Origin of the sequence: Nonomuraea sp. NPDC001636 (genome assembly GCF_040298265.1) — a bacterium.
Taxonomy (GTDB): Bacteria; Actinomycetota; Actinomycetes; order Streptosporangiales; family Streptosporangiaceae; genus Nonomuraea.
Map to the genome: position 1 here is coordinate 1 of NZ_JBEOZT010000032.1, position 56,484 is coordinate 56,484.

The window sequence follows — 56,484 nt, forward strand, 5'->3', positions numbered from 1 at the left end:
CGTGTCGGCGCGCTGGGCTAGTGGGCGCTCGGGGCGGGGGGGCCCGTCCCCCCCCCCCCCCCCCCCCCACGACCATGCCGGCCGGTGTGCGCGGACTGGTGATCAGCGGCCGGCCGTCGTGCAGAAAGCGGTCGTGCAGAAAGCGGCCGGTCAGAGGGCGATGCCGAGCAGGGCGTCGGTCAGGTCCTTGACCAGGCCGGGCTGCTGCGGCCCGCCCTCGGCCAGCGCCCGCTCGGCCCAGGCGTCGATCGCGGCCAGCGCGCCCGGCGAGTCGAGATCGTCGGCCATCCGCTCGCGGACCTCGGCCAGCAGCTCCTCCGCGCGCGGCACGCCCTGCAGGGCGACGGCCGAGCGCCACAGCGCGAGCCGGCGCTCGGCGGCGGCGAGCTGGCCGGGCGTGTACTCCCAGTCCTCCCGGTAGTGGTGGGCCAGCAGGACGAGCCGCACGGCCATCGGGTCGTGCTGCTGCCGCAGCCGGCTGACGAAGACCAGGTTGCCCTTGGACTTCGACATCTTCTCGCCGTCGAGCGCCACCATGCCCGCGTGCGTGTAGAACTTGGCGAACGGCCACTCCCCCGTCGCCGCGTGCCCCTCGGAGGCGCCGCACTCGTGGTGCGGGAAGATCAGGTCGGACCCGCCGCCCGCCACGTCGTAGCCGGGGCCCAGGTTGCGCAGCGCGATCGCGGTGCACTCGATGTGCCAGCCGGGACGCCCCCGGCCCAGGCTCGACTCCCAGGCCGGCTCGCCGGGCCGCTCGGCCCGCCACAGCAGCCAGTCGAGCGGGTGCCGCTTGCCGGGCCGGTCGGGGTCGCCGCCGCGCTCGGCGGACAGGGCCAGCATCTCGGCCTCGTCGTAGCCCGACACCTGGCCGAACTTGGGGGCGTCGGCCACCTTGAAGTAGACGTCGCCGTCGAGGTCGTAGGTGCAGCCCTTGGCGGCCAGCTCGGTGATCAGGTCGGCGACGTGGCCCACGACCTCGGTGACGCCGACGTACTCGCGCGGCGGCAGGATGCGCAGGGCCTCCATGTCGGTGCGGAACAGCTCGATCTCGCGCTCGGCCAGTTCCTGCCAGTCGATGCCGGTCTGGGCGGCCCGCTCCAGCAGCGGGTCGTCCACGTCGGTGGCGTTCTGGGTGTAGTGGACCTCGTGCCCGGCGTCCCGCCACATCCGGCCCACCAGGTCGAAGGCGTGGTAGGTGTTGGCATGGCCGAGGTGGGTGGCGTCGTAGGGGGTGATCCCGCAGACGTACATCCGGGCGGTGGGGCCGGGATCGGTCTGCCGCACCTGCCTCGTCGTCGTGTCGTAGAGACGCAGCGGAATGCTCTCACCTGGGAGCTTGGGGATGTTCTGGGCAGACCACGATCTCATGCCTTTGAGCCTATCCGTGCCGTAAGGTCCGTGAACTCGTAGGCGGTGTCGTGCTGCGCCAGGGTGACCCGCATCACCGACAGCGAGGCGTAGACGCGGCCGTCGGGCAGGGTGTTGCGCACCAGGAGGGCGTCCGGCCGGTCGGAGTGCGCGCCGGTGATCAGCTCCGCCCAGTCGGGCGCGCTCGCGAAGCGCGGCAGGTGGGCCCGTACGCGGCCGGCGTCCGGGTCGAGGCCGGTGTTGACGACCATGCTGGTGCCCTCGGGCAGGGCGGAGGCGGTGAGGCGGTCACCGTCCCAGCTGAACAGCCGCACGCCGGACAGGTCGGCGAGCACGAGGTGGAAGGGGTCGTAGCGGGTCAGGTCGACGTCCGGGACGTCGCCCGTGGACACCGCGATCAGGGCCAGGTCGCCGCGGGAGACCCTGGTGGTCTCGGGGGCCTGCCTGCCGTGGCCGTTGAGGAGGGCGGCGGCGCGGCGGGCGGACGGGGAGACGGCCATCCAGGTGCCGCCGCCCTTGAGGTCACGGCCGCCGATCACCCCGGGATGCTCGGGCCAGTGCTCCCCGGGCGCCTCCCAGGGGCGGTCGGCGAGCTCGTCCCGCACGCCCATGAGGGTCAGCGGCTCCCCGGTTCTCACGATCAGCGTGCACATGCGGCAAAGGGTATAAAACCCCCGCCAGTCCTCAGATAGGGGGCCAGGGAACGGCCGGCCACCCTTCCGACGGGTACGGATGCACGCCGGTGTCCAGCAGCCGCCTGACCCGCCGCCAGGTGGCCTCCACCTCGGCCAGCGTGAGCAGCTCGCGCAGCCGCCGCCCCAGCGAGCCCGACTCCAGGTCGCGCTCCAGCTTGGCCAGCACCGCCACCGCCTCGCGCGCCAGCGGCTTGCCCCGCCACTGCCACAGCACGGTACGCAGTTTGTCCTCGACCGAGAAGCAGACGCCGTGGTCGACGCCGTAGACGTGCCCGGTGGGCAGCGGCAGCAGGTGACCGCCCTTGCGGTCGGCGTTGTTGACCACCGCGTCGAACACCGCCATCCGGCGCACCACCGGGTTGCGGCTCTTGACCAGCCGCATCAGGTCGATCTCGCGCTCGGTGTCGATCCACAGCTGGCACATGCCGGGCCCGAACGGGCCCTCGCGGTAGACGGTCGGCGGCACGATGCGCCAGCCGGTCGCCTGGGAGACCTCGTAGGCGGCCACCTCGCGGGCGGCGAGGGTGCCGTCGGGGAAGTCCCACAGGGGGCGCTCGCCGCGGACGGGCTTGTAGACGCAGGCGGCGCTGCGGCCGCCCAGCTTGATCGAGCAGTAGAGGGTCATGTTGGTGGCCTCGACCAGGCGGCCGGCCACCTCCAGGCGCCCGTCGCGCAGCAGCGTGAGCGCCTCCTCCTCCTGCATGATCGGACCTTGCGGCGGCTTGACGGCCGGTTCGCTCTCAGGAGCGGTCATGAAGCCGCCTCACCCCCGCGGTAGCCGTTGAGTCGGACGCAGACATGGCCTTCGGCGTCGAGCGGCTGCCCGCACAGGGGGCAGGGAGGCCGGCCCGCCGCCACGATCTGGAGCGCCCTGCGGGTGAAGGCACGGGCGGCGCCGGCGCTGATCCGCACCCGCAGCACGGCGGGGTCGGGGCCGTCGAGGTCCTCCTCGTCGATGACCTCCTGCGCCTCGATCACCACCTGGGACTTGTCGTCGTCCCAGGCCAGCGCCATGGTGCCGACCCGGAAGTCCTCCGCGACCGGCACGTCGAGGGGGGCGTCGTCGGCCAGGTCGGCCGGAGCCAGCGCGGGCACGTGCGCGGTGCCCCCGCTGAGCCGCAGAACCTCGTCGAGCAGCTCGTCGAGCCTGCCCGCGAGCGCAGCCACCTGCAGCTTCTCCAGCGCCACGGTGGTCAGTCTGCCCTCGGCCCTGGCCTGCAGAAAAAAGACCCGCGCGCCCGGCTGCCCCAGGGCGCCGGCGACGAACCTCTCCGGTGGGTCGTAGTCGAAGACCGGCATAGCCTGACCTTACGTGGTCCCGGGTCCACCGCCGACGGCGGCATCGCTCCCGGTGATGTTTTCTCCCCCGTCTTTCTCCTCCGAATCCTCGGGCAACCGCAATTCCCCCATATCGTTAATCCTGAGAACAAAGGGACGCAAGGGGGCATAGCGAATCACGGTGAGGGCCGCAGGATCGGCTGTTATCCGCTGAAAATGATCGAGGTGCAGCCCCAGAGCGTCCGCCACGATCGCCTTGATGACGTCTCCGTGGGTGCACGCCAGGTAGACACCCTTCAACCCGAGGCGTCGATTCCACTCCCGGACCGCGGCGACCGCCCGATGTTGCATATCGGCCAGCGACTCCCCTTCCGGAAATGTCACCGCACTCGGATGCGCCTGCACGGTCTGCCAGAGCGGCTCCCGCGCGAGCTCCTTGAGCGGGCGGCCCGTCCAGGTGCCGTAGCCGCACTCGATCAGCCGCTCGTCGAGGACCACGTCCGCCCCGCGGCCCTTGGCGACGGCCTCGGCGGTCTCGCGGCAGCGTTCCAGCGGGCTGGAGACGACGGCGTCGAGCCGGACCCCGGCGATGCGGCCGGCCAGCGCCTCGGCCTGCGCCCGCCCGGCCTCGCTCAGGTGCACCCCCGGGGTGCGCCCGGCCAGCACCGGCCCGGTGAGGTCGGTCAGCCCGTGGCGGGCCAGCAGAAGGGTGGTCACACCAGCAAGTGTCGCAGGCGCGGATCACCATGTTTCACGCACCTGCGAGAAAACTTCGCATCCACCCGCCGCCACGCTCCTCACCAGGCAGGACATTGGAGCGGCGGACTGGCGGGCGAGCCCGTTCTTGGTAACCTGGCGGGATCATGGAGCAGCGCTATGTCGGCCGCAGCGGCCTGTCGGTGTCCCGGCTGGGGCTCGGCACGATGACCTGGGGCCGTGACACCGACCCGGAGGAGGCGGCCGCCCAGCTCCGTTCGTTCGTCGACGCGGGCGGCACCCTCGTCGACACCGCCGACGTCTACACCGGGGGCGACTCCGAGCGGCTGCTCGGCCGCATGCTGCGCGACTCCGTGCCGCGCTCGGAGCTGGTGATCTCCACCAAGGCCGTGGTCACCCCGACCGGCCGCCGGCCGCGCGACGCCTCCAGGCGCCACCTGATCGCCGCCGTCGACGAGTCGCTCAACCGGCTCGGCCTCGACTACGTCGACCTGTGGCAGCTCCACACCTACGACGCCGAGGTGCCGCTGGAGGAGACCCTGGCCGCCCTCGACGCGATCGTCTCCTCCGGCCGGGCCGTCTACGCCGGCGTGTGCGACTACGCGGGCTGGCAGCTCGCCGCCGCCGCGGTCACCCAGAAGTCGGTCCCCGGCCGCATCCCGATCACCTCGGCCCAGGTCGAGTACTCGTTGCTGGCCCGCGAGCCCGAGCGCGAGCTGCTGCCCGCCGCCGCCCACCTCGACGTCGGCGTGCTGGCCTGGTCGCCGCTCGGCCGGGGCGTGCTGACCGGCAAGTACCGCACCGGCATCCCGGCCGACTCCCGCGCCGCGACGCCGCACTTCGCCGACTTCGTCCGGCCCTATCTCGACGAGCGCGGCCGCAGCGTGGTCGAGTCGGTCACCACCGCCGCCGACGGGCTCGGCGTCTCGCCGCTGGCGGTGGCCTTGTCGTGGGTGCGCGACCAGCCCGGGGTGGCCTCGGCGATCGTCGGCGCCCGCACCCACACGCAGCTCAAAGGGATTCTGTCGGCCGAGGACGTCGTGCTCCCGATCGAGATCCGGGAGGCGCTCGATGACGTGTCCTCGCTCGACTGACGACGAACGAGAATCCAACTCGCGTATCACTAGTCGATACCGAATCGCAACTTTACCGGGAAAAAGCCTGCGTCTGACGGGCCTTGTCCATAAGGATTTCCTCCTGAAGCGACACAGGAGGGGACGGATGGGGAGCAGGACCGCGATCTCGGCCGGGGTGCTCGCGGTGGCGCTGGCGGCGATCCCGGTGGGGGCGCCGGCCGCTTCCGCCGCCGTCCAGGGCTGCCCGGGCGAGGGCGGCCTGCTCTCGGGCGTCACCGACACGCTGTGCGACGTCGTCGGCGCGCTCACGGGCACGGTCGACGAGGTGACCGGCGGCAAGGCCGACCCGGTGACCAAGGGCGTCGACAAGGCCACCGGCGAGGTGCTCGGCACCGTCGGCGACGCCGTGCCGACCGGCAGGCCCGCCAAGCCGTCCCGGTCGGACCGCCCCTCCCCCAGCCCCAGCCACAGCGACCTGGTGCCCGAGACGCTGAAGGACGTATGCCTGCCGGTGCTGGCCTGCGACGACCAGGGCGTGCTCCCGTCGCTGACGGCCTCCCCCACCCCGACGGCCTCACCCGGAACCGGAACCGAGACCGAGACCGAACGCAGCCGGGGCGACCGGCCGCGCGAGCGCGAGACCGACGAGGCCACCGCGCCGCTGCCGACGCAGCCGCCCACGCCGCCGCAGCACCAGCCGTACACGCTGGACGACGAGCGGCCGGTCACCGCCGAGGAGCCGACCGCCGATCCCGACGACTCGCGGGTGGAGCTGCTGTGGCCCAACCCGTTCGGGCGCGAGCTGGCCGTGCCGCTGCGCGACCAGCGGGTGGTGCGGCCCAGCCCGCCGGCTCACGACGTGCTGGGCACGGTGCTGACGATCGTGCTGCTGGGGTCGGCGGTGCTGGCCACCCGGATCGTGCAGCAGCGGCGGCACCGGGCCGAGCCGAGCGAGTCGATCCCGTTCGAGCCGGCCCCGGCGGGCGGCAGCGGCAGGCACCGCCTGGCGTGAGGCGCGCTCAGCCGCCGATCGCGTGCGCGCCGCCGTCGACGTGCACGATCTCGCCGGTGGTGGCGGGGAACCAGTCGGACATGAGCGCCACGCACGCCTTGGCGGCCGGGACGGTGTCGGTGAGGTCCCAGCCCAGCGGCGAGCGCTCGGGCCAGCTCTCCTCGAACTCCTTGAAGCCCGGGATCGACTTGGCGGCCATCGTGCGCAGCGGCCCGGCCGAGACCAGGTTGACCCGGATGTTGTGCTTGCCCAGGTCGCGGGCGAGGTAGCGGCTGCACGACTCCAGGCCGGCCTTGGCCACGCCCATCCAGTCGTAGACCGGCCACGCCTTGGAGGCGTCGAAGTCGAGGCCGACGACCGCGCCGCCCTCCTTCATCAGCGGCAGGCAGGCCACGGCCAGCGACTTGAACGAGTACGTGGAGACCTGCAGGGCGGTGGCGACGTCCTCCCACGGCGTGTTGAGGAAGTTGCCGCCGAGGGCGCTCTGCGGCGCGAAGCCGATGGAGTGCACGACGCCGTCGAGCCCGTCGACGTGCTCGCCCACGCGGGCGGCCAGCGTGTCGAGCTGGTCGGTGTCCTGGACGTCGAGCTCCAGCACCGGCGGGGTCTGGGGCAGCCGCTTGGCGATGCGCTCGACCAGGCTCAGCCGGCCGAACCCGGTGAGCACCACCGTGGCGCCCTCCTCCTGGGCCAGCTTGGCCACCGAGAAGGCGATGGAGGCGTCGGTGAGCACGCCGGTCACGAGGATCCGCTTGCCTTCGAGAATTCCCACGTCAGTGCCCCATTCCGAGTCCGCCGTCGACCGGGATCACGGCCCCGGTGATGTACGAGGCGTCGTCGCCGGCCAGGAAGCGGACGACGCGCGCGATCTCCGCGGGGGCGGCCTGCCGCCCGAGCGGGATGTTCTTGACGATGGCCTCCTGGTCGAGGCCGGCCGTCATGTCGGTGGCCACGAAGCCGGGCGCGACCACGTTGACGGTGATGTTGCGCGAGCCGTACTCGCGGGCCAGGGAGCGGGCGAAGCCGACCAGGCCGGCCTTGGAGGCGGCGTAGTTGGCCTGGCCCGCCTGGCCGGACAGGCCGACCACCGAGGAGATGAGGATGATGCGGCCGCGCTTGATCTTCATCATGGGCCTGATGGCGCGCTTGGCCACGCGGTAGGCCCCGGTCAGGTTGGCGTCGATGACGTCGGTGAAGGTCTCCTCCTTCATCATCGCCAGCAGGGTGTCCTTGGTGATGCCCGCGTTGGAGACGAGGACCTCGACCGGCCCCTGCTCGGCCTCGACCTTGTCGAAGGCGGCCTCGACCTCGGCCGTGCTGGTGACGTCGCAGCGGACGCCGAACAGACCCTCCGGCGGCTCCCCCGATCGGTAGGTGACCGCGACGGCGTCGCCGGCCGCGGCGAGTTCACGGGCGATCGCGAGGCCGATGCCGCGATTGCCTCCGGTGACGAGTACAGAGCGTGCCATGGCATCTGACGCTATCTCTTACTTGCGAGTATCCGCTTGTCCGGGTGGCACAAGATCACAGGGTTAGGATCGTGGACATGCGCCAGATCGATCCCGATTTCCTGGAACTGCCGCTGCGGCAGCTCGCGGACGCGGCCCTGCAACGCGCCCGCGACCTCGGCGCCGAGCACGCCGACTTCCGGCTCGAACGCGTCAGGGCCGAGACGCTGCGCCTGTACGACGCCCGCCTCGAAGGCGCGCTCGACGCCGACGACCTCGGCTACGCGGTCCGTGTCGTCAAGGGTGGCACATGGGGGTTCGCGGCCGGCATCCACCTGACCCCGCAGGCCGCCGCGGCGGTGGCCGAGCAGGCGGTGCGGGTGGCCGAGGTGAGCGCGCCGGTCAACCGGGAGCCCATCGAGCTGGCGCCGGAGCCGGTGCACGCCGACGCGGTGTGGGTCTCCGACTACGACGTCGACCCGTTCGAGGTGCCCTCCGCCGACAAGGTGGGGCTGCTGGCCGACTGGTCGGCGGGGCTGCTCAAGGGCGCCGACCACGTCTCGGCGCGGCTGTTGCAGGTCAAGGAGCAGAAGTTCTACGCCGACACCGCGGGCACCGTGACCACGCAGCAGCGCGTGCGGGTGCATCCGTCGCTCAACGCGATGAAGGCGCACGAGGGCGGCTTCGACGACATGTCCACGATCGCGCCGCCGGTCGGCCGCGGCTACGAGTACCTGACCGGCACGGGCTGGGACTGGCCGGCCGAGCTGGGCCGGCTGCCCGAGCTGCTGGCCGAGAAGCTGGCCGCGCCCTCGGTCGAGGCGGGCGACTACGACCTGGTGATCGATCCGTCCAACCTGTGGCTGACGATCCACGAGTCGATCGGCCACGCCACCGAGCTCGACCGCGCGCTGGGCTACGAGGCCGCCTACGCCGGCACCAGCTTCGCCACCTTCGACCAGCTCGGCGAGCTGGTCTACGGCTCGCCGCTGATGAACGTCACCGGCGACCGCACGGTCACCCACGGCCTGGCCACGGTCGGCTACGACGACGAGGGCGTGCGGGGGCAGAGCTTCGACATCGTCAAGGACGGCGTGCTGGTGGGCTACCAGCTCGACCGGCGGATGGCGCTGATGAAGGGGTTCGGGCGCTCCAACGGGTGCGCGTTCGCCGACTCCCCCGGCCACATGCCGATCCAGCGCATGGCGAACGTGTCGCTGGCCGCCGCGCCCGGCGGGCCCTCCACCGAGGAGCTGATCGCGGGCGTGGAGCGCGGCCTGTACATCGTGGGCGACAAGAGCTGGTCGATCGACATGCAGCGCTACAACTTCCAGTTCACCGGGCAGCGGGCGTACCGGATCTCGCACGGGAAGCTGGCCGGGCAGGTCAGAGACTTCGCCTACCAGGCCACCACGACCGATTTCTGGCAGTCGATGGACGGCGTCGGCGGGCCGGGCACGTACGTGCTGGGCGGCGCCTTCAACTGCGGCAAGGGCCAGCCGGGGCAGGTCGCGCCGGTCAGCCACGGATGCCCGTCGGCGCTGTTCAGGGGCGTGCGCGTGCTCAACACGGTGCAGGAGGGCGGCAAGTGACTACTCCGCAGGAGATGGTGGAGAGGGCTCTGGAGCTCTCCGCGAACGACGGCTGCGTGGTGCTGGTGGACGAGGGCTCCACGGCCAACCTGCGCTTCGCGGGCAACACGCTGACCACCAACGGCGTGGCCCGCTCGTCCCGGCTGACCGTGATCTCGGTGGCCGGGCAGGGCGTGGGCGTGGTCTCGCGCTCGGCCGTGCGCCCCGACCAGCTCCCCGACGTGGTCGCGGCGGCCGACCGGGCGGCCCGCGAGGCCCGGCCCGCCGAGGACGCCCGCCCGCTGGTCGAGGGCGGCCCGGCCGCGCCCGGCTGGGACGACGAGGTGCGGCCGACCGACATCGGGGTGTTCGAGCGGTTCGCGCCCGCGCTCGGCGAGGCGTTCTCGGCCGCCGAGTCCGGCGACAGGAAGCTCTACGGCTTCGCCGAGCACTCCCTCACCTCCACCTTCCTCGGCACCTCCACCGGCGTGCGGCTGCGGCACGACCAGCCGACCGGCCGCCTGGAGCTCAACGCCAAGTCCGGCGACCTGAAGCGGTCGGCCTGGACCGGCGTGTTCACCGAGGACTTCGCCGACGTCGACGTGGCCGCGCTCGGCGCCTCGCTGGCCCAGCGCCTGGAGTGGGCCAAGACCCGGGTCGACCTGCCCGCGGGCCGCTACGAGACGCTGCTGCCGCCGAGCGCGGTGGCCGACCTGATGATCTACCTGTACTGGTCCTCGGGCGCCAGGGACGCGCTCGACGGCCGCTCGGTGTTCTCCGGGCCGGGCGGCGGCACGCGGGTGGGCGAGCAGCTCGCCACGCTGCCGATCACGCTGTCCAGCGATCCCCGGGCCGCGGGCATCTCGTGCGCGCCGTTCGTCACCGCGCACGCCTCCAGCCGCGACAGCTCGGTGTTCGACAACGGCCTGCCGCTGGCCTCCACCGACTGGATCAGGGACGGCCGGCTGGAGTCGCTGCTCCAGACGCGCTACTCGGCCGAGCTGAGCGGGCTGCCGGTGACGCCCGGCGTCGACAACCTGATCATGTCCGGCCCGGCGGAGGGCGCCCGGTCGCTGGCGGAGATGATCGCCTCCACCCGGCGCGGGCTGCTCGTCACCTGCCTGTGGTACATCCGCGCGGTCGATCCGCAGACGCTGCTGGTCACGGGCCTCACCCGCGACGGCGTCTACCTGGTGGAGCACGGCGAGGTCGTCGGCGAGGTGAACAACTTCCGGTTCAACGAGAGCCCGGTCGACCTGCTCGGGCGCGTCACGGAGGTGGGGGCGGCCGAGCGCACGCTGCCCCGCGAGTGGAACGACTACTTCCAGCGCACGGTGATGCCGCCGCTGCGGGTGCCGGACTTCAACATGTCGACGGTCAGCCAGGCGAGCTGACCCGGCCGTACACCAGAGCCGTACCGCAGGGCCGTACCTCACGGCCGCGCGCGCCCGCCGTCCCGCGATCGAGCGGGGCGGCGGGCGTCGTCGTGCCGGCCGCCGTCCGGGCCCCAGCGGGCCGCAGGGCGGGCCGGGGCAGGGAACGGGTGTCAGTGTGCCGGGGCGCCGGCCCCGGGCCGTCCGGGGACGGTCAGGAGTCCTCCAGGCGGAAGCCCACCTTCATGCCCACCTGGTAGTGCGCGATCTCGCCTCCGTCGAGGTGGCCGCGGATCTCGGTGACCTCGAACCAGTCCAGGTGGCGCAGGGTCTGCGAGGCCCGCTGGAGGCCGTTGCGGATGGCCTGGTCAAGGCTCTCCCCCGACGTGCCGACTATCTCAGTGACCCGATACGTTCGATCCGTCATCTCCCCATCCTCCTTACTCGAAGGCCATGATCGCATGACCCTCCTCATCGCCCGGCCGCGCCGTCGCGCCCTGCCCGTACGAGGTCTACCGTGGAAGGTATGAAGGGGTGGCGCAAGAAGCCGGACGTCCACCAGGTCACCGACGCCAGACCCTCGCTGACGGCGGACATCCGCAAGCGTGAGGTCGCCTACCTGATCAAGATGGGCATCCGGACGATCTGCCTGATCCTGGCGGTCGTGGTGCCGGTGCCGTGGCCCTACCGGCTGCTGTTCATCGCCGGGGCAGTGTTTTTGCCATACATTGCCGTAATCGGGGCCAATGAGCGCAGCGAGGGCGCGCCGCCGCCCGACTTTCAGTCCCCCGAGGCTAACCAAACCGAGATACCGCTGCATCGACGCGAGATCGGGTCGTGACTAAGTCTTGACGCATCCCATGGGTTGTAGGTGTACGCTTTAGGCAAGCGCTCCGGTCCCCCGTCGGAGTGCTGGTGCCGGCGTTCCGGGCCCCCGTCGGAACGCCGATGAAGCGACGCCGGGTGGTTTGCCCCCGTAACCACCCGGCGTCGCCCTTTTCCTGGCCAACCCTTTGCATTGGACGATCAGTCCCCCGCGCCGGCCGGAGTCCGATAGGACCGCTTTCCCGAAATCGTTTACACCGCCCTCCTCCTCGTAATTCTCAGGAAATCTGGAGGAAGCGGCCGGCTTGACTTCAAGAGTTCGTTCGAGTGTCAGCCGTCAGTCAGCGTCTCGGTGGTCGCCTGCTCCCAGTTCTTCGCCAATGTGACCAGTCTGGCCACGGCGTCCTCAGGGGCGCTGCCCGCACCCTGGGCCAGCCCGAGCAGGTAGGCGGTGAGCGGCGCGGCGGGCCTGGCCACCCCGTGGGCGACCTCCTTGGTCAGGTCGAGGACCAGGTCGCGGTCCACCCGGGCGGGGTCGACGCCCAGCTCCCTGCACACCAGCGCCGTCCACTCGGCGAGTACGTTCATGCGAGCCTCCTTCAGGTCGTCCATCGTGTCGCAGTCGAACCACGGCCGGCCCGGCGAGGCCAGCCGCGTTCCGGTCAGGGGGCCGAGCAGGCCCTTGAGGGAACGCCCTGGGTAGGCGGTGAGCGCCGCCCGCAGCTCCGGCACCGGCCAGGCGCCGACGAGCCACTGCTCGCGGCCGTCGTCGTCGACCATGACCGCCCCCGCGCCGGGACGGGCCGCCGCCAGCAGCTCCCGCACGTGCGCGGCCGTCAGGAACGGCAGGTCGCCGGCGAGCAGCACCAGCCACGGCGCCTCGACCTCGCGCAGCCCGGCGGCCAGCGCGGGGACGGGCCCGCCGCCCGGCGGGTCCTCCCGCGTGAACACGACCCCGGGCAGCTTCCGGGGCGGCCCGACGACGACCGTGCGGCGCGCGCAGGACGCCGCCGCGACCACCCGCTCGACCAGCGGACGGCCGCCGACGGCCAGGCCGGGCTTGTCGGCGCCGCCCAGGCGGCGGGCCGCTCCCCCGGCCAGGATCACCGCGTCGAACGGCATCGTCAGCCGCCGATGGCCGACATCGGCCTGGCCGGCTGGAGGAAGGACGGGTCGTCGATGCCGTGCCCGGCGCGCTTGCGGGCGACGGCGGCGACCCAGCGGGCGGCCAGGTCGTCGTCGGAGGCGCCCGCGCGCATGGCGGTCTTGAGATCGGACTCCTCGGTGGCGAACAGGCAGTTGCGCACCTGGCCGTCGGCGGTGAGCCGGACCCGGTCGCAGGCGCCGCAGAACGGGCGCGTCACCGAGCCGATCACGCCGACCCGGGCCGGGCCGCCGCCGACCAGGAACCGCTCGGCCGGGGCGCTGCCGCGCCGCTCCAGGTCGTCGGGGGTCAGGTCGAAGGCGGCCGAGAGGCGTTCGAGGATCTCGTCGGCGGTGATCATGCCTTCGCGGGTCCAGCCGTGCTGGGCGTCGAGCGGCATCTGCTCGATGAAGCGCAGCTCGTAGCCGCGCTCCAGGCAGAAGCGCAGCAGCGGCACGGCCTCGTGGTCGTTGACGCCGCGCATGAGCACCGCGTTGACCTTGACCGGGCGCAGGCCCGCCGCGTCGGCGGCGGCCAGCCCCGCGATGACGTCGGCGTGCCGGTCGCGGTGGGCGAGCTGCTTGAACGTGGCCGGGTCGAGCGTGTCGAGTGAGACGTTGACCCGGTCGAGGCCGGCCCGCGCCAGCGGCTCGGCCACCCGGGCCAGGCCGATGCCGTTGGTGGTCAGCAGCACCTGGGGACGCGGGTCGAGGGCGGTGGTGCGGGCGACGATGTCGACCAGCTCGCGCCGCAGCAGCGGCTCGCCGCCGGTGTAGCGCACCTCGGTGATGCCCAGCCGCTCGACGCCGACGCGCACCAGCCGGACGATCTCGTCGGCCGTCAGCAGCTGGGCGTTGGGCAGCCAGTCGAGCCCTTCGGGCGGCATGCAGTACGTGCAGCGCAGGTTGCACTTGTCCGTGAGGGACACCCGCAGATCCGTGGCCACCCGTCCGAACGAGTCTCGCAACATGGGGCGTCACCTCCTGTCCGTTTCACCAGAGAGCCAGAGAGCCAGACTACGACGGGTGTCGCGCGGCGCTCAAAACCGCCTCTCCCCGGCAGGCAACGCGCCGCGCCGGTGATCGATTCCGGGGGCCGCCGGGACGGGACCGTCAGGGGTGGGCGGCGTGCCAGGACTCGCGGGCGTCGATGAGCTCCGACAGGTGCTGCCTGGACCACTCGCAGCCGGCCGCCATGGGCGCGAGCAGACTGCGGCCGAGGGGGGTCAGCGCGTACTCGACGCGGGGCGGGATCTCGGCGTAGGCCGTGCGGGTGAGCAGGCCGTCGCGTTCCATGGCGCGCAGGGACTCGGTGAGGACCTTCGGGGTGATGCCGCGCAGCGGGACCTGCAGCTCGGTGAAGCGCCTCGGGCCCTGCTCCAGACAGCGGATGATCTTGGCGGTCCACTTGTCGCCGACGCGGACGGGGGCGACGTGGACACAGGCGGCGAACATGTCGGGGTCAAGGGGTTCGGCCATGCCGTCCATGCTAGGCGGCGGGGGCTCACTATCGTTGCGGGAAGTGACCATCGGGCGTCTACCGTCTGCCGGGCGCGGCCGGGTGTGCCGGCCGCCGGACGGAGTGGTGGACGATGAGCAGGATCGTGGTTTTCGGCGCGGGCGGACGGGCCGGCGCGCGGGTGGCCGGGCAGGCCCTGGAGCGGGGGCACGAGGTGACCGCCGTGGTGCGCGACCCGGCGCGGTACGCGGGGCCGTCCGGCGACGGCGTGCGGGTGGTCGCCGGTGACGTGACCGACCGGGAGAGCGTGGCGGCGGTCGCGGCGGGGCACGACGTGGCGGTGCAGGCGAGCGCCCGGCTGGACGTGCCGTCCGCGGAGTTCTACACGGCGGCGGCGCGGGCGCTGACCGGCGGGCTGGCCGCGGCGGGCGTGCCCCGGCTGGTGGCGCTGGGCATCGGCACCCTGCTGGAGGTCGCGCCGGGCACGCGGCTGGTGGACACCCCCGGCTTCCCCGAGGACGCCCGGACGTTCTCCCTCGGGCACGCCGCCGAGCTGGAGGTGTTCCGCGCGGAGGGCGGGGCGCTGGACTGGGTGGTGATCGCGCCGCCGCCGGTCGTGCTCGACGACCGGGCGGAGCGCAGCGGGCGGCACCGGTTCGGCGGGGAGCAGGTCATGGCCGCCGAGGAGGGCGGGCCGGTGTTCTCCTACGCCGATCTGGCGGCGGCGGTGGTGGCCGAGATCGAGGACCCGCGGCACCACCGGGTGCAGGTCGCCGTGGGCTACTGACGGCGACGCCCGGCCCGGGAACGGCTCGGAAGACGCTCGGAACAGGCCCGCGAACGGCCCGCGAACGGGCCCGGGGAACGGCCCGGGGAACGGCCCGGAAAGCCTCGGGAGAGGCTCCGGACGGGGCCGGACATGCCGGAAGCCCGGCCGTGAGGCCGGGCTTCCGCCGGTGCCGCTAGTGGCGGTGGCCGCCGCCGTAGACCTTCACCCAGTCCTTGCCCTCGGAGGGGGCCAGGTACCGGGAGCCCTCGAAGACGGCACGCCAGGTGCCCGAGGTGTAGGCCCGCTCGCTGGTACGGAAGAAGCCGTCCCGGTTCGTGCGCACCGACTCGACGTAGTCCCACTTGTCGCTGCCGTCGGCCTGGAAGAGGATCGCGACCCGCTTCCACGCCAGGCGGTGCCAGCGCTCGCTGTCCTTGCAGTAGTCGGCGTGGTGCACCGCGACGAACCCGCTGATGTAGTCCTCGTCGCAGGACACCGACAGCTTGCCCTGGATGTCGAGGGCCGTGCCGCGCCGCGCCGGCTCGGGGTTGACGTCGAGCTGGAGGCTCGTGCTCCCGCCCGCGAAGTCGGGATCGGGGTCCGTGTCCGCCAGGGCGGGCGCGGCGGCGGCGGTGGCCACCACCGTGGCGCCCAGAGCGGCCGCGGCCAGTCCGGCGGCTAGACGTCGCATCATGAAAAACAAATCCTTCCCCGTCTCGGACGCGCCCCAGGGACGGGACACGTCAACGCCTAATGACGCTGAAGGGTAAAGAAAAGTTGCGATACGACACATCACAATTGGATAACGACAAATACCCCGTCGGATTTTTGTGCGTGTTTTATTACGCTAACTGGCGATTTGTCGGGGTTTAGTGGTGTATGGCGCGTAGTGGGGGTTTCCCGGGAAGTGCACGCGCCACAGGCCGCCTCTCCTGGGCGGCACCGTCTGCACGAAGGCCCCGGCCGCGTCGGTCGTCGTCTCGGCCACGTCCTCCCAGGCCGGCGAGCCCTCCCCGCGCCACTGGAGCCGCAGCCGCTGCTTGGCGTACGGCCCGAAGTCGGTGAACCCGCGCGGGTCGATCCTGGTCAGCGAGCCGCGCAGGCGCACGCCGGCGGCCGACTTCGGCGACCTCTCCACCCGGACGGACGACAACCTGGTCGCCCTCCTGAGCTCGAAGGAGGCGTATTCGGTGACCGTGGCGCCGTCGGCGTCCCTGGCGGTCGCGCTGATCGTCCAGGTGCCGGTCGGGTAGAAGCGGTTCAGCTTCTTGTCGGGCAGGAAACGCCAGGTCTGCCAGTCGGCCGCCATCCGGGCCGGCGGGGTCGCCCCCTGGCGCCACACCAGCCGGGGCGGCAGCGCGCCGGTGGACGGGGCCTTCTGCAGGTCGATCCCGGGCTGGGCGCCGACGGGCTGGGCGGCGACGGGCTGGGCGGCGACCGTCAGGGGCAGCGGCATCAGGGCTCGCAGCCCCTCGACCGGGCCGCCGGAAGCCGGGTTCGCGTACGCGCTCCCGGGCGCGGCACCGGCCGGGCCGACCGGCGCCGCCGAAGATCCAGAGGGCCCCGCGGACTCGGCTGGTCCGGCGGACTCGGTGGACTCGGCGGGCGCCGACGACGTCCCGGGCGTCCAGGACGAGGAGGGGGACGGCGGCCCGGGAAGGGCCGGAGGCTGGAGGCCGGGTTCGGCGGCGGGCGGGAGGTCGGAGGCGTCCTCGACCGGGGGCTTGGCCGACAGCAGCGGGCCGGGCGGGGCGCCGGGCTCCACCTTGACGGTGACGCCGTTCTTGCCGCGCGCGCCCCGCGCGATCACGTCGATCACCAGGCTCACCGAGTCGTGGGCCCCCACGACCGGGTTCGCGGGCCGTACGGTGATGGCGCGGATGGCGAGCTCGGTCGCGGCGGGATACGCAGGCACGGGCGCCGTGAGCGACCCCGCCGCGAGCGAGACGAGAAGGAGGCTTCTGGTCATGAGCGAGACGCTAGGAACCGCCCGGTCATGACCGGGACCGCGACACGCACCCCTTATGGCAAAGCCGACGGGGGCCGCGGGTCAGCGCGCCTCGCCGTAGAGGGACTCGATGACGTCGGCGTACTTGGCGTGGATGACGCGCCGCTTCAGCTTCAGGCTCGGGGTGAGCTCCTCGGTCTCGGCGGTCCACTCGGTGCCGAGCAGCGCCCACCGCTTGACCTGCTGCACCCTGGCCAGCTTGGCGTTGGCGGCCTCGACGGCGGCCGCGACCTCCTTGAGGACGTCGGGGTGCTCGGCCAGCTCGGCCAGGGAGGTGAAGCCGATGCCGCGGGCCTGCGCCCAGCCCGGCGCGGTCTCGCCGTCGAGGGTCAGGACGGCCACCGGGTGCGGGCGGTTGTCGCCGTAGGCGAGGGCCTGGCCGATGAGCAGGTGCTCCTTGAGGTGGTTCTCGATCTCGGCGGGCGAGACGTTCTCGCCGCCGGCGGTGATGATGAGCTCCTTCTTGCGGTCGACGACGCGGTAGAAGCCGTCGTCGTCGACCGTGCCGATGTCGCCGGTGTGCAGCCAGCCGTCGGCGTCGAGCAGCTCGGCGGTGGCCTCGGGGCGGTTGAGGTAGCCGCCGGTGTTGAGCGGGCTGCGGGTGAGGATCTCGCCGTCCTCGGCGATGCGGACCTCGACGCCGGGCTCGGCCCTGCCGACGGTGCCCAGGCGGTAGCAGGAGGGGCTGTTGCCGGTGAAGGCGCCGGTGGTCTCGGTCATGCCGTAGACGTCGATGACCTTGAGGCCGAGGCCGGCGTAGAAGTGCTGGACCTCGGCGGGCAGGGGGGCGGCGCCGGTCGCGGTCCACTCGGCGCGGTCGAAGCCGATCATGCCGCGGACGACCGACAGCAGGGCCGCGTCGGCATGGTCGTAGGCGGCCTGGATCTCGGGGGTGACCGTGCCGCCGTACTGGCCGGCCTCGACGTAGGCGGCGCCGGCCGCCATGGCCTCGCGTACGGCGGCCTGCTGCTCGGGCGGCTGGGTGGCGAGCACGGCCAGCAGCCGGGCCATCATCTTCTCCCACACGCGCGGCACGCCGAAGAACATCATCGGCCTGACCTGGCCGAGGGTGGCGCCGAGGTTGGCCAGGTCGGTGCAGAAGTGCACGTGCGACATCTTGACCAGCGGGAGGTAGAGGCTGAGGATGCGCTCGGCGATGTGGGCGTAGGTGAGGTAGGAGATCTGGGTGCCGTGCGTCGGCAGCGAGGTGATGCGGTCGGTGGCGGCGGCCTCGTAGAAGACGTTGGTGTGGGTGAGCGGCACGCCCTTGGGCATGCCGGTGGTGCCCGAGGTGTAGAGCACGGTGACGACGTCGTCGGCGGCCACCTCGCGGGCGCGGGCCTCGACGGCTTCCTCGTCCTCGGCCAGGCGGGCGCGGCCCAGGTCGAGGAAGTCGGTCCAGGACAGGAAGCGCTCGTCGTCGGGGGCGCCGTCGAGCATGATGATCCGGCGCAGGCCGTCGAGCCGGTCGAGCACCGGCTGCCAGCGGGCCAGCTCGGCGGGGCCGCCCAGCACGGCGAAGCGGGCGCCCACGTCGGCGGCCACGAACGCGATCTGGTCGGGCGCGAAGGTGGAGTAGACCGTGCAGCCCACGCCGCCGGCGTGCACGGCGCCGAGGTCGGCCAGCACGTGCTCGCTGCGGTTGACCATCATGATCGCGACTGATTCGCCGCGTCGCAAGCCGAGGGCGGCGAAGGCGGCCGCGATCTCCAGGATGCGCCGCCGCGCCTGGCCGTAGGTCAACGTCGTCCAGCCGCCGGGGCCTTCGGGGTCGGAGTACGCGGGTGCGTCGGGGTGCCGGGCGGCCACCTGCCTGAGCTGTTCGCAGACCGTGCGGCCGGCGATCTTCCGCTCGATGTCGGCCCGTACGTCGAGGACTTCGGCCATGGCACCCGCCTCCAGTCAGTAATCACTTGCACAGGTGGCATGCATCGCACCACACCCTCTGGACAGCGGCAAGACCCAGGCGGGAAACAGTCGGGGCGGTCACGTAGAGTGATCGTCCAGGTGCCGTACGTGTCTCGGGGGGCGGGCATGAGCAAGGCCGGAAGGACCTTCTTCGGGCATCCGTGGGGGCTGGCGACCCTGTTCTCCACGGAGATGTGGGAGCGCTTCAGCTGGTACGGCCTGCGGGCGATCCTGGCCACGTTCATGGCGGCCTCGCCCGCCCACAAGGGCCTCGGCATGTCGCAGGAGACCGCGCAGGCGGTGGTCGGCGTCTACGGGGCGCTGATCTACCTGGTGGCGCTGCCCGGCGGCTGGATCGCCGACCGCGTGCTGGGGGCGCGCAGGTCGGTGTTCTGGGGCGGGTTCGTCATCATGCTGGGCCACATCAGCATGGCGATCCCGGTGACGACGTCGTTCTTCGTCTGGCTGGGGCTGCTGCTCATCATCAGCGGCACGGGCCTGCTCAAGCCGAACATCTCGGTCATGGTCGGCCGCCTGTACGGCGAGGACGAGGACGGCCGCCGCGACGCCGGCTTCTCCCTGTTCTACCTGGGCATCAACCTGGGCGCCTTCTTCGCGCCCCTCGTCGTCGGCTGGCTGGCCGACGGCGACCGCTGGCACCTGGGCTTCAGCGCCGCCGCCGTCGGCATGGCCCTCGGCCTGCTGCAGTACGTCTGGGGCGGCCGGAACCTGCGCGGCGTCGGGGAGCGTCCCGGCGTCCGGCTGACGCCGCCCGAGCGCCGCCGGTTCGGCCGGGTGGCCGGGGCGGGCGTGGCGGTGACCGCCGTGGCGCTCGGCGCGTGGGCGGCCACGGGCACGCTCACCATCGACCGCCTGGCGCTGGCGATCACGATCGTCATCCTGATCGTGCCGGTGGTCTACTTCGCCTACATCCTGCTGGGCAGCCACAGCCTCACCGACGAGGAGCGCAGCCGGATGAAGGCCTACATCTGGCTGTTCGTCGCGGCGGCGATCTTCTGGATGATCTACGATCTGGCGCCGAGCAAGCTGCTGTTCTTCGCCGCCGACCACACCCGGCTGGAGCTGTTCGGGGTGCCGATCCAGGCGGCGACGACGCAGTCGTTCAACCCGCTGTTCATCATGATCTTCGTGCCGGTGTTCGCGGCGTTGTGGGTGAAGCTCGGGGTGCGGGTGAGCACGCCGCAGAAGTTCGGGTTCGCGCTGGTCATGGTGGGGCTGAGCTTCGTGGTGATGGCGATCGCCGCCGGGCTGGCGACCGGCGGGCGGGTGTCGGTGTGGTGGCTGGTGCTGGTCTACCTGATCCAGGTGTTCGGCGAGCTGTCGCTGAGCCCGGTCGGGCTGTCGGTCACGACGAAGCTGGCGCCGGAGGCGTTCAAGGGGCAGATGCTGGGGATCTGGTTCATCGCGGTGTCGGTGGGCGACGCGGTCGGCGGCCAGACGGGGCGGCTCACCCGTTACCTGTCCGACCCGATGTACTACCTGGTCCTGGCGATCATGGCGATCGCGGCCGGGGTGGCGATGTTCCTGTTCACGCGGAAACTGCGGGTGCTCATGGCCGAGCACTACCATGCGGCGGCCATGCCGCCGATCCGGTAAAAACATCCATCGTGTCTGAAATTCTCGACCTTGTCGGTATTTTTGTCTTCGCACTGACCGGTGCGCTCATGGGTGTGCGCAAGCGGCTCGACGTGGTCGGGATGGGCGTCCTGGCCGAGATGACCGCGCTCGGCGGCGGCCTGGTCCGCGATCTCATTCTCAACGTGCGCCCGGCCGCCTTCCAGAGCCTGGGCTACGTGCTGGTGCCGGTGGCCGCCACCGTGATCGTCTTCTTCTGGCATCCGCACGTGGCCCGCGTGATGCCGGTCATCCTCGTGCTCGACGCGGCCGGCCTCGGCCTGTTCGCGGCCGTCGGCACCGAGAAGGCCCTGGAGTACGGCCTCAGCCCGCTGCACGCCACCATCCTCGGCGTCACGACGGCCGTCGGCGGCGGCGTGATCCGCGACGTGCTGGCCGGCGAGATCCCCACGCTGCTGTACGACCGCCAGCTCTACGCGGTGCCCGCCCTGCTGGGCTCGGCCGTGATGGCGGGCCTGTCCACGGCCGGGCTGCACGGCTGGCCGGCCACGCTCGCCGCCGCGCTGCTGGCCTTCGGCCTGCGTATCACCGCGATGCGCCGCAACTGGCGGGCGCCCCTGGCCAAGGGCGCCGAGGAGCACTCCTGACCACCCGCACCACGCACGGGCGGGCCGCTCACACCATCGGCACGAGCGAGTCGGGGTGGCGGCGGGCGCCGATGGGGCCCTCGACGCGGGCGCGGGCGATGCAGGCGACGGCGTCGGCCACCGTCTCGGGCGGCAGGGTGAACGGCAGGCGCAGGTAGCCCTCCAGGGTGCCTTCCAGGCCGAACCAGGGCCCGGGAGCCAGGCGCACGCCGTGGGAGACGGCGGCGTCGGCGAGCGTGGTGGAGGTGTCGCCGTTGAGCCGCACCCACAGCGTGCCGCCGCCGCGCGGCAGCGTGTACGTCCACTCCGGCAGGTGCCGGGCCAGCGCGGCGGTCAGCGCGTCCCGCGAGGCGCGCAGGCCGCGCAGGCGTTCTGCGCGGGTCTGCGCCATCCGCTCGAACAGGCGGGCGGTGACCAGCTGCTCCATGACCGGGCTGGAGATGTCGACGACCGCGCGGTGCCGGGCCAGCCGGCGGGCCAGGGCGTCCGTGGTGCGGATCCAGCCGATGCGCAGGCCGCCCCACCACAGCTTGGACGCCGACCCGATGCTGATCACCCGGCTGTCGGTGTCGAAGGCGGCCATCGGCGCGGTGCGCGGCACGTCGTCCAGGGCCAGCTCGCTCCAGGTCTCGTCGACCAGCAGGATGACGTCGTTGCGGCGGGCCGCGCCGGCGACGGCGGCGCGGGTGGCGTCGTCCATGAGGGCGCCGGTGGGGTTGTGGAAGTCGGGCATGAGGTAGGCCAGGCGGGCGGCCGACTGCCGCATCGTGGCGGCCATCAGGTCGGGCTGCCAGCCCTCGTGCGAGATGCCGAAGGGCACGATCCGGGCGCCGTGCTGGCGGGCCACGTCGATGGCGTGCGGGTAGGTCGGCGACTCGACCATGACGGGGTCGCCGGGGCCGACCAGCAGCCCGGCCACGAGCTGGATGGCGTGCTGGGAGCCGGTGGTGACGACGATCTGGTCCGGCCGGGTGGCCAGGCCGCGCTCGGTGTAGCGGGCGGCGACGCGCTCGCGCAGGACCGGCAGGCCCATGGGGTCGTAGCCGTTGCCCATGCCGTACCTGGGCAGGTCGTCCAGGGCCTCGGCCATGGCCTCGCGCAGCGCGGACGGCGCGGGCGGGGCGGCGCAGTGGAGCTGGATCAGGCCGTCGTCGCCGGTGGACAGCCAGGGGTTCTCGCGGGTGGTGGCCGGGTCGGGCAGGGTGGTCCAGCTTCCCGAGCCCTGCCTGCTGTCCAGGTAGCCGCGCTCGCGCAGCAGGTCGTAGGCGGAGGTGACGGTGGTGCGGCTGACGCCCAGGGTCTCGGCCAGGTGGCGTTCCGCGGGCATGCGCACGCGTACGGGGATCTGGCCGTCCATGATGAGCGCCCGCACGCCGTCGGCCAGGGCGCGGTAGTACGGCCGCGCGGCCGGATCGATGTCGACCAGGCGGGCGACCTGCACAGCCGACAAATGCCTCATAAGGCCACTTTCCACGATTGGCCCTGTTTTGGCAAGCAGGTGGCCTGCCACCATAGGGCCATCATGAGCGAAGCAACCGTCCCCCGCCTGAGTTCCCTCCCCTCCCGCCTCCTGCGCCTCTACGGCGGCCTGGCCCTGTACGGCGCCGGCATCGGGCTGCAGGTGGAGTCGGGCCTCGGCAACGACCCCTGGGACGTCTTCCACCAGGGCCTGGCCCTGCGGCTGGACGTGTCCATCGGCACCGTCATCATCGGCGTCGGCGCCCTGGTGATGCTGCTGTGGATCCCGCTGCGCCAGCGGCCCGGCCTCGGCACGATCAGCAACGTGGTGTTCCTCGGCCTGTTCGCCGACGCGGCGATCCTGCTGCTGCCCACGCCGTCCCACCTGGTCGTCCAGGCGCTGTACGTGGCGCTCGGCGTGGTCGCGATCGCGCTGGCCACCGTGCTCTACATCGGGGCGGGCATGGGCCCGGGGCCGCGCGACGGCGTCATGACCGGCCTGATGCGGCTCGGACTGTCCGTCCGGCTGGCCCGCTTCCTCATCGAGCTCACCGTCCTGGCCGTGGGCTGGCTGCTCGGCGGCAGCGTCGGCGTCGGGACGCTGGTCTTCGCCCTCGCCATCGGCCCGCTGACCCAGCTGTTCACCCGCTGGTTCCCCTTGTCGTGATCCCGCGCCGGGCCTGTCCTGACGCGACAGGCCCGCCCCGGCGCGGGATCGCCCGCGCGCGAGTAGCGTCTTCGGCATGCGGATTGAGGACTACGCGCTGATCGGAGACATGCAGTCGGCCGCACTGGTGGCGAGGGACGGTTCCATCGACTGGCTCTGCCTGCCCAGGTTCGACTCCCCCTCGTGCTTCGCGGCCCTGCTCGGCAGCGAGCGCAACGGCCACTGGTGGCTGGGGCCGGCGGCCCGGCGGCCGGCCACCCGGCGCCGGTACCGGCCCGACACGCTCATCCTGGAGAGCGAGTGGGACACCCCGACCGGCACGGTCCGGGTGATCGACTTCATGCCGCCGCGCGACCGGAACCCCGACGTCGTGCGCATCGTCGAGGGGGTCTCGGGCAGCGTCGAGGTCTCCACCCAGCTGCGCGTGCGCTTCGACTACGGGCGCATCGTGCCGTGGGTGCGCCGGACGAACGGCCACCTGCAGGCCGTCGGCGGCCCCGACTCGGTGTGGCTGCACTCCCCCGTCCCGCTCAAGGGCGGCGACTACGCCCACCGGGCCACGTTCACCGTCAACGCGGGCGACCGGCTGCCGTTCGTGTTCACCTGGCACCCCTCCCACGAGCCGATGCCGCCGCGCATCGACGCCGAGGAGCAGCTCGCCGAGACCGAGACCATGTGGACCGAGTGGGTCGGCAAGTGCGCCTACCAGGGCCCCTACCGGGAGGCGGTGACCCGGTCGCTGATCACGCTGAAGGGGCTGACGTACGCGCCGACCGGCGGCATCGTGGCCGCGCCCACCACGTCCCTGCCCGAGGACATCGGCGGCGTGCGCAACTGGGACTACCGGTTCTGCTGGCTGCGCGACGCCACGATGACGCTCGACGCGCTGATCAGCTCCGGCTACCTCGACGAGGCCGCCGACTGGCGGTCCTGGCTGCTGCGCACCATCGCCGGGCGTCCCCAGGACCTGCAGATCATGTACGGCGTCGCCGGCGAGCGCCGTCTGCCCGAGCTGCGCCTCGACTGGCTGGACGGCTACGAGGGCTCCCGCCCGGTCCGCATCGGCAACGAGGCGGTCCAGCAGCTCCAGCTCGACGTCTACGGCGAGGTGATGAACTGCCTGTACGTCTCCCGCACCCGCGGCCTGGCCGCCGACGAGCGCGCCTGGTCGATCCAGCGCCAGCTCCTCGACTACGTGGAGGAGCACTGGGACGAGCCCGACGAGGGCCTGTGGGAGGTGCGCGGCCCGCGCCGGCACTTCGTGCACTCCAAGGTGATGTGCTGGGTCGCCCTCGACCGGGCCGTCAAGTACGTCGAGAGCTTCGGCCGCACCGGCCCGGCCGACAGGTGGCGGGCGCTGCGCGACACGATCCACGCCGAGATCTGCGACAAGGGCTTCGACCCCCACCGCAACACCTTCACCCAGTCGTACGGGTCGTCGGAGCTGGACGCGTCGCTGCTGATGATCCCGGTCGTGGGCTTCCTGCCGCCCGACGACCCCCGCGTGACCGGCACGGTGGCGGCGATCGAGAAGGAGCTCATGTCCGACGGGTTCGTCCTGCGCTATCCGCTGGCCGCCGACAACGACGTCGACGGCCTGCCCGGCGGTGAGGGCGCGTTCCTGGCGTGCAGCTTCTGGCTGGTGGAGGTGATGGCGATGCAGGGCCGCAAGGAGGAGGCGCGGGAGCTGTTCGAACGCCTGCTGGAGCTGCGCAACGACGTCGGGCTGCTGGCCGAGGAGTACGACCCGCGCTACGGGCGCCTGGTTGGCAACTTCCCGCAGGCGTTCAGCCACGTGCCCCTGATCCACGCCGCCCGCGCCCTGTCACGGGCCTGACCCGGCGGGAACGGGTTTCCCACACCACGCCGGCCGGGACACCGGCGGGAACGGGTTTCCCCCGCCGCGCCGGGTGGGACAAGACCTCGCATGGGTGAGGAATGGGACCTGGCGGTCGTGGGCGCGGGACCGGCGGGCTCGGCGGCGGCGCTGCGGGCCGTGCAGCTGCGGCCGGACCTGCGCGTGGTCCTGCTCGACCGGGCCGGCTTCCCCCGCGACAAACCGTGCGGCGACGGCATCGCCGCGCACGGCCGCGACGAGCTGGCCCGGCTGGGCCTGCCGGACCTCATCGACGACTACCGGCCCACGCCCCGGCTGACCGTGGTCTCGCCGGGCGGGCTGCGCGTCTCGGCCGAGGCGGCCCGGCCCAACCACGTGGTGCCGCGCCGGGTGTTCGACGCGCGGCTGGTGGCGGCGGCCGGGGCCAGGGGCGTCGAGGTGCGCCGCCACCGCGTCAGGGAGCTGGCCCACGACGGGGCCTGGGTCGTCCTGGACGGGCGGCTGCGGGCCCGCGCGGTGGTGGCGGCCGACGGGGCCTACTCGGCGGTGCGCCGGCTGATCGGCCTCCCCGCGGCGGGCGAGCGGCACACCGCCCTGGCCGTGCGCGGCTACGCCGACGTGCCCGAGGCCGACGACGTGCAGCTCATCGCGATGCAGCGGGCGGGCTGGCCGGCCTACGCGTGGTCCTTCCCGATCGGCGACGGCACCGCGAACGTCGGGTTCGGCATGCTGCTGCCCCGGCTGCGGACGGCGGGGGCGCCGGGCCGCCAGGTGCTGCACGGCAGGCTGGCCGAGCTGCTGCCCGACCGGCCCGCGCGCGACCTGCGCGCCCATCACCTGCCGCTGTCGACCGGGCGGCCCGCACCGGGCGCCGGGCGGGTGCTGCTCGCCGGGGACGCGGCGGGGCTGATCAACCCGCTGACCGGCGAGGGCATCTACTACGCGCTGCTGTCGGGACGGCTGGCGGCCGAGGCGGTGGTCGAAGCGGCAGGTGCGGCGGCGGGCGACCCGCTGGCGCGGTACCGGGCCAAGCTGCGCGGCGCGCTGGGCCGGCACCTGCGCACGACCGACGTGCTGGCCCGGCTGGCGCAGTCGCCGGGGTTCATCGACGCGGCCATCGCGACCGCCGCGCGCCGCAAGGAGGTGTTCGACCTGCTGGTGGAGGTCGGGCTCGGGGCCGGGACGGTGCCCGCGCCGCTGGCCCTGGCGGTGGGCCTGCGCTGGCTGCGCGGCGCGGCACGCCTGCCCCACCGCGGTTGACCCAGGGCCAGGCCGTCAGGGCGGCGCCGTCGGCTCAGGCCATCAGGGCGGCACCGTCGGCTCAGGCCGTCAGGGCGGCGCCGTCGGCTCACGCCGTCAGGGCGGCGCCGTTGGCGAGCAGCAGGAGCACGTCCACGGCCGCCACCGCGACGGCGGTGACGAACGGCGCCCGCGCGGACCGTCCGGCCAGCACCGCTCCCCCGGCCGCGAGCAGCACCGCGGCCGCCATGGCCGCCCACCCCGCCACCCCGGGCGCGCCCGCGGGCCCGAGGACGAGCAGGCAGGTGGCGGCCAGCAGCGGCACCGGCACCAGCAGCCGTACGCGCGCCGCCCCCAGCCGCTGCGGCCACCCGCGCACGCCGGTCGCCAGATCGCCCTCGATGTCGGGCAGCACGTTGGCCAGGTGCGCGCCCACGCCCAGCAGCGCCGCCGCCGCGACCGCCCACCACGCCGGCCACGGCTCCCCGGGCAGGCCCAGCGTCACGAACGCCGGCAGCACCCCGAACCCGACGGCGTACGGCGCCCACGACAGGACGGTGGCCTTCAGGCCGAAGTCGTACCCCCAGGCCCCCAGCACGCCCGCCAGGTGCGCCAGCCCCGCCGTACGGCCCGAGGCCAGCGAGAGCGGCACGCACAGGGCCAGCGCCGCCAGCGCGGCCACCCGCACGGCGGTCACGCTCACCGTGCCGTCGGCGGCCGGTTTGCCCGTACGCCCGGCGGCGGCGTCGCGTCCGGCGTCGAGCGCGTCGTTGCACCAGCCGATCGACAACTGCCCGGCCAGCACGGCGGCGGCCACCAGGACGCACCCGGCCGGGTCCCGGCCCGCCGCCACGGCCAGCGCGGTGACCAGGGCGGTCACGGCCACGGTCGGGCCCGGATGGCAGGCCAGCGCCAGCGCGACGGCCGTGCGGACCGGCCCGCCGCGCACGACGGCGGCGGCCGTGGGATCCGGGTCGGTCACACGGTGATCGTAGACCGGGAGATCCGGGCCGAGAATTCCCACGCGCCGCGTATGGCTTAAATGACCATCCTTGCGGGAAGCGTGCGGGGAGTGAGTGTTGTGGGCGACCTGCCGAGGGAGCACTGCATGACCCGAATCTCCGCAGTCCGTTGTGCGTTCCCTCCCCACCGCTACCCGCAGTCCGAGCTCACCGACATGGCCGCCCGCCTGTGCCTGCCCGACGGCGCCGACCGCCGCCTCCTCGACCGCCTGCACCGCAGCGCCCGCGTGGAGCACCGCAACCTCGCCCTGCCCATCGACCGCTACGAGAAGCTGAACGGCTTCGGCGCGGCCAACGACGCCTTCGTCTCCGTCGCGGTCGAGCTGGGGCTGGAGAGCGTGAAGGCCGCCCTGGACGCCGCCGAGCTGGAGCCGACCGACGTCGACCTGATCATGTTCACGTCGGTGACCGGCATCGCCGCGCCGTCCGTGGACGCCCGGCTGGCCGCCGGTCTCGGGCTGCGTCCCGACGTCAAGCGGGTGCCGGTCTTCGGCCTGGGCTGCGTGGCGGGCGCGGCGGGCATCGCCAGGCTGCACGACTACCTGCGCGGCTGGCCGGACCACGTGGCCGTGCTGCTGTCGGTGGAGCTGTGCTCGCTGACCCTGCAGCGCGGCGACTCCTCGCCCGCGAACCTGGTCGCCAGCGCGCTGTTCGGCGACGGCGCGGCGGCCGTGGTCGCCAGCGGCGGCGGGCGGGACGCGGCCGGGCCCACTGCCGGGCCCGCTGCCGGGCCCACGGTCGTCGCCACCCGCAGTCACCTGTATCCCGGCTCCGAGCACGTCATGGGCTGGCAGGTGGGCGACACCGGGTTCCGGGTCATGCTGGACGCCAGCGTCCCCGCCGTGGTGCGCCGGTACCTGGCCGACGACGTGCACGGGTTCCTGGCCGAGCACGGGATCACCGCCGGGGAGGTGACGGCGTGGGTGTGCCATCCGGGCGGGCCGAAGGTGCTGGAGGCGGTGTCGGAGGTGCTGGAGCTGCCCGTGGGCGCGCTCGACGTGACGTGGCGCTCGCTGGCGGCCAACGGCAACCTGTCGTCGTCCTCGGTCCTGCACGTGCTCGGCGACACCCTGGCCGGGGAGCCGCCGGCGCCGGGGAGCTGGGGGCTGGTCATCGCGATGGGCCCCGGCTTCTGCTCCGAGCTCGTGCTGCTGCGCTGGTAGTCCCCCGTCCCTGCGATCGGCTGGTGGTTGGCCTGTGACCTGGTATCTGGTGCTCATCGTGCTCGTCGGCCTGGAACGTCTGGCCGAGCTGGTCGTCGCCAGGCGGAACGCCGCGTGGAGCATGGCGCGCGGCGGCGTGGTGACCGGGCGGGGGCACTATCCGTGGATGGTGGCCCTGCACACCGGGCTGCTGGTGTGCGCGCCGCTGGAGGTTGCCGTGGCCGGGCGGCCATTCGTGCCCGCGCTCGGCTGGCCGATGCTCGCGGTGGTCGTGGCGGCCCAGGCGCTGCGGTGGTGGTGCATCACCGCGCTCGGGCCGCGGTGGAACACGCAGGTGATCGTGGTGCCGGGGCTGCCGCTGGTGCGGCGGGGGCCGTACCGGCTGGGGTGGTTGCGGCACCCCAACTACGTGGCGGTGGCGGCCGAGGGGCTGGCGCTGCCGCTGGTGCACACGGCGTGGCTGACGGCGCTGGCGTTCACGCTGCTCAACGCCGCGCTGATGGTGGTGCGCATCCGCTGCGAGAACGCCGCGCTCACCCTCGCGACCAGGAGCTGACCCGGTGACCGACGTGCTCTGGCCGAGCGACCGGAAGGTGAGCCGGTGATCGACGTGCTCGTGGCGAGCGACCGGAAGGTGAGCCGGTGATCGACGTGCTCGTGGCGAGCGACCGGAAGGTGAGCCGGTGATCGACGTGCTCGTGGCGAGCGACCGGGAGGCGGGCCGGTGATCGACGTGCTGGTGGCGGGTGGGGGGCCGGCGGGGCTGGCCACGGCGATCCACGCGGCGCTGGCCGGGATGGAGGCGGTCGTCGTCGAGCCGCGGGCCGCGCCGGTGGACAAGGCGTGCGGCGAGGGCGTCATGCCGGGCGGGGTGGCCGCGCTGGCGGCGATGGGCGCGCCGGTCGAGGGCCGGGGGTTCCGCGGCATCCACTACCTCGACGGGCGGCGGGAGGCGCGGGCCGCGTTCGCCGCCGGGCCGGGGCTCGGCGTCCGGCGCACGAGCCTGCACGCCGCGCTCTGGCAGCGGGCCGCCGAGCTGGGCGTCAAGACGGTCACCGGCCGGATCGCCCGCGCCGACCAGGACCGCGACGGCGTGAGCGCGATCGGGCTGCGGGCCCGCTGGCTGGTGGCCGCCGACGGCCTGCACTCGCCGCTGCGCCGCTCGCTCGGGCTCGACCTGCCGGTGCGCGGCCCCCGCCGGTACGGCCTGCGCAGGCACTACCGGATCGAGCCGTGGAGCGACTTCGTCGAGGTCCACTGGTCGGGGGCGGGCGAGGCGTACGTCACGCCGGTCGGCGACGACCTGGTGGGCGTCGCGGTGCTCAGCTCGGCGCGGCGCGGCTTCGAGGAGCACCTGCGCGGCTTCCCCGGGCTGGCCCGCCGCCTGAGCGGCCCGGCCGTCACCCCGGTGCGCGGCGCGGGCCCGCTGCGCCAGGCGGTGCGCTCCCGCCGGGCCGGCCGCGTGCTGCTGGTCGGCGACGCCGCCGGTTACGTGGACGCGCTCACCGGCGAGGGCGTCTCGCTGGCCGTGCGCTCGGCGGAGCTGCTGGTCCGGTGCCTGGCGGCGGACCGTCCGCAGGACTACGACGCCGCGTGGCTGCGCCTGTCGCGCACGCACCGGCTGCTGACGGCGGCCCTGGTGCAGGCCGCCCGCCGTCCCGGCACGGCCCGCCTGGTGGTCCCGGCGGCGCGCCGGCTGCCCGGCCTGTTCGCCGGCGTGGTCCGCGTGCTGGCCTGAGCCTTCCCCGGCCCCCGGCCGGACGCCGATAATGAACCCCCCACGGTCCCCGTCAAGGACGGTCGCCATGACAGACAAGCTCGTGCGGCAGGTGCTCGACCAGGTGGACGCCCCCGATCCGCGGGTCGGCGAGATCGTCTCCGCGCTGATCGCCCACCTGCACGCGTTCGTGGACGAGGTGCGTCCCACCGAGGCCGAGTGGCGGGCCGGGCTCGCCTTCCTCGCCGAGACCGGCAGGTGGTGCACACCCGGCCGCGACGAGTTCGTGCTGCTGTCGGACATGCTCGGCCTCACCTCCGCCGTGGACGACATCAACCACGCCGGCCCGGACGACATGACGCCCTCCTCGGTCGAGGGCCCCTTCCACTCCCCCGCCCCCGAACGCGAGCCGGGCGCGTGGATCAGCGAGGGCCCCGAGCGCGGTCGCGGGACGCCGATGGTCGTGCACGGACGGGTGCTGTCCTGCGACGGCACGCCGCTGCCCGGCGCGACGGTGGACGTGTGGCAGGCGGCCGACGACGGCCTCTACGACAGCCAGGACGACGCCCAGCCGCCCGGCAACCTGCGCGGCCTGTTCACGACCGGCGAAGAGGGCCACTACTGGTTCCGCACGATCCGCCCGAGCAGCTACCCGGTGCCGACGGACGGCACCGCCGGCCGGCTGCTGCGCGCGATCGGGCGGCACCCGATGCGCCCGGCCCACCTGCACTACCAGGTCACCGCGCCCGGCCACCGGCCGCTGACCACGCACGTGTTCCTGGCCGGCGACCCCTACCTGGGCTCCGACGCCGCGTTCGCGGTCAAGCAGGAGCTGGTGCGGCGGCCGGTGCCGCGTACCGGCGGGTGGGAGATGGACGAGCCGTACGAGGAGGTCGAGTTCGACCTCAGGCTGGTGCCGCTGGGGTGGGCGCCGGGCCGGTGAGCCGCTCAGGGGGGCGCAGGCCGTCCATGATCAGGCCGAAGAGGTGGTCGCCGCGGGCGGCCAGCGAGGGGGCCTGGTCGGCGATCCAGCTCACCGCGCTGGCCAGCGCGAACAGGTCGAGCCCGGTCACGTCGGCGCGCACCTCGCCGGTGGCCTGGGCGCGTTCCAGCAGCCGTCCGCCCGCCTGGCGCATGGCGTGGCAGGAGGCGTGCAGCGGCGAGCCCTCGTCGTTGATCGTGGCCATCATCGAGGCGGCCAGCCCCCGGTAGGCGCCCGCGCCCGCGACGAACGAGCGCAGCCACTCCACCAGCGCCTCGTGCGGCGCGGCGGCGCCGGCCAGCGTCCTGGCGCGTTCGGCGAGCTGGTCGAAGCGCTGCCGCAGCAGCGCCTCCAGCAGCGCCTCCCTGGTCGGGAAGTGCCGGTAGAGGGTGCCCAGGCCGACCTCGGCGCGGCGCGCGACGTCGCGCAGGGACGCCTCCGTGCCCTGCTCCTCGATGACGGCGGCGGCCACGGCCAGGATGCGCTCCCGGTTGCGCTGGGCGTCCGCGCGCTGGTTCCGGGGTGTGGAGGTCATGCGATCCCTTCCGGCGATTGACAAGCGGAGCAGTGCTCCAGTTATGATCCGGAACACTGCTCCGCATCATAGCGGCGCCCGTCTCCCCGAGGAGAATCGATGATGAAGGCCATCCGCGTGCACGAGACCGGCGGCCCCGAGGTCCTGCGCCTGGAGGAGGTGCCCCGGCCCGCGCCGGGGCCGGGCGAGGTCCTGGTGCAGGTGCACGCCGCCGCGCTCAACCCGCCCGACTGGTACGCCCGGCGGGGGTTCGCCAACATCCCGCCGTCGATGCGGCCGGAGATCCCGCTGCCCTTCACCCCCGGCTCGGACGTCTCGGGCGTCGTGACGGCCGTCGGCGACGGCGTCACCGAGTGGCGGGCGGGCGACGAGGTGTACGGCCTCGTCCGCTTCCCGCGCGTCGGCGACGAGGGCGGCAGGGGGTACGCCGAGTACACCACCGCCCCGGCCGGCCACCTGGCCCGCAAGCCCGCCTCGGTGGACCACGTCACCGCCGCCGCCGTGCCGATGGCCGGGCTCACCGCCTACCAGTACGTCCACGACATCATCGGGCTGCGGCCCGGCAGCCGGGTCCTGGTCAACGGCGCGGCCGGCGGCGTCGGCCACTTCGCCGTCCAGCTCGCCGCGGACCTCGGCGCGCACGTCATCGGCGTCGCCTCCGGCCGGCACGAGGCGTTCCTGAAGGACCTGGGCGTGGCCGAGTTCGTCGACTACACGCGGGTCCGGCCGCAGGACGCGGTGCGCGACGTGGACTGCCTGATCGACACCGTGGGCGGCACCGGCGGCCACACGCTGCTGCCCGTGCTCAAGGACGGCGGCACGCTCAGCCCGGTCTTCTTCGGCGACTACCACGACGAGGAGCTCGCCCGGCGCGGCATCGTGCGCCGCGGCGGCCAGGTGCACTCCGACGGGGCCCAGATGGCCGCGCTGGCCGAGCTGATCGACGCCGGGCGGCTGCGCGTCGGCGTGGACAGCGTGTTCCCGCTGGAGGAGGCCCCGAAGGCGCACGAACGCGCCGAGCGGGGCCACATCCAGGGGAAGATCGTCCTGCGCGTGGCCTGAGCGGGGCCTGAGCGGGGCCGCTCAGGCGAGCGGGGTCAGGTCCGGGTCCACCGCTGGTTGGCGCCGCCGTTGCAGGTCCAGATGACGAGCCGGGTCCCGTTGGCGGTGGCGTTGCCCGGCGCGTCGAGGCACTTGTTCGCGCCGACGGCCGTGACCGTGCCGTCGGCGCCGAGCCGCCACTGCTGGTTGGTCTGGCCGTTGCAGTCCCAGATGATCACGCGGGTGCCGTCGGCGGTGCCGCGGTCGTACACGTCGAGGCACTTGCCGCCGTAGACGCGCAGCTCGCCCGCGGTGGTGGGGGTCCACTGCTGGTTGGCGCCGCCGTTGCAGTCCCAGATCTGGACCTGGGTGCCGCTGGTCTGGGACGCGCCGGGCACGTCCAGGCACCTGCCGGAGCCGGCGCCCTTGAGCGCGGTGGCCGCGGGGGGCGTGCCGCCGCCGGTGACGACGTACATGGCGGCTCCGTGGGCCGGGACGGAGGCGCTGATCGTGCCCGCCGAGGAGCCGGTCGTGTGGGCCCACAGGTCGCGTACGGAGTAGGTGGCGGCGGCGCCGAGGCCGAGCGCGGAGGCGGTGGTGGAGACGGTGGCCGCGGCGCCGCCCCGGTTGAGCAGCACGACGGCGACCGAGCCCGTGCCCGTGCCGGTCGCGGCCATCGGCTTGCGCCAGACCTCCAGGTCGCCGCTGTCGGCGATCTTGTGTCCCTGCCGGCCGCCCCAGTCCTGGTCGACGGCGATGACCTCGCCGTTGGTGAGGATCGTCCGGGTCTCGGCGCTCATCGAGCGCAGGTCGTTGCCCGCGACGAGCGGCGCGTTGAGCAGCGCCCACAGGCTGAAGTGGGCCCGCGACTCGGTGGCGGTGAGCCCGGCGTTGCCGACCTCCAGCATGTCGGGGTCGTTCCAGCCGCCCGGCCCCGAGTACGCCGCGAGCCCCGCCTGGCTGTCCAGGATGCCCATGACCGAGCCCCAGTTCGCCTGGATGTCGCCCGTGGTGCGCCAGGAGTTGCCGACCGGCATGCCCCAGGTCCAGACGGCGTCCTGGCCCCAGTTGCACAGGCTGTAGAGGATGGGCCGGCCGGTGGCGGCCAGCGCGTCGCGCATGGCGGTGTAGCGCTGCTGCGCGCTCTGCCCGAGGTGGTCGCCGCAGTTGTCGTACTTGAGGTAGTCCACGCCCCAGGACGCCCATAGGGCCGCGTCCCTGCGTTCGTTGCCGAGGCTGGCCGGGTAGCCGGCGCAGGTCGTGGTGCCGGCCGAGGAGTAGATGCCGAGCTTGAGCCCCTTGGCGTGCACGTAGTCGGCGACGGCCTTGACGCCGCCGGGGAACTTCTGGGGGTCGGGGACGAGGTCGCCGGCCGCGTCGCGGGTCCTGGTGGACCAGCAGTCGTCGATGTTGACGTAGGCGTAGCCGGCCGCGGCCATGCCGGAGGCGACCATGGCGTCGGCCGTCTGCCTGACGAGGGTGTCGCTGACCGAGCAGCCGAAGCTGTTCCAGTCGTTCCATCCCATCTGGGGCGTTCTGGCCAGGCCGTTGTCCAGGGCGGCGGCCGGTGGCGCGAGGCCGGCGACGGCGGTCAGGCAGGTCGCGGCGAGGGCCAGGGCGAGGGTTGACCGAAGGATCGCACGCATGGGACTCCTTCAACACCGAGGGGTGAGGACCCAACATGATCCGACCGAATCAAACAGGATCGTCCGTCGGTTTGCGTGTGGAGTCAAGGGGTTCTGAGGGATTCTGTTGCCTGCCGTTGGACGCGCAAAGGGCTTCCGAAGGGGTGTCCCGGAGCCCTCCGGGCCGCGTTTCAAGTCGCTGACCTGCGGTTACTATCTGTAGCGGTTAGATCATCGACAGTGATTGGATCGGTGTGATGCGACGACTCATCGCAACACTTGTCTCTTGCGCCACCGCCGGCGCTCTTCCGCTCGTCACCGCCGGTCCGGCTGCCGCCGACCCGCGTCCGGAGCCGATCGAGTACGTGGCCCCGGACTACGACGTCAGGGGTCCGTACATCCTCGCCGACGACCCGTGGTGGCACCGCCACCACAGGCACCACGGCGACCACCACTGGGACGGCGACCGTTCCTGGGACGGCGACCGCGACAAGGACGACCGGCACAAGGACGACGACCGCTGCAAGGACGACGACCACGGCAAGGAATACGCCTGGTACCAGGACGACGACCGCTACAAGGACGACGACGACCGGTGCAAGGACGACGAGCACGGCAAGGAACACGCCTGGTACCAGGACGACGACCGCTACAAGGACGATGACCGGTACAAGGACGACGACCGGTACAAGGACGACGACCGGTACAAGGACGACGACCGCTACCGGGACGAGGAGCGCGACGACGACGACCGCTACCGGGACGGCGACCGCGACTGGGGCTACAACTACCGGTACGTGACCTCGCTGCGCTGCCGCATCGGCGGTGGCGTCGTCGTCCGTAGCTGGCACAGCCCGACCAGGCTGTCCTGCTACGGCGGACGGTACAACGGATACTGGGTGGTCAGCTACGGGCTGTGATGCCGGTGGCTGCCATCAGGGCGGGTCCGCACCACGCGGGCCCGCCCTTCTCGTGCCCGCCTACGGCGCGCACATGGTGAACCTGACCGACTTCGTCCTCGGCGAGGGGGTCAGGATCCGGTAGGTGACGGTGTGCCTGCCCCGCGCGGGGGTGATGAGCCTCCTGGAGCTCACGTAACCGCTGCGGCTGTTCGCGGGGAAGCGGGACGAGCCGCGCTCGATGACCCTGCCGTCGTAGAGCCACTGGTAGGAGTAGGCGGCGCCGGGACGGGTGGCGTTCACCCCGGCGGCGAAGTTCACCGCGCCGGTGTAGCAGGCGACCCCGGCCGAGTTGATCGTCGAGGAGCCCTGGACGCGCACGTACGCCAGGGCGAACGAGGCCCGCCGGGTGGTGGCGGGCGGCGTCGTGGAGCGTTCCGACGGGCCCGTGGCGGAGGGGGTGGGGCGGGTCGCGCGGTGCTGCGGCGTCCTCGTGGGCCTGGACGCGGCCGTGCCGTGCCGGGACGGCCCCGCCGAGGCGGACGTGCGCACGGGCTCACGGGCGGACCGCACCTCCGCGTCCGCCTGGCGCTTGCCGGAGTTCCACACCACGACGCCGGCCGCCACCGACACGGCCACCGCCCCGGCCGCCAGCGCCAGCACCGGCGACCGCCGCCCCACCGCCCACCTGGACCGGCCCGCCGGCGAGACGACCGGACCGCCGGCCGTTCCCGCGGGAGCGTCCCGATGATCCTCAGGAGGCTCCGGGGTGGCGGGGCGGGGCTCGCCCAGGACGAGCGGCAGGACGGTCGTCATGGGCGGGCGGGCCTGCGGATCCTTGGCCAGGCAGGCGCGGACGATGTCGCGCAGCGGGTCCGGCAGGTCGCCGAGCTGGGGCTCGCCGCGCAGGATGCGCCCGGCGACCGCGGCCGGGGCGTCGTCGCCGAACGGCGGCCGGCCCGTGGCCGCGAACACCATCACCGACGCCCAGGCGAAGACGTCCGCCGCGGCTCCGGCCGTCGCGCCCGCCGCAGTTCCCGCCGCTGTCCCCGCCGTCGCGGCCGCCGTGCGCCCGTCCAGTTGCTCCGGCGCCATGTACGCCACCGCGCCGCCGTCGGAGCCGTGACCGGGCCCGGTGCCCGCGCCGGCGCGGCCGGAGCCCGGGCCGGTTCCCGCGGTGCCGAAGCCGACCAGGCGCGCGCCGTCCCGGCCGAGCAGCACGCTGGACGGCTTGAGGTCGCCGTGCGTGAGCCCCGCCCGGTGCACCGCGGCCAGCCCGGTGGCCGTGCCCACCGCCAGGTGCCGCAGGTTCCCGCCGCCGAGCCGGCCCACCTCGGCCAGCGACGGCCCCTCCACGTACTCGCTCACGATGTACGACAGCCGCCCCCAGGCCGCGTCGAGCACCCGCGCGACGCCCGGCGAGCCCACCCGGCGGGCCGCCTCCGTCAGGGCGGCGAACCGCTCACCGGCCACGATCCCGTGCAGGACCTTGACGGCCACGGGCCGCCCGTCCGGCCCCTGGCCGAGGTAGACGACCCCCTGCCCGCCGGAGGCCAGCCATCCGGTGATCCGGTGGGCCCCCAAGGACGTGGGATCTCCAGGACGTAAGGGCTCGGCGTTCGGCATGAGGCGGTGACTCCTGGGACAGCAGCGGTACCGAATCATGAACTTTAGCGGGATGAATCAGGATCCGCCGCCCCCGGGTTCACCTCGCCATTCGGCGCGGGACCCGTCCTGCGCCCGCTGGACAGCAGTCGGCTCCGCGCACTACGGTAATCATCAGCGCCACTGACGATCAGTGGTGCTGATGACAAGGAGTTGGGGTAATGATCCTCATCACGGGCGGGCTCGGTTTCATCGGCACGCACACCGCGCGAGCGCTGCTCGACCTCGGCGAATCCGTCGTGCTCGTCCAGCGCAGGGCCCCCGAGGTGCCCGCGCCGCTGGCCGGGGAGGCCGAGGGGCGGCTCGTCGTCGAGCGGGCCGACCTCACCGACCGGGCGGCGCTGCTCGCCCTGGGCGACCGGCACAAGATCACCGGAATCGTGCACCTGGCGGGCTCGATGCCCTGGCCGGTCGATGCGCACGAGCCGGTCGAGGGGGTCGAGAAGGCCGTCGCGAGCCTGCTCAACGTCTTCCACGCCGCCACCGAGTGGCAGGTGTCCCGGCTCGGCCTGGCCAGCACCATCGGCGTCTACGGCGGCGTCGCGGCCCCGAGCCCGCTGGCCGAGGACCTGCCGCTGACGATGTCGGCCGGCCACCCGATCCCGACGTTCAAGAAGATCGGCGAGCTGATGGCCGGTCATCTGGCCGAGACCGCCGGGCTGGAGGTGGTCAACCTCCGCATCGGCGCGATCTGGGGGCCGCTCGGCCACGCGCGTTCGCCGTTCTTCCTCCTGCCGCAGCTCGTGCACGCCGCCGTGCGGGGCGCCGCGCCGGACCTGACGAGCCCCGCGTGGGGCGCGTACGCCGGGGACGGCGGCGACCTGTGCTACGTCAAGGACTGCGGGCGGGCCATCGCCCTGCTGCAGACGGCCGAGCGGCTGCGCCACCGCACGTACAACGTCGCCACCGGCCGGATGACCACCAACGGCGAGGTCGCCGCGGCGATCCGGGCAGCCGTGCCCGGCGCGGACGTCGAGCTGCGGGAGGGCCGCGACCCCGCCGGCCCCGGCCGCGACCTGTGCCTCGACGTCACCCGGCTGCGCGAGGACACCGGCTTCGAGCCCGCCTACGACACCGGCTCCGGGATCGCCGACTACGTCTCCTGGCTGCGCGCGGGAAACGCCCGCTGACCAGGCGCGGCACCGTGGCACCCGGCGGCACCCGGCGGCACCCGGCGGCTGGTCAGCGCCGGTCCAGGCACCCCTGCCTGCCCAGCAGCCGGAACGCCCGCGCGGCCGGCGGCGGCAGGGCGCGGTAGGACCTGGGGAACACCGCCCGTACGGCGGCGGGCCGGTCCGGGGCCCGCTGCCCGGCGGCGCGGTCACCGTCGAGGTCGCTGACGAGGTCGCCGAAGAGGTCGGTCATGGTGAGCGACGGGTTCACCACCAGGTGCTCGGCCACGATGCGCAGCGCCAGCGGAAGATATCCGCACAACCGCGCCATGCCGGCGACGGCCCGGGGCTCGGCGGCGATGCGTTCCGCGCCGGCGGCGGCGGCCAGCAGGTCGGCGGACTCGGCGGCGGTCAGGATGCCCAGGGCGAGGTGGTGGGCGCCGTCCCGGGCGACCAGACCGCCCAGCCGGTGGCGGCTGGTCACCAGCACCAGGCATCCGGGGTTGCCGGGCAGCAGCGCGCGGACCTGGTCCGTGGAGACGGCGTCGTCCAGCAGGACGAGCATGCGCCGGCCGCCGATCAGGCTGCGGAACAGCGCCGCCCGCTCCCCCACGTCGCCGGGCAGGCGCCGCAGGTCCGGGGCGAGGGCCCGGACGAGCTGGGCCAGCGCCTCGGCGGGCGGCAGCGGCCCCCGTTCGGCGTCGGAGCCGCGCAGGTCGAGGTGGAGCTGGCCGTCCGGGAACCGGCCGGCCACGCGGTGCGCGAAGTGCACGGCGAGCGCGCTCTTGCCGACGCCGGCGACGCCGTCGATCACCGCGATCGCGATGGCGTTGCCGGAGTCCGGCATCAGGTCCGCCAGGCGGGCGAGCTCGGCGGAGCGGCCGGTGAAGCCCGGCACGTCGTGCGGGAGCTGCGCCGGCCGCGGCCGTGCGGGAGGACCGGCCACGGCCAGCTCCCACAGCGCCACCAGGCGCGCGGTGTCGCCGCAGCACGCCTTGCTGATGGCCTCGACGGCCTGGCGGGGCGGCAGCAGCTTGCCGCTGAGGTAGCGCTGGAGCGAGGACTTGCTGCAGTGCGTGTGCCCCGCCAGCTGTACCAGCCCGAGACCGGAGGCGGCCTTCAGCAGGCTGAGTTCGGCCGCGAGCATGCGGGCGTGGACGCCGTTCACCACTGCGGGGCTCATGCGCCCGCCTCCTTTTCCGGGGTTCGCAGGACGTTCCAGACGCGGGTGACCGGGGGTCAGGCGTTCGCGAAGTAGGCGTACAGGTCGACGTCGACGCTGACCTGCCCGGTGCCCTCGTTCTTCAGCACCACCGACCCGTCGGCGCGGACGGCGGCGATGGTGGACCCGACGGCGTCCTTGCCCGCCGGGTAGGAGACGACGCGGGCGGTCGATGGCCCGCTCTGCGGCAGCACCGAGACGGTCCCGGCGGCCGAGCCCCGGGCGGCCACGGTCAGCGCGACCGCGGTGACGCCGGAGGCGGGCAGGCCGGTGAAGCGCACGGTCTTGGTGCCGCCCGCAGGGATCGCCAGGGCCCGTCCCGCCGACGTGGGACGGACGGCCTTGACCAGCGCGCCGCGCCGCTCGGCGGAGAAGTAGCCGGTGACGTCCACGGAGATCTCGGCGTTGTCGTAGCCGAGGTTGTGCACGTTGATCTTGCCGTCCTGGCCCGGTTTGACGATCGTGTGGAACTGCGTGGTGAGGTTCGCCGGGTAGTCGATGTTGGCGTCGACGGGGTAGGCGTCCCCGGCGGCGTACATCCGTACGGTGCCGGTCGACGGGCTCTTCAGCACCACCGTGAGGGCGACCTGGGCGACCCCGGTGGCGGGCAGGCCGGGCACGCCCGCGACGGGCAGCTCGTAGTTGCCCAGCGCGGGGATGACGGTGTGGTCGGCCACCCGGGCGGGCGTGACGGGGAAGTAGGTGCCGCCCACGGCGGCGGCCGCCTTGTCGAGGGTGTGGCCGTGCGCGTCGAGCGTCACCTTGACGGGGCCCGTCCCCCGGTTGACCACCTTGACCTTCCCGTCGGCGCCGACCCTGGCGATGATCATGGTGGAGGCGTAGCGGGAGGTGTCGTAGGCGAGCACCTTGCCGTCCGGTTCCTGCTCGTCGGAGGCGTGCACGGTGATCGTCCCGGTGTTGAAGAAGTCGCCCTTGGCGCTGACGTTGAGCGCGACGGACCGCACGCCCTGCGCGGGCAGCCCCGCCACGCCCGCCACCTGCACGGCCATGGTGGAGTCGGCGCTGATCCGGACGTTGTCCAGGATCCTGCCCCGCGAGTGGAAGTACTGGTCGGGCCCCGGCCGGGGCGTCGCGTCCAGGGCGGCGGCGTCGAGCTGGATGCGGGGCGTGGTGGCGCCGGTGTAGGCGATCGCGCGCCCGGTCTCCTTGAGCTTGGCCTCCAGAGCCGCGGGCCCGACCCCGGGGAACGCCTGGCTCAGCACCGCGAGCGCCCCGGCGACGTGCGGCGCGGCCATCGACGTGCCGCTCATCGACGCCCAGCGGTCGCCGGGCACGGAGGAGACGATGTCGCTGCCGGGTGCCAGCAGATCCAGCAGCGGGCCGCGGTTGCTGAAGGACGACAGGACGTCGGCGTCGGTGGTGCTGCCCACGGCGACGGCCGACGAGACGCAGGCGGGGGCGGCCACCGCGTTCGGGGCGGCGTCGTTCCCGGCCGCCACGACGGTGGCGACCCCGGCCGCCAGCAGGGCGTCGATGGCGGCCTTGCGCGGGTCGGTGTCGCAGGCCGCGGTGTGCGTGCCGCTGCCCAGGCTCAGGTTGACCGCCACGATGGGCAGGGTCGCCTTCAGCGCCTGGACCTTCTCCAGCGCGGCCAGCTGGGCGCTGGAGAAGCTGAGCAGGCACGGCGCGCCGCTGGAGCCGCAGAAGTCGTCGGAGTCGAAGCGGCTGAAGATCTGGATGGCCACGAGGTCGGCGTCCGGCGCGACCCCGCTCCCGCCGTCGCCGTCGATCCCTTCGCCGTCACCGGCGATGATCCCGGCCACGTGCGTCCCGTGGGAGCAGTCCAGCAGCTCGTCGGAGCAGCCGCCGCTCTCGGCGTCGGCCGAGCCGGGGCCGTCCTGCTTGGGGGCGCCGTCGGGGCACAGGCTGGTGGCGGAGTAGTCGGGGTCGGCGGGCGAGAAGCACGCCTCGGCCACGACGCGGCCGCCGAGGAAGGGATGGCCGGTGGCGACGCCGGTGTCCAGCACGGCCACGGCGGTGCCCGCGCCGGTCAGCCCGGCTGCCCTGGTGCGGTCGCCGCCGATCAGCGGGACGCTCTGCCCGAGGGCCGGCGGCACCGGCCGGTCCTCGGACACGCTGAGCACACCCGGTCTGGCGGCCAGCCGCTGGAGGCCCGCCTGGTCGGTCCGCAGGGTGACCACGGGCAGGCGGGACAGCGTCTGGAGCACCTGGCCGGCGCCGGAGCCGGAGACGGCGGCCAGCTCGTCACGGTCCCTGGTCACGACGTTGACCCGGAGCCTGCCTCCGGAGTCCAGCTTGCGGGCCAGTCCTGGCTCCACCCACGGCACCGCGTCCGCCCGCTGCCCCGCCTCCGTCCGCTGCCCCGCGTCCGTCCGCTGCCCCGCGTCCGTCCGCTGCCCCGCCGCGGCGGCCGGCGAGCCGGTCGCGACGGCGAGCGAGGAGAGCAGGATCGCCGTAAGGACGAGCACCCGGTGGATGGTCGCCGTGACGGTGGCTGATCGCCTCATGAGGCTCTCCTTCGGCGCGGGACGAAGATGCCCGCGCAATGTAAGCGGCCCCTGTTGCCACCCGTTTGCCAGCGACGTCAGCGCCCTTCGCGGCTGCCGATCCGGCTGAAGATGGCGGTCGACTCCTGGCGGGCGGCGCCGGCGTGCGCGGCCTCGCCGTTGCGCGACTCCAGGCGGGCCAGGACGGAGAGCGTGCGGGCGCGCCACAGCGGCAGCTCCAGCGTGTCCCACAGGTCGAGTGAGGCGGACAGCGCGGCTCTGGACTCCGCCACCGCGTCCTGCTCCAGGCGCAGCTCGCCGAGCGTCCGCAGGCCGAGCGCGCGGCCGAAGCGGTCGTCCTGGCGGGTGAAGACGCGCAGGCTCGCCTGGAGCGCCCGCTCGGCCTGCGGCAGGTCGCCCACGCGGATCCGGATCTTGGCCAGGGACTGGTCGGCGTAGGCCGTCCCGTGCGGGTCGGCCAGGGCGGCGAACAGGCGGCGGGACTCGCGCGTCCTGGTCGCGGCGTGCCCGTACTCGCCCCTCGCCCGGTGCACCAGCCCGATGCTGCGCTGGAGCAGCGCCTGGCAGCGCAGGTCACCGATCTTCTGGTACGTCTGCAGCGCCCGGCTGAGCAGCCACAACGCCAGCTCGTCGTCGCCGCGTTCGCGTTCCACGAAGCCCAGCATGTAGATGGCGTGCGCGTGCCCGGCCTGGTCACCGAGGGCGGAGAAGAGCGAGGCCGCCTCCAGCAGGTCGGTCTCCCCCTCGGCGAACCAGCCGCCCTCGGCCCGTACGGTGCCCAGCCCGGACAGGGCGGCCGCCAGGTGCCGCCGGTCGCCGAGCCGCTGGAAGGCTCGCCGGGCCTCCTCGTAGGCGGCGACGGACTCGGCGAAGCGGTCCTGGGCGAAGCGGATCCGGCCCAGGCCGAGCATCACCAGCCCCTCCCCCTCCAGATCGCCGGACCGCCTGACGGCCTCGGGGCCGCCGATGCCGCCCTGCCCTGCCCGGCCGCCGAGGCGGGGGTCGCCGCGCAGGATGTCCAGGCGCAGCCGTACCAGGGCGGGGCCGGGATCCAGACCCAGCTCGTCGTTCAGGTGGGCGCGTGACCGTTCGAAGGCGTCCAGGGCCTCGGCGATGCGGCCGGAGCGGTAGAGCGCGAGCATCAGCAGGCCCACCAGCCGTTCACGGGTGGGGGCGGTCGCCACCTCCTCGGCCAGCGCGCCGAGGACCTGCCGGTGCCGGCCGAGCCGCAACGACGCCTCGGCGTGCTCCTCGATCGCCTCGCGCCGCGCCTCCTCCAGCCGGACGCAGAGCGTGTCGCGGGCGGCGCCGACCGCCGCCTCGTCGAGCACCGGGCCACGCCACAACTCCAGCGCCTGCCGCAACAGCCCGGCCTTCTCCTCGTCGTCGTCACTGCCCTCGGCCCGCTCCCTCAACACGGCGAACCGGTGAGCGTCCACGGCCATGGGGTCGATGCGCAGCTCATAGCCCGAACCGGCGGCGCGCACCTCGACCCCGCTCACGCCGGCGCCGCCGAGCAGGCCCCGCATCCGCGAGACGAGCACCTGGACCTGCCGGCGTGCCCCTTGCGGCGCCCCGTCGGGCCAGAGCACCTCGACGAGACGTTCCAGGGGGACGACGCGGTTGGGCGACAGGGCCAGCACCCCCAGCAACAGCCGCTGCTGCCGCCTGGGCAGCGCCACCGGGCCCCCCGCCCACCGGAACTCGACCGGCCCGAGCAAACGGACACCGTCGTTCGCCGACTTGGTCATCCGCCCATGATTGACCGGTTGTGGATCTCCGCCGTCAACCGATATTCAATCGAGACGAATCTCGCAATTTCCGGAAGAAAGCTTACCTTTCTCGATGCCGAGGCGATATCTCGCCGAGACGAAATGCACTATGAAGAAAGGGCAAGTCACGTTCCGTGATCGCGTCTCATGGATTCAGCGACGTCACCCAGGTATTTGACCTGCCCTTGCGTCAGACGCCGAACGTCCCAGATCAGCTCGGCCATTCCCGCGACGGGCGACCGTCGATGGATTGCCGGGATGTCTCTTTCCGTCAGCGCGGCCACCTCTTCCACGGAGAATCCGAGTACGACTCCGAACCCGGCGGCGAGTTCGGGGGTGAGCGCGATACGGCCGCGGGCCACCGCCCCGATCGTCGCCGCCGAGAGATACAGGCCGGTCATCACAAGGAGGACTTTGGCGGCCGCCGTCCAATCAAGGTTCCGGGTCTCGAGCATCTCCCCCAGAAGGGCTCCATCACCGGGCTGGTACCGCAGGTGCGTCGGCTCGGGCGGCGGCGAACCGGCGCCCGGGGCGTTCCGCATCTCATGTGCGCGTTCCCGCAACTGACCGCGGAGCTCCGCGGGAAGGTGCGCGGCGTGGTTCACCAGCCGGGGAAGCTCCATCCCGGCCCGCCTGTCTCGAGGCGGCATGTCGTCTTCGAGGGGCACCGACGCGACCAGGAAGAGGTCCGCCGCGTGCATATCGAGCGCCGCCGCGAGCTGACGCAGCTGTGCACGTCCCGGCGCCGAGCCACGAGTGATCGCCAGGAGATCGGGCTCCGGAATCCGAGCCAGCTGGGACAGTGATCGCAGGTCCAACTGCCGACACCGCATCAAGCGCGTCAGCGTCGCGGCGAAGCGCACGTCTTCCCCTTCGCTTATTCGAGCACGAAGTTGGTGGGTAGCCACAGGTTCCAGGAGTTGGGAGCGATCGTGATCCCGTGCCTGGTGAGCGCGGCGGTGGCTATGATCTGCAACGACATGGCACCACGCCTGGGAACAGGGCGATAGTGACCGGAGTAGTTGTCGTACCGGGTGACCACGCCGTCTGAGACATCGAACGTACCGGCCATGAGAACGGGTTGAGAGTCCGCGAGACTGGTGTGACCCGCGTCCTCGGCAAGCGCCCGCATCGAAGTGTTCTCCATGGCACGCAACGACCCGTCCATTCGCACCACGTAGGTGTATCTGCCGTCCGCCAGCCCCTCCCCCGCCCGGATGCCGGCGCCCGCCGGAAGGGCCCCCTGCGGGTCGTCGGCGAGGCCCAGCGGCTCCCACACATGAGGGCGGCCACAGTTGTGCACCAGGACGGGGACGGCGCCTGCCAGCACGTAATACGTGTGGAGGTCTGCGACGGTGAGGTTGTGGACGCGGGCCTGTGCCGTCCAGGACCGGACCGCCTTGATCTGGACGTAGGTGCCGGCGGCCGTACGGAGGAGCTGGCCGGGGCGTAAGTCCTTGGCCTCCCGCCAGTTCCCCGCGTCCGCCACCCAGAAGGGGTGGCCGTCGGTGGCGACGATGTCGCGGGTGCTGCCGTCGCCGTTGTCCACGGTGACGGTGACCAGGTTCTTGGAGCCTTCACCGGCGATGGTGGCGGTGACCTCCTTGGCCTCGGTGCGGCCGGTCTCCGGGTCGGTGGCCATGACCTTGTCGCCGGGTTTCATCTGGTCGATGGGCCTGCTGGAGCCGTCGGCGAGCAGAACCCTCGTCCCGGGGACGAAACTGTTGGACAAGGAGCAGGAGCCGCCTCCCGACGCATTCTTGCCGCGTTTACCAGCGCGGGCTATCAGGCCGTCCAGGGCGGCGATTTTCTTGTTGATGTCGTCGATCTTGGCGTCGATGGCCTCGATGGCGCGGCGGGCCGCCTTGATGATGCCCTGGACCTTTTTGTAGATCTTGATGCCCATCCGGACCCTGGTGGCCAGTTTCCAGATCAGGCCGCCGATCTTCTTGGCCGGCACGAATTCCAGGATCAGGCTGACGCAACTGCCGACGCTGCCGCCCAAGCAGCCTTTTATGTCATCTATTTTCAGGAAGTCTTTGATGAATCCGATGCCTGCGGCCTTCAAGGCTTCGAGCACCGCGTTCCGCTTGGCGGTCTGCTGTTGTTGCTGCCGCTCGTTCTGTTGCGAGTCGCGGGCGTTGTTGAGGCGATTCCTGGCGCCGTCCCGATCGCAGGGGCCTTCGCAGTCCGGGTTGTCGTGGTCCTCGCCCGGCGCGCAGGGAGGTGCGATGGAGTGGAAGCAGCCGACGCCGGTGCAGCAGGGTTTCTTGCCCGTGGGGTCGGCCAAGGTGGGGGGATTGTTGTTGGCGTAGTTGTAGCCGTTCATCTGCTGGGAGTCGCCCATCTGGATGAGGGGGTCGACGGAGATGAAGCGGCCGGTGAGCGGGTCGTAGCTGCGGGCGCCGAGCGTGGTCAGGTCGGTGCTGGTGTCGTTGATGCCGCCGACGAATCCGCGCTGGTGGTCCTGGGGCCAGGCGCCCTGGCTGCCGCGCAGGGCGCCGAAGGGGGTGTAGCGGCGCTGGCTGAGGGCACCGGTCTCGGCGTTGACGGCCAGTTCGGCGGTGCCGTGGTGGTCGCCGAGGACGTAGGTGACCCCGGTGGTGGTCCGCATGGCGTTGCCGACGTAGCGGCTGGCCGTGGGGCTGGTGGCACCCTTGACCAGGTGCACCTCCAGACCGGGCAGGTACAGGGTGGTGCCGTCCTTGTCGCGCCGGATGAGCCGCTCGCCGTCGGCGGTGTACAGGAAGCGGGTCTCGCCCTTCTTGTCGTCGTTGACCTTGACGAGTTCGCCTTCGGCGTCCCAGGTCAGCGTCTGGTTGCTCGCCTGGGTACGGCGCTCGACGGTGTTGCCCGAGGCGTCGTAGGCGAAGGAGGCGGCGCCGGGGACCGTGGTGAGGCGGTGGGCCTTGGCCGGGTCGTAGACGTAGGTGCGGTCCGACTGCTGGACGCCGCCCGCCGGGCCGGCGCCGTAGAGGGACTCGCTGCGGCGGTTGCCGGTGTCGTCGTAGGTGTAGGCGGCGCGGTAGGGGGCCGGGCCGCCGACGGTGGCGTTCGCGCCGGTGGCGGCGCAGGCCGCGTCGCCGTCCTGGGTCCAGGCCTCCGACAGGCGGGACAGCTCGTCGTAGCGGAAGCACTGGTTGTCGACGCCGTCGCGGGAGGTGTCCTTGATCTGGGTGACGTTCCCGGCGGGCTGGTAGGCGTACTGGGTGCTGCGGTCGGTGCCGGCCATGCCGAAGTGCCAGGTGGTGGCCTTGGCCAGACGGCCGGTGCCGAACTCGTAGTCGAAGGTCTGGTCGATCTGCTTGCCGTCGCCGCCGGACTGCATGCGCAGGCCGATGACCCGGCCGGTCTTGGTGTAGTCGGTGCCGACGAGGTACGTCGACAGCTGGGACTTGGTGGAGACCAGGCGGCCCAGGTCGTCGTAGGTGTAGGCGATGTTCTCGGCGGGCAGCCCGCCGACGGCGGGGCTGCTGCTCGCGGCGACGCTGCCGTCGAGGTTGTAGCTGGTGTCGAAGACGTACCCCTGGGCGGGCGCCAGGCCGCCCTCGACGGCGGGCAGGACCACCCTGCTGCGCTGCGGGCGGTCCAGGTTGTCGTACGCCTCCACCTGCGTGGTGTACCGGTCGTTGCCGACGATGCGGGTGGAGCTGGTGATCTGGCCCTTGCGGACGGTGTCGTACACCCACTCGGCGACCTTGGTGCCGGGCGACGACGTGGTGGCGTCGTACTTGGCGACCATGCGGTCGAGCCCGTCGTACTCGATGCCGATCTTCTGGTTGCGGGCGTCGGTCATCAGGACCGGCCGGTCGAGGTTGTCGTAGGCGGTCTTCTCGACGCCGCGGTCGGGGTCGTTCGACTGCACCCGGCGGCCGAGCAGGTCGTAGCTGTAGGACCAGACCTGGTTGCCGGGGCCGGTCACCGACTCCTGCTGGCCGCGGTGGTTGTAGGCGAACGTGGTGACGACCGGCCCGGCGGCCGTCTGCTGCTGGATCTCACGGGTACGCCCGTGCACGTCGGTGTAGGTGGTGACGGGGGTGCCGCCGGACGGGGGGACGACCTTGGTCCAGTCGCCGCCGTACTCGTAGCGGGTGTTCCACAGCTCGTTGACGTCGCCGTCGCTGTTGCCGGACAGCAGCCGTTCGGCGAGCAGCCGGCCGCGGCCGTCGTAGGTGTTCCACAGCTGCGACTCCACCGCGCCCACGGTGGCCACGCCGAACCGCTTGGGCTCGGGGTCGCCGTCGGCGTAGTAGGGCGCGAAGGTGTAGTGCACCTGGCCGGCCCCGTTGTAGACGCTGTCGGAGACGATCCGGCCCTTGGTGTCGCCGTTCTTGCCGGGCGCCTGCGACTGCCTGGGCCGCAGCCACCCGTCGAACAGCGTGTACGACGTCTGCTGGCCGCCTTCGCTGGTCAGCGTCTTCGCGCCCACGGCCACGATCGCGCCGGGGTTGACGAGGTACTGGTACTCGTTGTCGGGCGTCATGCTCGTCGTGCGGCCCGGCCCCCAGACCTTCGCGGTGCGGCCCAGCGCGTCCCGCTGCGCGATCGTCACCTTGCCGGCCGCGCTGGTCTCGCGCGTCGCCAGGCCCCACGCCGGGTCGAGCACCCGGGTCGTGACCATGGCCGAGTCGGGGTCGTCGGCGCGGGCCCGCGGGGTGGTGGTGACCACCTGCGTGGTGACGCCGTGCGGCTCGGTGTAGTCGGTGGAGGTGGTCAGCCCGGCGGCGTCGGCGACGGTCTTGGGGCGTCCCAGGTCGTCGTAGGTCGACCGGGCCATCACCTGGTAGCCGGTGATCGCGGTCGCCGAGGCGGCGTTCCCGCGTTCGGTCCTGGTCACGTCGCCGTGCACGGGCGCGGCCTTGAACGCCTTGTCGTCGTAGTAGGTGCGGGCGTCGGCGATCAGGTCGGTGAGCAGGTTCGGGGTGTCGGCGCAGCGGCGGGCCACCGTGGTCACCCGGGCCGGCAGGCGCAGCACCCGCGCCCCGTCGGCGGTCAGCTCGGTCCTGGTGCACTCCTCGTCGCCGGCGACGCCCACCTCGCCCTCGTCGTCGGTGGTCAGCGCGGCGCCGGTGGTCAGGTCGAACTCGGTGACGGTCGAGCGGGTCTGCTGCCAGGACAGGCCGACCAGGCCGAAGGTGCGGGTGGACTTGGTGCCGGTCAGGTTGGCGGTGATCGTGCCCCACGGGCGGGACCTGGAGGCCGTCTGGTGGTACCACGGCGTGCTGATCGACTTGCTCACCGGCACGCCGCCGGCCTTGTCGTAGGTCACGGTGCGCAGGGTCGTGCCGTGCAGGGACTCGTGGTCGGTGTAGGTGCCGCCCTCGCCGTCGTCCACGGTGACGGTCCTGGTGCCGCCGGAGACCGCCGCGCGGTCGCCGTTCATGCCCTGGAAGTACCAGTAGTCGGTCTGGGACGGGGTGCCGCCGCTGGCCGCGCTGGTGGCCCCGCCGATCACCCGGACCTTGTCGAAGCCGCGCCAGTTCGACCACGTCTTGAACTTCTCCGGCGTGATGCCGTCGTCGTCGGCGTAGTGCCAGGCGGGCTTGCCGATGCTGTAGTCGTAGCGGGTGACCATGTCCGAGCCGCCGCCGGTCAGGTCGGTCTGGATCAGCTCGCGGACGACGTACTTGTGGAACCAGTCCAGGCTCGGGTCGGCGCCGCCGTTGGAGTTCTGCCAGAACGTCGGGAAGCACAGCCGCCGGTTGCTCGCCGGTTGCGGCAGGTCGGAGGGGCTGCAGTCCATCCCCGAGTACGTGACGTCGAGCTTGCCGCCGGTCTCGTTCTGGATCGAGGCCACCCGCTCCTTGACGAACGGGCCGACGTCGTCGCCGAGCTTGTCCACCCGGTTGGCCAGCTGCTGGTAGACGAAGCTCACCGGCGGCATGGTGACCGGCGCCGCGCCGGCGTGCCCGGTGTGGACGATGTCGGTGAGCTTGAGCTGCCGGTCCACGTCGGCGATGCCCCACAGGTGCTTGAACTCCCAGGAGTCCACGTCGCGGTGGCCGGTGCCGGCCGCGTCGACGACCTTGGTGGTGACCTTCGTCAGGCGCTTGCGGGTCCAGAAGCTCGGCGAGGCCGTCCCCTTGCCGTCCTTGCATTCGGTGCCCTCGTCGCAGTTCATGTCCCAGGGCACGTCCGGCCAGCGGAGCGGGTGGGCGGAGATGTCGGCGCACTCGGCCGCGGTCAGCAGGCAGCGCTCGGCGTTGGTGAAGTCGACCCGCGCGGGCGGCGTGGCCGGGAACAGGTCGCCGGTGCGCAGGCCGTACTGGATGGAGGTCAGGTAGCCGCCGCGGTCGTAGGCGGTGTCGTCGGCGGCGCGCAGGTTGCGGCCGTAGCGGTTCTGCTCCTTGGCGTAGGAGAACGTCACCGCGTTGCCGTGGGTGTCCTCGATGTAGTCGAGGTTCCACCGCCAGGTCTGGCGGCACCAGGAGTCCTTGAAGGCGTCCTTGTGGCAGGGTTCGCCGGCGTCGTCGCCGAACACCGGGACGTCCCAGGCGGAGTTCGTCTGGGGTTTGCCGGTGGTCCAGCCCGGCAGGCGGTTCTTGCCGAAGTAGTACTGGGTGCCGTCGGCGGTGGTCACGCGCCAGTACTCGTTGTCGTCGTCGCCGTTGGCGGTGTCGGCGGCGGTGCCGGTGAGGCGCTGGACCCGGGTGCCGTCGTCCCTGGCCAGGACCCAGGTGTCGGGGCCGGTCGGGACGAGCTCGCCGCCCGATCCGCCGAGGGCGAGCGTGGCGTTGTCGTAGGCCCAGCACTGGTCCATCGGCTCGACCTGGTACGTCGGGTCCTTGGGGACGCCGTCGTCCTTGCAGGACTTGTACTTGCGCTCGATGTACCCGGGCGACAGCTCGAAGCCGTCGCCGAGCCAGGACGCCTGGTTGTTGGTGGTCGCGGTGCGCCCGTCGACGGAGGCCGCGGAGTAGTTCACCACCAGGTTCGGCACCAGCCCGCCCGGCACCGGCGGCACCCGCAGCGGGTAGGACCAGGTGAAGTCGCCCGTCTGCGGGCTGACCTGCCAGGTCGCCGACGGCGACAGCGAGGTGACGCCGAAGTCGCCCTTGTCCCCCGACGTCCCGGAGGTCACGGCCAGCACCATCGGCTCGGCGGCGAGGTCGACGTCGGCGCTGAGCGTCCTGGTCGCGGTGTCGTTGCGGCCCTTCAGCGGCACGGCCCGGCGGCACTCGGCCTTGTCCGGGCTGGTCAGGGCGCATGCGGGCAGGGCCGCCAGGCGCATCCGGGAGCCGAAGCCGCCTCCGTAGGCTTCGGCGAAGGGGGCGTAGTCCACCTTCATCGTGACCTTGCCCGGCGGTCCCGACGTGCGGGCCGCGGTGAAGACCGGGCCGCCGACCCCCGCCCGCTGCGAGGCCGCGCGGTCGTGGGTCTGGATCCGCACCCGCCCGGCGGCGGAGGCGGCGGCGTCGGCCGCCGTCGCGGACAGCGCGCCCGCCTTGCGGGCGGCGGCGGCGGACGCCGGGGCGGCCGCCAGGTCCACCTCGACCGTGCCGGGCGCGGGCCAGGCGGCCACCGGGTCGGGGGCCTTCGGCTCGGTGATCCGCGGTTTCACCGCGGCGGGCCGTCCGGGCACGACCCGTTCCCGGTCGACGGGCTTGGGCCGATCCCGCTCGGCGGCGGCGTCGGCGGAGGGGAGCGTCGCGGGCACGACCATCAGGCCGGCCGTGAGCAGCAACGTGAGGGCCGCGCGGAGCAGCCGGGACCAGGAAGAGCGACGTCGGCGTGCGGCATGGACGCGCATGCCGTACCTCCCAGGGAAGAGAGCGGAAGCGGCAGGAGGGACGGCGGGGGCGCCGGCGCGACGCCCCCGCACCGGGGTCAGTCAGGGGTGTTGTCGTTGAGCGCGTCTTCGGAGACGGTCGTCATCTCCGACCACAGGGACAACAGGTCGATCAGGCTCCCGTCCGCGGGGCCGCGCAGCACCCACACGTCGTCGACGTGGCCCGACCAGTTCAGGCCCGTCCCGCCGCGGCCGAGCTGGGCCGAGGTGATGGGGCCCGACAGGGTGACGTCGTTGCGGTAGGACTTGACCTCGGCCTCCGGCGCCGCTTCGAGGGTGCCGTTCACCCAGAACTCCAGCGTCTTCTCCCGTGCCCGGTAGACGATCGCCAGGTGGTCCCAGTCGCCGAGCCCGGTGTGGAAGGCGGGGTGTTCCACGACGGTGCCGCCGGGGATCTCCACGACGTACCGGCCGGTCTCGCCCATGTCCGGGTCGCCGCGGGCGGGGTCGAACTTGACGGTCAGCGCGCTGCCGGTGGCCATGGGCAGGTTCAGCAGGGTCATCGCCTTGCGCGCCTGGCCGCTGGTCTCCACCCAGGCCGAGAGGGTGAAGCTCTCCCGCGGATCCAGCACGGCCGACTCGACGGCCGCGTGGTCGCCGGTCGCGCCCGGCAGGCGCAGGGAGCCGGGCACGACGCTGTTGCTCATGGGGGTCTTGGGCACGAAGCGGGCCGCGCCGTACAGCTTGACGGGGGTCCTGGGCGCCTCGCCGCTGTCGTCGGGGACGTTGTTGAGGTGCCACTTGTGCGTCACCGTCAGCATCTCCTTGGACAGCGCCGCCGCCTCCTCGACGCTGACGATCCGGTCGTAGACGCGGACGTCGTCGATCTTGCCGGGGAAGTGGTCGAGCGGCTGGGCGCCCCACAGGACCCGGCCGATGGTGAGCGGGCCGTTGGCCGCCCAGGCGGCGGTGTAGTCCATCTCGGTGCCGGGCTCGCCGTTGACGTAGATGCGCACCTTCTTGGCCACCGAGTCGAAGACGCCCATCAGGTGCGTCCACTCGCCGGGTCTGGCCGGTTTCGCCGACCACGCGCTGGCCGAGGCCGCCGAGGTCGAGTCGGCGTTCATGCGCCAGAACACCCATTTGCGGTTCGGCGCGTCGTAGCGCAGGCAGAAGCCGGACACGTTGGCGCCGTCCTGGGCCAGCACGGTGGCGTAGGACGAGGGCAGGACGTCCGGCAGCTTCGCCCACGCCGTCACCGTGAAGCTCTTGGTGGTGTCGAGCACCGCGGCGTCGGTGCGGGCGTAGGCGGTGGTGCCGTTGCCGGCCATCGCCGTGCCGCGGGAACCGGCCACGCCGAGCTGCGGCGTGCCCGCGGTACGGGCCGGGTAGCGGCCGCCGGTCTCCGCCAGGGTGGTGGCGCCGGCCGGGTCGTTGAGCTTCCAGTGGGCCTTCGGCCCGCGGCCGGGCGCGACCCGGAACCGGTAGACGGCCGACCCCTTGGAGTAGTTGCCCGCCTGGTCCTTGACGCGGACGTAGAGGCTGTTGCTGCCGACGACCTTGGGCAGGATCTGCACCGTCTCGGTGGCGCTGCCCGCGGTCCTCCTGCGGAACTGGGTGGGGTCGTCGTTGACCTCGTAGGCCCACTCGGTCACCGACGGGTCGAAGGTGATGACGAACCGGCCGTGGCGGCCCATGCCGTCCTGCGGCGTCTGCGCCGGGTCGAGGGGGTCCTCCGCGACGTACCCGTCGGCGCCGGACGAGGTGATCACCGGCAGCGGCGGCGCCTTGGTGTCGAAGACGAAGTAGCAGGCGGTCGCCGCCCCGGCCGAGCTCCACGGCCCCTTGCCCTTGCGGCTGTCCTGGGCGCGGACCTGCCAGTTGACGACGGTGTTCTCCGGCAGCAGCCCGCGCGGCACCTGCGCCATGAAGCTGTTGCCCGACTTGCCGGACTTGGCGCTCTTGGCCGGCGTGAGGTACCGCCATTCCTTGTTCTGCCCGGCGGCGTTCTTCCACGACACCAGGAACTCCGCCTGGACCTTGTCGGCCGTGCGGTTGTAGGTGTCGGGGTCGCGGAGGTTCTTGGCGATCAGCTTCGGCGTGGACCAGTTGAACACCGACGGGTTGCCCGGCCCCTTGCACGGGCCGCCCGGCTCCATCTCCAGCTGGCTCATCCTCGGCTGCAGCGGCGGCCTGTTGTAGTGCACGCGCAGGTAGGCGCGCGACTCGAACCGCTTCCATCCGAGCTGGTCGCCCTCGTCGGCGGCGCGCAGGCCGAAGGTGGTGTCCCGCCAGCCCTTCTGGGCCGCCTCCTTGACGCCCGAGGTCACGTTGAACAGCACGTCACCGGCCGGGCAGGACTTGGCGGCGCAGCCCGACCACCCCTTGGCCACGTTGCGGCTGTCCAGCTTGCGCAGCCAGTTGTCGGAGGTGGAGTTCCAGGTGGAGTTCTTGCCGAACGCCTTGGCCAGGTGGATGTTGACCGGCCGCTTGTTGCCGGAGGCGGCCCACACCTCCCGCACGTGGAACTCGGCGGACAGCACCTGCTTGCCGGCCAGCCAGCCGGTGGGGATGCGGTAGAACAGCCGTTTCTTGTGCGGGGAGCCGCAGCTCTTGCCGCTGGAGGGCAGGCCGATCGGGCATCGGCCCATGCCCTGGTCCTTGGTGAAGTTGTAGATCTCGAACCCGCTGCTGGCCACCATGAGGTTCGCCGAGCTCATCGGCGTGCGGTACATCGGGTCGATGTAGACGGGGAACGTCGTGTCGGCCGCGGTCAGCATGGCCGGGTCGGGGGTCAGCGTGAGCTGTCCCTGGCCCAGTTCGGTGCCGATCGTGGCGATCTTCGACGCGTCGCCGGGGGCGCCGTCCGTGGCGTGGGTGGTCGGCGGGTCGACGGGGCCGTCCTCGCCCACGACGCCCGTGCCCGCGGCGGGGGGCGCGGCCGCCGAGTCCCACATGACGGGTTTGGGCGCCTCGAAGATCACCGCGCCGTTGTCGGGGTCGACCGCCTCCTGCGTGCCGTCGGCGCCGGTGCTCACCGTCAGCGTTGGCGCGGACAGGCCGAGGGTCAGGCTGGCCAGCCGGGGGTCCTGGGCGGCGGCGGGGGTCTTCACCACCAGCGTGTGCGCGAAGCCGTCCGCGGTGGCCCGCACGCGCAGGTCCACGTCCGGTCCGAGCACGCCGGCGTACACGGCGGTGTCGCCGTCCAGGCTCGGCGTGGGCAGCGTGGTCGGCCAGGTCAGCGACATGGTGTGGCCGGAGCGGGTGAGCGTGGCCATCGGCCCCGTCCCGCCGGCCGACAGCCTGAGGTCCACCAGCGAGGAGTACGGCAGGACCGTCCCGTCCTGGAACCGCAGGCCGTTGTACAGGGGGACCCACGTGTCGCCCTGCTTCTTCCTGATCGGGGCGAGCCGGTCGTTGACGTACATCGTGCCTTCGGGGGTGGCGTACACCTCGCGCGTCTCGCCCCGCTCGGCCAGCACCTCCACCAGTTGCCCCGTGGCCTCGGCGGAGGCCAGCGCCTCGGCCTCGGTCTGGCGGGGATCGGTGGAGACGGTCCACTTCTGCTCGGTCAGCGAGACGTTGTCCAGGAAGGCGGTCAGCGCGCCCTGGCCGCCGAGCTGGAAGGTGAGCGCCCCGGTGGTGGTGTCGGCGGTGGAGTCGAAGGTGTAGGAGAAGTGTTGCGGCTGGTCGGGCAGCTCCACGTCCGTGGCGAAGATCTCCGGGCAGGTCTCGACGTCCTCGCAGAGCACGGCCTTGACGGTCGCCGCGGCGGTGGCGTGGGCGTCGAAGGAGAGCGTGTAGGTCTTCTTGGCCTGCAACGTGCGCCCGAGCTGACGCAGGTGGGCCTGTCCCGGTTCGGTGGTGCCGTCGGCCACGGTGACCTTGAGCACGCCGTTCTCGACCGCCGTCGTGGTCGGCCCGGCGGCCTCCCATGACCCGGCGTCCGTGGTGAACTCCCCGTTGAGCAGCAGCTTCTTGCTGAAGGAACCCCGTCCGTAGAAGGCGACCTTCTGGTACGTCCAGCCTTCGGCGAGCGCGCGCGCCTTCTCCGCCTCGCCGACCGCGTACCGGTGGGAGGCACCCTTGACGAGCTGGTGGACCGGGAGCAGCCCGTCCCCGGCCGCGGCCTGGGCGTGGAAGCGCACGCCCTCGTCCACGTAGCCCTGCGCGACGGCCTGGTCGCGCTCGCCCTGGTCGAGGGTGAAGATGCGGTCGCCGCCCGTCTTGCGCAGGCCGGTGACCGGCGACAGCCCGGTCACCGCCTCGCGCGAGACGTGCAGCACCTGGCCCTCAGGGGTGTAACCCCATTTCGTCACCGCGCTGTCGTACTCCGTCTCCCAGGTGGTGAACAGCGTGTTGTCGGTGCCGGTGGTGCCCCGTAGCCGGAACAGGGGTTTGACCATCCACGCGGTGGCGGCGTCCACCGCTTCGGCGACCGCCTGCGGCGGCGTCCACACCGTGCCGGCCAGGCCGCCCACGGCCAGCGACGCCGCTGCCAGGACGGCCGTCCACCTTCGTAACCCCATGCGTACTCCCCTGGTGCACGATCGCGTGGCCTGCGTTCCGCCACAGCATCGATCGGCGCGGACCGCCGGGGTAGGCCGCGGCCGCCGGTTGGGAAAACGTGGGAAACGCTTCCCGCCCGGCCGGTCTCCGGCGGGCCCGGCGTGGCAGCATGAACGCGACCGCTGACACCCCCGCCGGGAAGGGCCCCCATGAACACCGCGGACCTGTACGACGAGCGCGGCGACGAGCTCGACTCCTGCGACCTGCAGCTGCGCCAGTACGGCGGCCGCCGCGCCTTCCACGGCACGATCGCCACCGTGCGCTGCCACCAGGACAACGCCCTGCTCAAGGCGGTCCTGTCGGAGCCCGGCGAGGGCCGGGTCCTGGTGGTGGACGGCGGCGGCTCGCTGCACGCCGCGCTGATGGGCGACATGATCGCGGGCGGGGCGGTGGCGGCCGGCTGGGCGGGCGTGGTGATCCACGGCGCCGTCCGGGACGTGACCGCGCTGCGCGAGCTCGACCTCGGCGTGAAGGCCCTGGGTTCCAACCCGCGCAAGAGCGGCAAGACGGGCACGGGCGAGCGGGACGTGCCGGTGACGTTCGGCGGCGTCACGTTCTCGCCGGGGGCCGAGCTGTTCAGCGACGACGACGGGATCCTGGTCACCCGCGTACCGGGCTGACCCCGCCGCCGCGCGGCCTTCCACGCGGCCTTCCACAGGGACGCCGGGGTGTGGTTTCGTGACAGGACATCACGATCCGGAGGCGGACCATGGCATTCCAGCTCATCGTTCTCTACCACCACCCCGAGGACGTCGCGGCCTTCGACCGGCACTACGACGAGATCCACGCGCCCCTGGCGGCCAAGCTTCCGGGCCTGCGGGGCTACACCGTCCAGCGGCCGGTGGCCG

45 protein-coding genes (1 of these 45 only partly in view) are annotated in these 56,484 nt (G+C 72.9%); 20 read left to right on the forward strand and 25 right to left on the reverse strand.

Going from position 1 to position 56,484, the window contains the following annotated elements:
• Window positions 1-150: 150 nt before the first annotated feature.
• Genes mshC through ABT158_RS41930 form a run of 5 tightly spaced genes read right to left on the reverse strand, consistent with a single transcriptional unit; the run spans window position 151 to window position 4,058 of the window.
• Window positions 151-1,368: a cysteine--1-D-myo-inosityl 2-amino-2-deoxy-alpha-D-glucopyranoside ligase gene (gene mshC / locus ABT158_RS41910; RefSeq protein WP_352363405.1), complete on the reverse strand. Its 1,218-nt coding sequence runs from the start codon at window positions 1,366-1,368 to the stop codon at window positions 151-153.
• Window positions 1,365-2,021: an NRDE family protein gene (locus tag ABT158_RS41915; protein ID WP_352363407.1), complete on the reverse strand. Its 657-nt coding sequence runs from the start codon at window positions 2,019-2,021 to the stop codon at window positions 1,365-1,367. Before ABT158_RS41915 ends, mshC begins: the two co-directional genes overlap by 4 nt.
• Before the next feature lie 31 nt (window positions 2,022-2,052).
• Window positions 2,053-2,817: an SCO1664 family protein gene (locus ABT158_RS41920; RefSeq protein ID WP_352327876.1), complete on the reverse strand. Its 765-nt coding sequence runs from the start codon at window positions 2,815-2,817 to the stop codon at window positions 2,053-2,055.
• The gene (locus tag ABT158_RS41925; RefSeq protein WP_352363409.1) at window positions 2,814-3,362 is read right to left on the reverse strand and encodes a DUF3090 domain-containing protein; all 549 of its coding nucleotides are present in this window, start codon (window positions 3,360-3,362) and stop codon (window positions 2,814-2,816) included. Before ABT158_RS41925 ends, ABT158_RS41920 begins: the two co-directional genes overlap by 4 nt.
• A 9-nt stretch (window positions 3,363-3,371) precedes the next feature.
• Complete coding sequence (locus ABT158_RS41930) at window positions 3,372-4,058, reverse strand: histidine phosphatase family protein (RefSeq protein ID WP_352363411.1); 687 nt, start codon at window positions 4,056-4,058, stop codon at window positions 3,372-3,374.
• 146 nt (window positions 4,059-4,204) lie between these two features.
• Here ABT158_RS41930 and ABT158_RS41935 point away from each other — a divergent pair, with 146 nt between their 5' ends.
• Both ABT158_RS41935 and ABT158_RS41940 read left to right on the forward strand, forming a co-directional pair.
• Window positions 4,205-5,152: an aldo/keto reductase gene (locus tag ABT158_RS41935; protein ID WP_352363413.1), complete on the forward strand. Its 948-nt coding sequence runs from the start codon at window positions 4,205-4,207 to the stop codon at window positions 5,150-5,152.
• Window positions 5,153-5,279: 127 nt separating this feature from the next.
• Window positions 5,280-6,146: a hypothetical protein gene (locus ABT158_RS41940; RefSeq protein WP_352363415.1), complete on the forward strand. Its 867-nt coding sequence runs from the start codon at window positions 5,280-5,282 to the stop codon at window positions 6,144-6,146.
• A 7-nt stretch (window positions 6,147-6,153) separates the two neighbouring features.
• On the opposite strand, the gene fabI is transcribed toward ABT158_RS41940, so the two are convergent.
• Both fabI and ABT158_RS41950 read right to left on the reverse strand, forming a co-directional pair.
• Window positions 6,154-6,918 carry an enoyl-ACP reductase FabI gene (gene fabI / locus ABT158_RS41945; protein WP_352327881.1) on the reverse strand — a complete coding sequence of 255 codons (765 nt, stop codon included), beginning with the start codon at window positions 6,916-6,918 and terminating at the stop codon, window positions 6,154-6,156.
• 1 nt (window position 6,919) lies between these two features.
• Complete coding sequence (locus ABT158_RS41950) at window positions 6,920-7,615, reverse strand: beta-ketoacyl-ACP reductase (RefSeq protein WP_352363417.1); 696 nt, start codon at window positions 7,613-7,615, stop codon at window positions 6,920-6,922.
• A 77-nt stretch (window positions 7,616-7,692) separates the two neighbouring features.
• Between ABT158_RS41950 and ABT158_RS41955 the strand changes: the two genes are divergently transcribed.
• Window positions 7,693-9,186 (forward strand): TldD/PmbA family protein, encoded by a 1,494-nt coding sequence (locus tag ABT158_RS41955; RefSeq protein WP_352327883.1) that lies wholly within the window; start codon window positions 7,693-7,695, stop codon window positions 9,184-9,186.
• Between the two features lie 14 nt (window positions 9,187-9,200).
• A complete protein-coding gene (locus tag ABT158_RS41960; protein WP_352363557.1) occupies window positions 9,201-10,559 on the forward strand; it encodes a metallopeptidase TldD-related protein in 1,359 nt (452 codons plus the stop codon).
• 193 nt (window positions 10,560-10,752) lie between these two features.
• On the opposite strand, the gene ABT158_RS41965 is transcribed toward ABT158_RS41960, so the two are convergent.
• The gene (locus tag ABT158_RS41965; RefSeq protein ID WP_125642491.1) at window positions 10,753-10,965 is read right to left on the reverse strand and encodes a dodecin; all 213 of its coding nucleotides are present in this window, start codon (window positions 10,963-10,965) and stop codon (window positions 10,753-10,755) included.
• Window positions 10,966-11,064: 99 nt separating this feature from the next.
• Between ABT158_RS41965 and ABT158_RS41970 the strand changes: the two genes are divergently transcribed.
• Complete coding sequence (locus ABT158_RS41970; protein WP_352331545.1) at window positions 11,065-11,379, forward strand: DUF3099 domain-containing protein; 315 nt, start codon at window positions 11,065-11,067, stop codon at window positions 11,377-11,379.
• Between the two features lie 314 nt (window positions 11,380-11,693).
• Here the strand turns inward: ABT158_RS41970 and ABT158_RS41975 are convergent, their stop codons facing one another.
• The 3 genes from ABT158_RS41975 to ABT158_RS41985 form a co-directional block, all read right to left on the reverse strand.
• Window positions 11,694-12,485 carry an NTP transferase domain-containing protein gene (locus ABT158_RS41975; RefSeq protein ID WP_352363419.1) on the reverse strand — a complete coding sequence of 264 codons (792 nt, stop codon included), beginning with the start codon at window positions 12,483-12,485 and terminating at the stop codon, window positions 11,694-11,696.
• Window positions 12,486-12,487: 2 nt separating this feature from the next.
• Complete coding sequence (gene moaA, locus ABT158_RS41980; RefSeq protein ID WP_352363421.1) at window positions 12,488-13,477, reverse strand: GTP 3',8-cyclase MoaA; 990 nt, start codon at window positions 13,475-13,477, stop codon at window positions 12,488-12,490.
• 142 nt (window positions 13,478-13,619) lie between these two features.
• The gene (locus ABT158_RS41985) at window positions 13,620-13,985 is read right to left on the reverse strand and encodes a winged helix-turn-helix transcriptional regulator (protein WP_352363423.1); all 366 of its coding nucleotides are present in this window, start codon (window positions 13,983-13,985) and stop codon (window positions 13,620-13,622) included.
• A gap of 113 nt (window positions 13,986-14,098) precedes the next feature.
• Here ABT158_RS41985 and ABT158_RS41990 point away from each other — a divergent pair, with 113 nt between their 5' ends.
• Window positions 14,099-14,752 carry an NAD(P)-dependent oxidoreductase gene (locus ABT158_RS41990; RefSeq protein WP_352363425.1) on the forward strand — a complete coding sequence of 218 codons (654 nt, stop codon included), beginning with the start codon at window positions 14,099-14,101 and terminating at the stop codon, window positions 14,750-14,752.
• 175 nt (window positions 14,753-14,927) lie between these two features.
• Here the strand turns inward: ABT158_RS41990 and ABT158_RS41995 are convergent, their stop codons facing one another.
• From ABT158_RS41995 to ABT158_RS42005, 3 genes are all read right to left on the reverse strand, one after another.
• Complete coding sequence (locus ABT158_RS41995) at window positions 14,928-15,428, reverse strand: hypothetical protein (protein WP_352363427.1); 501 nt, start codon at window positions 15,426-15,428, stop codon at window positions 14,928-14,930.
• Between the two features lie 153 nt (window positions 15,429-15,581).
• A complete protein-coding gene (locus ABT158_RS42000) occupies window positions 15,582-16,703 on the reverse strand; it encodes a hypothetical protein (protein ID WP_352363429.1) in 1,122 nt (373 codons plus the stop codon).
• An 81-nt stretch (window positions 16,704-16,784) separates the two neighbouring features.
• Complete coding sequence (locus tag ABT158_RS42005; RefSeq protein WP_352363431.1) at window positions 16,785-18,629, reverse strand: AMP-dependent synthetase/ligase; 1,845 nt, start codon at window positions 18,627-18,629, stop codon at window positions 16,785-16,787.
• Between the two features lie 147 nt (window positions 18,630-18,776).
• On the opposite strand from ABT158_RS42005, the gene ABT158_RS42010 reads away from it, so the two are divergent.
• Window positions 18,777-20,267 carry a peptide MFS transporter gene (locus tag ABT158_RS42010; RefSeq protein ID WP_352363433.1) on the forward strand — a complete coding sequence of 497 codons (1,491 nt, stop codon included), beginning with the start codon at window positions 18,777-18,779 and terminating at the stop codon, window positions 20,265-20,267.
• Between the two features lie 11 nt (window positions 20,268-20,278).
• The gene (locus ABT158_RS42015) at window positions 20,279-20,893 is read left to right on the forward strand and encodes a trimeric intracellular cation channel family protein (RefSeq protein ID WP_352363435.1); all 615 of its coding nucleotides are present in this window, start codon (window positions 20,279-20,281) and stop codon (window positions 20,891-20,893) included.
• A 28-nt stretch (window positions 20,894-20,921) separates the two neighbouring features.
• Here the strand turns inward: ABT158_RS42015 and yczR are convergent, their stop codons facing one another.
• Entirely contained in the window at window positions 20,922-22,352 is a 1,431-nt protein-coding gene (yczR, locus tag ABT158_RS42020; protein ID WP_352363437.1) for a MocR-like transcription factor YczR, read from the reverse strand.
• A gap of 63 nt (window positions 22,353-22,415) precedes the next feature.
• Here yczR and yczE point away from each other — a divergent pair, with 63 nt between their 5' ends.
• From yczE to ABT158_RS42035, 3 genes are all read left to right on the forward strand, one after another.
• Complete coding sequence (gene yczE, locus ABT158_RS42025; RefSeq protein ID WP_352363439.1) at window positions 22,416-23,018, forward strand: membrane protein YczE; 603 nt, start codon at window positions 22,416-22,418, stop codon at window positions 23,016-23,018.
• A 76-nt stretch (window positions 23,019-23,094) separates the two neighbouring features.
• The gene (locus ABT158_RS42030; RefSeq protein WP_352363441.1) at window positions 23,095-24,855 is read left to right on the forward strand and encodes a glycoside hydrolase family 15 protein; all 1,761 of its coding nucleotides are present in this window, start codon (window positions 23,095-23,097) and stop codon (window positions 24,853-24,855) included.
• 90 nt (window positions 24,856-24,945) lie between these two features.
• Window positions 24,946-26,115: an NAD(P)/FAD-dependent oxidoreductase gene (locus ABT158_RS42035; protein WP_352363443.1), complete on the forward strand. Its 1,170-nt coding sequence runs from the start codon at window positions 24,946-24,948 to the stop codon at window positions 26,113-26,115.
• An 88-nt stretch (window positions 26,116-26,203) separates the two neighbouring features.
• On the opposite strand, the gene ABT158_RS42040 is transcribed toward ABT158_RS42035, so the two are convergent.
• The gene (locus ABT158_RS42040; RefSeq protein ID WP_352363445.1) at window positions 26,204-27,076 is read right to left on the reverse strand and encodes a UbiA family prenyltransferase; all 873 of its coding nucleotides are present in this window, start codon (window positions 27,074-27,076) and stop codon (window positions 26,204-26,206) included.
• Between the two features lie 126 nt (window positions 27,077-27,202).
• Here ABT158_RS42040 and ABT158_RS42045 point away from each other — a divergent pair, with 126 nt between their 5' ends.
• The 4 genes from ABT158_RS42045 (at window position 27,203) to ABT158_RS42060 (ending at window position 30,939) form a co-directional block, all read left to right on the forward strand.
• Window positions 27,203-28,279 (forward strand): type III polyketide synthase, encoded by a 1,077-nt coding sequence (locus tag ABT158_RS42045; protein ID WP_352363447.1) that lies wholly within the window; start codon window positions 27,203-27,205, stop codon window positions 28,277-28,279.
• A 34-nt stretch (window positions 28,280-28,313) separates the two neighbouring features.
• The gene (locus ABT158_RS42050) at window positions 28,314-28,835 is read left to right on the forward strand and encodes an isoprenylcysteine carboxyl methyltransferase family protein (RefSeq protein ID WP_352363448.1); all 522 of its coding nucleotides are present in this window, start codon (window positions 28,314-28,316) and stop codon (window positions 28,833-28,835) included.
• 168 nt (window positions 28,836-29,003) lie between these two features.
• The gene (locus tag ABT158_RS42055; protein ID WP_352363450.1) at window positions 29,004-30,017 is read left to right on the forward strand and encodes an NAD(P)/FAD-dependent oxidoreductase; all 1,014 of its coding nucleotides are present in this window, start codon (window positions 29,004-29,006) and stop codon (window positions 30,015-30,017) included.
• Between the two features lie 67 nt (window positions 30,018-30,084).
• Entirely contained in the window at window positions 30,085-30,939 is an 855-nt protein-coding gene (locus ABT158_RS42060) for a dioxygenase family protein (protein ID WP_352363452.1), read from the forward strand.
• Here the strand turns inward: ABT158_RS42060 and ABT158_RS42065 are convergent.
• Complete coding sequence (locus ABT158_RS42065; protein WP_352363454.1) at window positions 30,902-31,513, reverse strand: TetR/AcrR family transcriptional regulator; 612 nt, start codon at window positions 31,511-31,513, stop codon at window positions 30,902-30,904. The genes ABT158_RS42060 and ABT158_RS42065 overlap by 38 nt on opposite strands.
• A 99-nt stretch (window positions 31,514-31,612) precedes the next feature.
• Between ABT158_RS42065 and ABT158_RS42070 the strand changes: the two genes are divergently transcribed.
• On the forward strand, window positions 31,613-32,575 hold the full coding sequence (locus ABT158_RS42070; protein ID WP_352363455.1) for an NADP-dependent oxidoreductase: 963 nt from the start codon (window positions 31,613-31,615) through the stop codon (window positions 32,573-32,575).
• 35 nt (window positions 32,576-32,610) lie between these two features.
• Here ABT158_RS42070 and ABT158_RS42075 read toward each other — a convergent pair whose 3' ends face one another.
• On the reverse strand, window positions 32,611-34,200 hold the full coding sequence (locus tag ABT158_RS42075) for a lectin (protein WP_352363457.1): 1,590 nt from the start codon (window positions 34,198-34,200) through the stop codon (window positions 32,611-32,613).
• Between the two features lie 236 nt (window positions 34,201-34,436).
• Here ABT158_RS42075 and ABT158_RS42080 point away from each other — a divergent pair, with 236 nt between their 5' ends.
• Window positions 34,437-35,099 (forward strand): hypothetical protein, encoded by a 663-nt coding sequence (locus tag ABT158_RS42080; RefSeq protein WP_352363459.1) that lies wholly within the window; start codon window positions 34,437-34,439, stop codon window positions 35,097-35,099.
• Window positions 35,100-35,159: 60 nt separating this feature from the next.
• On the opposite strand, the gene ABT158_RS42085 is transcribed toward ABT158_RS42080, so the two are convergent.
• Window positions 35,160-36,704: a serine/threonine-protein kinase gene (locus tag ABT158_RS42085; RefSeq protein ID WP_352363461.1), complete on the reverse strand. Its 1,545-nt coding sequence runs from the start codon at window positions 36,702-36,704 to the stop codon at window positions 35,160-35,162.
• Window positions 36,705-36,904: 200 nt separating this feature from the next.
• Here ABT158_RS42085 and ABT158_RS42090 point away from each other — a divergent pair, with 200 nt between their 5' ends.
• Window positions 36,905-37,873: an NAD-dependent epimerase/dehydratase family protein gene (locus ABT158_RS42090; RefSeq protein ID WP_352363463.1), complete on the forward strand. Its 969-nt coding sequence runs from the start codon at window positions 36,905-36,907 to the stop codon at window positions 37,871-37,873.
• Window positions 37,874-37,925: 52 nt separating this feature from the next.
• Here the strand turns inward: ABT158_RS42090 and ABT158_RS42095 are convergent, their stop codons facing one another.
• The 6 genes from ABT158_RS42095 to ABT158_RS42120 form a co-directional block, all read right to left on the reverse strand.
• Window positions 37,926-39,038 (reverse strand): helix-turn-helix domain-containing protein, encoded by a 1,113-nt coding sequence (locus ABT158_RS42095; protein ID WP_352363465.1) that lies wholly within the window; start codon window positions 39,036-39,038, stop codon window positions 37,926-37,928.
• 56 nt (window positions 39,039-39,094) lie between these two features.
• On the reverse strand, window positions 39,095-41,566 hold the full coding sequence (locus ABT158_RS42100) for a S8 family peptidase (RefSeq protein WP_352363467.1): 2,472 nt from the start codon (window positions 41,564-41,566) through the stop codon (window positions 39,095-39,097).
• A gap of 77 nt (window positions 41,567-41,643) precedes the next feature.
• Entirely contained in the window at window positions 41,644-43,317 is a 1,674-nt protein-coding gene (locus ABT158_RS42105; RefSeq protein WP_352363469.1) for an AfsR/SARP family transcriptional regulator, read from the reverse strand.
• Between the two features lie 146 nt (window positions 43,318-43,463).
• Complete coding sequence (locus ABT158_RS42110) at window positions 43,464-44,201, reverse strand: hypothetical protein (RefSeq protein WP_352363471.1); 738 nt, start codon at window positions 44,199-44,201, stop codon at window positions 43,464-43,466.
• 14 nt (window positions 44,202-44,215) lie between these two features.
• Entirely contained in the window at window positions 44,216-51,088 is a 6,873-nt protein-coding gene (locus ABT158_RS42115; RefSeq protein WP_352363473.1) for a polymorphic toxin-type HINT domain-containing protein, read from the reverse strand.
• 77 nt (window positions 51,089-51,165) lie between these two features.
• On the reverse strand, window positions 51,166-55,596 hold the full coding sequence (locus ABT158_RS42120) for a LamG-like jellyroll fold domain-containing protein (protein ID WP_352363475.1): 4,431 nt from the start codon (window positions 55,594-55,596) through the stop codon (window positions 51,166-51,168).
• A gap of 189 nt (window positions 55,597-55,785) precedes the next feature.
• On the opposite strand from ABT158_RS42120, the gene rraA reads away from it, so the two are divergent.
• Together rraA and ABT158_RS42130 are read left to right on the forward strand one after the other, a co-directional pair.
• The gene (gene rraA / locus ABT158_RS42125; RefSeq protein WP_352363477.1) at window positions 55,786-56,256 is read left to right on the forward strand and encodes a ribonuclease E activity regulator RraA; all 471 of its coding nucleotides are present in this window, start codon (window positions 55,786-55,788) and stop codon (window positions 56,254-56,256) included.
• A gap of 89 nt (window positions 56,257-56,345) precedes the next feature.
• Window positions 56,346-56,484, forward strand: the start of a protein-coding gene (locus ABT158_RS42130; protein WP_352363479.1) for an EthD family reductase. Its footprint extends 173 nt past the window's final position; only the first 139 of its 312 coding nucleotides appear in the window; the start codon lies at window positions 56,346-56,348; its stop codon lies beyond the right edge, outside the window.

What these genes read in the sequence shown, in the direction of transcription:
- yczR (WP_352363437.1), bottom strand. Translation starts at nt 22,352, where the DNA reads ATGAGGCATTTGTCGGCTGTGCAGGTCGCCCGCCTGGTCGACATCGAT.
- ABT158_RS41985 (WP_352363423.1), bottom strand. Translation starts at nt 13,985, where the DNA reads ATGGCCGAACCCCTTGACCCCGACATGTTCGCCGCCTGTGTCCACGTC.
- moaA (WP_352363421.1), bottom strand. Translation starts at nt 13,477, where the DNA reads ATGTTGCGAGACTCGTTCGGACGGGTGGCCACGGATCTGCGGGTGTCC.
- ABT158_RS41935 (WP_352363413.1), top strand. Translation starts at nt 4,205, where the DNA reads ATGGAGCAGCGCTATGTCGGCCGCAGCGGCCTGTCGGTGTCCCGGCTG.
- ABT158_RS42100 (WP_352363467.1), bottom strand. Translation starts at nt 41,566, where the DNA reads ATGAGGCGATCAGCCACCGTCACGGCGACCATCCACCGGGTGCTCGTC.
- ABT158_RS41955 (WP_352327883.1), top strand. Translation starts at nt 7,693, where the DNA reads ATGCGCCAGATCGATCCCGATTTCCTGGAACTGCCGCTGCGGCAGCTC.
- ABT158_RS42095 (WP_352363465.1), bottom strand. Translation starts at nt 39,038, where the DNA reads ATGAGCCCCGCAGTGGTGAACGGCGTCCACGCCCGCATGCTCGCGGCC.
- ABT158_RS42120 (WP_352363475.1), bottom strand. Translation starts at nt 55,596, where the DNA reads ATGGGGTTACGAAGGTGGACGGCCGTCCTGGCAGCGGCGTCGCTGGCC.
- ABT158_RS42085 (WP_352363461.1), bottom strand. Translation starts at nt 36,704, where the DNA reads ATGCCGAACGCCGAGCCCTTACGTCCTGGAGATCCCACGTCCTTGGGG.
- ABT158_RS41975 (WP_352363419.1), bottom strand. Translation starts at nt 12,485, where the DNA reads ATGCCGTTCGACGCGGTGATCCTGGCCGGGGGAGCGGCCCGCCGCCTG.
- ABT158_RS42030 (WP_352363441.1), top strand. Translation starts at nt 23,095, where the DNA reads ATGCGGATTGAGGACTACGCGCTGATCGGAGACATGCAGTCGGCCGCA.
- mshC (WP_352363405.1), bottom strand. Translation starts at nt 1,368, where the DNA reads ATGAGATCGTGGTCTGCCCAGAACATCCCCAAGCTCCCAGGTGAGAGC.
- ABT158_RS42105 (WP_352363469.1), bottom strand. Translation starts at nt 43,317, where the DNA reads ATGACCAAGTCGGCGAACGACGGTGTCCGTTTGCTCGGGCCGGTCGAG.
- ABT158_RS42115 (WP_352363473.1), bottom strand. Translation starts at nt 51,088, where the DNA reads ATGCGCGTCCATGCCGCACGCCGACGTCGCTCTTCCTGGTCCCGGCTG.
- ABT158_RS42060 (WP_352363452.1), top strand. Translation starts at nt 30,085, where the DNA reads ATGACAGACAAGCTCGTGCGGCAGGTGCTCGACCAGGTGGACGCCCCC.
- ABT158_RS41920 (WP_352327876.1), bottom strand. Translation starts at nt 2,817, where the DNA reads ATGACCGCTCCTGAGAGCGAACCGGCCGTCAAGCCGCCGCAAGGTCCG.
- ABT158_RS41965 (WP_125642491.1), bottom strand. Translation starts at nt 10,965, where the DNA reads ATGACGGATCGAACGTATCGGGTCACTGAGATAGTCGGCACGTCGGGG.
- ABT158_RS42010 (WP_352363433.1), top strand. Translation starts at nt 18,777, where the DNA reads ATGAGCAAGGCCGGAAGGACCTTCTTCGGGCATCCGTGGGGGCTGGCG.
- ABT158_RS42065 (WP_352363454.1), bottom strand. Translation starts at nt 31,513, where the DNA reads ATGACCTCCACACCCCGGAACCAGCGCGCGGACGCCCAGCGCAACCGG.
- ABT158_RS42035 (WP_352363443.1), top strand. Translation starts at nt 24,946, where the DNA reads ATGGGTGAGGAATGGGACCTGGCGGTCGTGGGCGCGGGACCGGCGGGC.
- ABT158_RS41940 (WP_352363415.1), top strand. Translation starts at nt 5,280, where the DNA reads ATGGGGAGCAGGACCGCGATCTCGGCCGGGGTGCTCGCGGTGGCGCTG.
- ABT158_RS41970 (WP_352331545.1), top strand. Translation starts at nt 11,065, where the DNA reads ATGAAGGGGTGGCGCAAGAAGCCGGACGTCCACCAGGTCACCGACGCC.
- ABT158_RS41960 (WP_352363557.1), top strand. Translation starts at nt 9,201, where the DNA reads ATGGTGGAGAGGGCTCTGGAGCTCTCCGCGAACGACGGCTGCGTGGTG.
- ABT158_RS42005 (WP_352363431.1), bottom strand. Translation starts at nt 18,629, where the DNA reads ATGGCCGAAGTCCTCGACGTACGGGCCGACATCGAGCGGAAGATCGCC.
- ABT158_RS42000 (WP_352363429.1), bottom strand. Translation starts at nt 16,703, where the DNA reads ATGACCAGAAGCCTCCTTCTCGTCTCGCTCGCGGCGGGGTCGCTCACG.
- ABT158_RS41915 (WP_352363407.1), bottom strand. Translation starts at nt 2,021, where the DNA reads ATGTGCACGCTGATCGTGAGAACCGGGGAGCCGCTGACCCTCATGGGC.
- ABT158_RS41995 (WP_352363427.1), bottom strand. Translation starts at nt 15,428, where the DNA reads ATGATGCGACGTCTAGCCGCCGGACTGGCCGCGGCCGCTCTGGGCGCC.
- yczE (WP_352363439.1), top strand. Translation starts at nt 22,416, where the DNA reads ATGAGCGAAGCAACCGTCCCCCGCCTGAGTTCCCTCCCCTCCCGCCTC.
- ABT158_RS41925 (WP_352363409.1), bottom strand. Translation starts at nt 3,362, where the DNA reads ATGCCGGTCTTCGACTACGACCCACCGGAGAGGTTCGTCGCCGGCGCC.
- rraA (WP_352363477.1), top strand. Translation starts at nt 55,786, where the DNA reads ATGAACACCGCGGACCTGTACGACGAGCGCGGCGACGAGCTCGACTCC.
- ABT158_RS42075 (WP_352363457.1), bottom strand. Translation starts at nt 34,200, where the DNA reads ATGCGTGCGATCCTTCGGTCAACCCTCGCCCTGGCCCTCGCCGCGACC.
- ABT158_RS41990 (WP_352363425.1), top strand. Translation starts at nt 14,099, where the DNA reads ATGAGCAGGATCGTGGTTTTCGGCGCGGGCGGACGGGCCGGCGCGCGG.
- ABT158_RS42045 (WP_352363447.1), top strand. Translation starts at nt 27,203, where the DNA reads ATGACCCGAATCTCCGCAGTCCGTTGTGCGTTCCCTCCCCACCGCTAC.
- ABT158_RS42080 (WP_352363459.1), top strand. Translation starts at nt 34,437, where the DNA reads ATGCGACGACTCATCGCAACACTTGTCTCTTGCGCCACCGCCGGCGCT.
- ABT158_RS42090 (WP_352363463.1), top strand. Translation starts at nt 36,905, where the DNA reads ATGATCCTCATCACGGGCGGGCTCGGTTTCATCGGCACGCACACCGCG.
- ABT158_RS42070 (WP_352363455.1), top strand. Translation starts at nt 31,613, where the DNA reads ATGATGAAGGCCATCCGCGTGCACGAGACCGGCGGCCCCGAGGTCCTG.
- ABT158_RS41950 (WP_352363417.1), bottom strand. Translation starts at nt 7,615, where the DNA reads ATGGCACGCTCTGTACTCGTCACCGGAGGCAATCGCGGCATCGGCCTC.